General features: G+C 46.4%; 63 protein-coding genes. 27 read left to right on the forward strand and 36 right to left on the reverse strand.

Annotated elements, in window-relative coordinates; all coding sequences use genetic code 11:
- Positions 1-113 precede the first annotated feature (113 nt).
- Together M0R30_RS05085 and M0R30_RS05090 are read right to left on the reverse strand one after the other, a co-directional pair.
- On the reverse strand, positions 114-713 hold the full coding sequence (locus tag M0R30_RS05085; RefSeq protein ID WP_292544197.1) for a hypothetical protein: 600 nt from the start codon (positions 711-713) through the stop codon (positions 114-116).
- 24 nt (positions 714-737) lie between these two features.
- A complete protein-coding gene (locus M0R30_RS05090; RefSeq protein WP_292544199.1) occupies positions 738-1,226 on the reverse strand; it encodes a hypothetical protein in 489 nt (162 codons plus the stop codon).
- 1,282 nt (positions 1,227-2,508) lie between these two features.
- On the opposite strand from M0R30_RS05090, the gene M0R30_RS05095 reads away from it, so the two are divergent.
- From M0R30_RS05095 to M0R30_RS05105, 3 genes are all read left to right on the forward strand, one after another.
- Positions 2,509-3,351, forward strand: a complete 843-nt coding sequence (locus tag M0R30_RS05095; protein WP_292544202.1) for a class I SAM-dependent methyltransferase — start codon at positions 2,509-2,511, stop codon at positions 3,349-3,351.
- A gap of 116 nt (positions 3,352-3,467) precedes the next feature.
- Positions 3,468-4,175 (forward strand): hypothetical protein, encoded by a 708-nt coding sequence (locus tag M0R30_RS05100; RefSeq protein WP_292544204.1) that lies wholly within the window; start codon positions 3,468-3,470, stop codon positions 4,173-4,175.
- 188 nt (positions 4,176-4,363) lie between these two features.
- Positions 4,364-4,705: an SHOCT domain-containing protein gene (locus M0R30_RS05105; protein ID WP_292544207.1), complete on the forward strand. Its 342-nt coding sequence runs from the start codon at positions 4,364-4,366 to the stop codon at positions 4,703-4,705.
- An 89-nt stretch (positions 4,706-4,794) separates the two neighbouring features.
- Here M0R30_RS05105 and M0R30_RS05110 read toward each other — a convergent pair whose 3' ends face one another.
- Positions 4,795-5,037, reverse strand: a complete 243-nt coding sequence (locus tag M0R30_RS05110; RefSeq protein ID WP_292544210.1) for a type II toxin-antitoxin system HicA family toxin — start codon at positions 5,035-5,037, stop codon at positions 4,795-4,797.
- Entirely contained in the window at positions 5,015-5,239 is a 225-nt protein-coding gene (locus M0R30_RS05115; RefSeq protein ID WP_292544213.1) for a type II toxin-antitoxin system HicB family antitoxin, read from the reverse strand. Before M0R30_RS05115 ends, M0R30_RS05110 begins: the two co-directional genes overlap by 23 nt.
- A 727-nt stretch (positions 5,240-5,966) precedes the next feature.
- Between M0R30_RS05115 and M0R30_RS05120 the strand changes: the two genes are divergently transcribed.
- From M0R30_RS05120 to M0R30_RS05135, 4 genes are all read left to right on the forward strand, one after another.
- Positions 5,967-6,800: a hypothetical protein gene (locus M0R30_RS05120; RefSeq protein WP_292544216.1), complete on the forward strand. Its 834-nt coding sequence runs from the start codon at positions 5,967-5,969 to the stop codon at positions 6,798-6,800.
- 15 nt (positions 6,801-6,815) lie between these two features.
- Positions 6,816-7,682 carry a UDP-2,3-diacylglucosamine diphosphatase gene (locus tag M0R30_RS05125; protein ID WP_292544219.1) on the forward strand — a complete coding sequence of 289 codons (867 nt, stop codon included), beginning with the start codon at positions 6,816-6,818 and terminating at the stop codon, positions 7,680-7,682.
- A gap of 53 nt (positions 7,683-7,735) precedes the next feature.
- The gene (locus M0R30_RS05130) at positions 7,736-8,974 is read left to right on the forward strand and encodes a hypothetical protein (RefSeq protein WP_292544221.1); all 1,239 of its coding nucleotides are present in this window, start codon (positions 7,736-7,738) and stop codon (positions 8,972-8,974) included.
- Between the two features lie 510 nt (positions 8,975-9,484).
- Positions 9,485-10,336 carry a hypothetical protein gene (locus M0R30_RS05135; RefSeq protein ID WP_292544223.1) on the forward strand — a complete coding sequence of 284 codons (852 nt, stop codon included), beginning with the start codon at positions 9,485-9,487 and terminating at the stop codon, positions 10,334-10,336.
- Positions 10,337-10,933: 597 nt separating this feature from the next.
- Here M0R30_RS05135 and M0R30_RS05140 read toward each other — a convergent pair.
- The 4 genes from M0R30_RS05140 to M0R30_RS05155 form a co-directional block, all read right to left on the reverse strand.
- Complete coding sequence (locus M0R30_RS05140; protein ID WP_292544226.1) at positions 10,934-11,416, reverse strand: hypothetical protein; 483 nt, start codon at positions 11,414-11,416, stop codon at positions 10,934-10,936.
- Positions 11,413-11,886, reverse strand: coding sequence for a hypothetical protein (locus tag M0R30_RS05145; protein ID WP_292544229.1), 474 nt, complete (start codon positions 11,884-11,886; stop codon positions 11,413-11,415). Before M0R30_RS05145 ends, M0R30_RS05140 begins: the two co-directional genes overlap by 4 nt.
- On the reverse strand, positions 11,876-12,040 hold the full coding sequence (locus M0R30_RS05150; protein ID WP_292544231.1) for a hypothetical protein: 165 nt from the start codon (positions 12,038-12,040) through the stop codon (positions 11,876-11,878). Before M0R30_RS05150 ends, M0R30_RS05145 begins: the two co-directional genes overlap by 11 nt.
- A 155-nt stretch (positions 12,041-12,195) precedes the next feature.
- A complete protein-coding gene (locus M0R30_RS05155; protein ID WP_292544233.1) occupies positions 12,196-12,699 on the reverse strand; it encodes a hypothetical protein in 504 nt (167 codons plus the stop codon).
- Between the two features lie 337 nt (positions 12,700-13,036).
- Between M0R30_RS05155 and M0R30_RS05160 the strand changes: the two genes are divergently transcribed.
- From M0R30_RS05160 to M0R30_RS05170, 3 genes are read left to right on the forward strand one after another with little or no spacing between them, the layout of a single operon-like run.
- A complete protein-coding gene (locus M0R30_RS05160; protein WP_292544236.1) occupies positions 13,037-13,573 on the forward strand; it encodes a hypothetical protein in 537 nt (178 codons plus the stop codon).
- Between the two features lies 1 nt (position 13,574).
- Positions 13,575-14,120, forward strand: a complete 546-nt coding sequence (locus M0R30_RS05165; protein ID WP_292544238.1) for a hypothetical protein — start codon at positions 13,575-13,577, stop codon at positions 14,118-14,120.
- A 1-nt stretch (position 14,121) separates the two neighbouring features.
- The gene (locus M0R30_RS05170) at positions 14,122-15,351 is read left to right on the forward strand and encodes a hypothetical protein (RefSeq protein ID WP_292544240.1); all 1,230 of its coding nucleotides are present in this window, start codon (positions 14,122-14,124) and stop codon (positions 15,349-15,351) included.
- Between the two features lie 460 nt (positions 15,352-15,811).
- On the opposite strand, the gene M0R30_RS05175 is transcribed toward M0R30_RS05170, so the two are convergent.
- The 9 genes from M0R30_RS05175 to M0R30_RS05215 all read right to left on the reverse strand — a co-directional run bounded on the left by M0R30_RS05175 (position 15,812) and on the right by M0R30_RS05215 (position 22,865).
- Positions 15,812-16,192, reverse strand: a complete 381-nt coding sequence (locus M0R30_RS05175) for a hypothetical protein (RefSeq protein WP_292544243.1) — start codon at positions 16,190-16,192, stop codon at positions 15,812-15,814.
- Entirely contained in the window at positions 16,189-16,422 is a 234-nt protein-coding gene (locus tag M0R30_RS05180; protein WP_292544245.1) for a hypothetical protein, read from the reverse strand. The genes M0R30_RS05175 and M0R30_RS05180 overlap by 4 nt, the downstream gene beginning before the upstream one ends.
- Before the next feature lies 1 nt (position 16,423).
- Entirely contained in the window at positions 16,424-16,627 is a 204-nt protein-coding gene (locus M0R30_RS05185; RefSeq protein WP_292544248.1) for a hypothetical protein, read from the reverse strand.
- 466 nt (positions 16,628-17,093) lie between these two features.
- Complete coding sequence (locus M0R30_RS05190) at positions 17,094-17,825, reverse strand: hypothetical protein (protein ID WP_292544250.1); 732 nt, start codon at positions 17,823-17,825, stop codon at positions 17,094-17,096.
- Between the two features lie 508 nt (positions 17,826-18,333).
- On the reverse strand, positions 18,334-18,570 hold the full coding sequence (locus tag M0R30_RS05195; protein ID WP_292544251.1) for a hypothetical protein: 237 nt from the start codon (positions 18,568-18,570) through the stop codon (positions 18,334-18,336).
- Positions 18,571-18,714: 144 nt separating this feature from the next.
- Positions 18,715-19,833, reverse strand: a complete 1,119-nt coding sequence (locus M0R30_RS05200; protein WP_292544252.1) for a hypothetical protein — start codon at positions 19,831-19,833, stop codon at positions 18,715-18,717.
- A 62-nt stretch (positions 19,834-19,895) separates the two neighbouring features.
- On the reverse strand, positions 19,896-21,107 hold the full coding sequence (locus M0R30_RS05205) for a C39 family peptidase (protein ID WP_292544255.1): 1,212 nt from the start codon (positions 21,105-21,107) through the stop codon (positions 19,896-19,898).
- A gap of 562 nt (positions 21,108-21,669) precedes the next feature.
- Entirely contained in the window at positions 21,670-22,212 is a 543-nt protein-coding gene (locus M0R30_RS05210) for a hypothetical protein (protein WP_292544259.1), read from the reverse strand.
- A 98-nt stretch (positions 22,213-22,310) separates the two neighbouring features.
- The gene (locus tag M0R30_RS05215; RefSeq protein WP_292544261.1) at positions 22,311-22,865 is read right to left on the reverse strand and encodes a hypothetical protein; all 555 of its coding nucleotides are present in this window, start codon (positions 22,863-22,865) and stop codon (positions 22,311-22,313) included.
- Positions 22,866-23,169: 304 nt separating this feature from the next.
- On the opposite strand from M0R30_RS05215, the gene M0R30_RS05220 reads away from it, so the two are divergent.
- Positions 23,170-23,436 (forward strand): hypothetical protein, encoded by a 267-nt coding sequence (locus M0R30_RS05220; protein WP_292544263.1) that lies wholly within the window; start codon positions 23,170-23,172, stop codon positions 23,434-23,436.
- 65 nt (positions 23,437-23,501) lie between these two features.
- Here the strand turns inward: M0R30_RS05220 and M0R30_RS05225 are convergent, their stop codons facing one another.
- From M0R30_RS05225 to M0R30_RS05235, 3 genes are all read right to left on the reverse strand, one after another.
- Positions 23,502-24,380 (reverse strand): hypothetical protein, encoded by an 879-nt coding sequence (locus M0R30_RS05225; protein WP_292544265.1) that lies wholly within the window; start codon positions 24,378-24,380, stop codon positions 23,502-23,504.
- Positions 24,381-25,184: 804 nt separating this feature from the next.
- A complete protein-coding gene (locus M0R30_RS05230; RefSeq protein ID WP_292544268.1) occupies positions 25,185-25,736 on the reverse strand; it encodes a hypothetical protein in 552 nt (183 codons plus the stop codon).
- 128 nt (positions 25,737-25,864) lie between these two features.
- A complete protein-coding gene (locus M0R30_RS05235) occupies positions 25,865-27,235 on the reverse strand; it encodes a hypothetical protein (protein ID WP_292544270.1) in 1,371 nt (456 codons plus the stop codon).
- 1,191 nt (positions 27,236-28,426) lie between these two features.
- Between M0R30_RS05235 and M0R30_RS05240 the strand changes: the two genes are divergently transcribed.
- Positions 28,427-28,693, forward strand: a complete 267-nt coding sequence (locus M0R30_RS05240; protein WP_292544272.1) for a hypothetical protein — start codon at positions 28,427-28,429, stop codon at positions 28,691-28,693.
- A gap of 261 nt (positions 28,694-28,954) precedes the next feature.
- Here M0R30_RS05240 and M0R30_RS05245 read toward each other — a convergent pair whose 3' ends face one another.
- The gene (locus M0R30_RS05245) at positions 28,955-29,269 is read right to left on the reverse strand and encodes a hypothetical protein (RefSeq protein WP_292544274.1); all 315 of its coding nucleotides are present in this window, start codon (positions 29,267-29,269) and stop codon (positions 28,955-28,957) included.
- 153 nt (positions 29,270-29,422) lie between these two features.
- The gene (locus tag M0R30_RS05250) at positions 29,423-30,247 is read right to left on the reverse strand and encodes a hypothetical protein (protein WP_292544277.1); all 825 of its coding nucleotides are present in this window, start codon (positions 30,245-30,247) and stop codon (positions 29,423-29,425) included.
- Between the two features lie 301 nt (positions 30,248-30,548).
- Here M0R30_RS05250 and M0R30_RS05255 point away from each other — a divergent pair, with 301 nt between their 5' ends.
- Together M0R30_RS05255 and M0R30_RS05260 are read left to right on the forward strand one after the other, a co-directional pair.
- Complete coding sequence (locus M0R30_RS05255) at positions 30,549-30,998, forward strand: hypothetical protein (protein WP_292544279.1); 450 nt, start codon at positions 30,549-30,551, stop codon at positions 30,996-30,998.
- Between the two features lie 45 nt (positions 30,999-31,043).
- Positions 31,044-31,883, forward strand: coding sequence for a winged helix-turn-helix transcriptional regulator (locus M0R30_RS05260; RefSeq protein ID WP_292544280.1), 840 nt, complete (start codon positions 31,044-31,046; stop codon positions 31,881-31,883).
- Between the two features lie 182 nt (positions 31,884-32,065).
- Here M0R30_RS05260 and M0R30_RS05265 read toward each other — a convergent pair whose 3' ends face one another.
- From M0R30_RS05265 to M0R30_RS05300, 8 genes are all read right to left on the reverse strand, one after another.
- Entirely contained in the window at positions 32,066-32,257 is a 192-nt protein-coding gene (locus M0R30_RS05265) for a hypothetical protein (protein WP_292544283.1), read from the reverse strand.
- Positions 32,258-32,395: 138 nt separating this feature from the next.
- The gene (locus M0R30_RS05270; protein WP_292544287.1) at positions 32,396-32,797 is read right to left on the reverse strand and encodes a type II toxin-antitoxin system PemK/MazF family toxin; all 402 of its coding nucleotides are present in this window, start codon (positions 32,795-32,797) and stop codon (positions 32,396-32,398) included.
- A 1-nt stretch (position 32,798) separates the two neighbouring features.
- Positions 32,799-33,407, reverse strand: coding sequence for a Panacea domain-containing protein (locus tag M0R30_RS05275; RefSeq protein WP_292544290.1), 609 nt, complete (start codon positions 33,405-33,407; stop codon positions 32,799-32,801).
- 528 nt (positions 33,408-33,935) lie between these two features.
- Positions 33,936-34,484 carry a YIP1 family protein gene (locus M0R30_RS05280; protein WP_292544292.1) on the reverse strand — a complete coding sequence of 183 codons (549 nt, stop codon included), beginning with the start codon at positions 34,482-34,484 and terminating at the stop codon, positions 33,936-33,938.
- Between the two features lie 28 nt (positions 34,485-34,512).
- Complete coding sequence (locus M0R30_RS05285; RefSeq protein ID WP_292544295.1) at positions 34,513-35,418, reverse strand: hypothetical protein; 906 nt, start codon at positions 35,416-35,418, stop codon at positions 34,513-34,515.
- A gap of 302 nt (positions 35,419-35,720) precedes the next feature.
- The gene (locus M0R30_RS05290; protein WP_292544297.1) at positions 35,721-36,818 is read right to left on the reverse strand and encodes a PDDEXK nuclease domain-containing protein; all 1,098 of its coding nucleotides are present in this window, start codon (positions 36,816-36,818) and stop codon (positions 35,721-35,723) included.
- Positions 36,819-37,138: 320 nt separating this feature from the next.
- A complete protein-coding gene (locus M0R30_RS05295) occupies positions 37,139-37,627 on the reverse strand; it encodes a hypothetical protein (protein ID WP_292544299.1) in 489 nt (162 codons plus the stop codon).
- A complete protein-coding gene (locus M0R30_RS05300; protein ID WP_292544300.1) occupies positions 37,620-38,681 on the reverse strand; it encodes an XRE family transcriptional regulator in 1,062 nt (353 codons plus the stop codon). Before M0R30_RS05300 ends, M0R30_RS05295 begins: the two co-directional genes overlap by 8 nt.
- Before the next feature lie 456 nt (positions 38,682-39,137).
- Here M0R30_RS05300 and M0R30_RS05305 point away from each other — a divergent pair, with 456 nt between their 5' ends.
- The 4 genes from M0R30_RS05305 to M0R30_RS05320 all read left to right on the forward strand — a co-directional run bounded on the left by M0R30_RS05305 (position 39,138) and on the right by M0R30_RS05320 (position 42,104).
- Positions 39,138-39,788, forward strand: coding sequence for a phospholipase D-like domain-containing protein (locus M0R30_RS05305; protein ID WP_292544302.1), 651 nt, complete (start codon positions 39,138-39,140; stop codon positions 39,786-39,788).
- A gap of 189 nt (positions 39,789-39,977) precedes the next feature.
- Positions 39,978-41,039 carry an XRE family transcriptional regulator gene (locus M0R30_RS05310; protein ID WP_292544304.1) on the forward strand — a complete coding sequence of 354 codons (1,062 nt, stop codon included), beginning with the start codon at positions 39,978-39,980 and terminating at the stop codon, positions 41,037-41,039.
- A gap of 46 nt (positions 41,040-41,085) precedes the next feature.
- Positions 41,086-41,520: a hypothetical protein gene (locus tag M0R30_RS05315; RefSeq protein WP_292544306.1), complete on the forward strand. Its 435-nt coding sequence runs from the start codon at positions 41,086-41,088 to the stop codon at positions 41,518-41,520.
- Between the two features lie 2 nt (positions 41,521-41,522).
- Positions 41,523-42,104: a 3'-5' exonuclease gene (locus tag M0R30_RS05320; protein WP_292544309.1), complete on the forward strand. Its 582-nt coding sequence runs from the start codon at positions 41,523-41,525 to the stop codon at positions 42,102-42,104.
- Positions 42,105-42,139: 35 nt separating this feature from the next.
- Here M0R30_RS05320 and dpdA read toward each other — a convergent pair whose 3' ends face one another.
- From dpdA to M0R30_RS05340, 4 genes are read right to left on the reverse strand one after another with little or no spacing between them, the layout of a single operon-like run.
- Positions 42,140-43,396: a tRNA-guanine transglycosylase DpdA gene (gene dpdA / locus M0R30_RS05325; protein ID WP_292544312.1), complete on the reverse strand. Its 1,257-nt coding sequence runs from the start codon at positions 43,394-43,396 to the stop codon at positions 42,140-42,142.
- A 13-nt stretch (positions 43,397-43,409) separates the two neighbouring features.
- On the reverse strand, positions 43,410-44,636 hold the full coding sequence (locus M0R30_RS05330; protein ID WP_292544315.1) for a PD-(D/E)XK nuclease family protein: 1,227 nt from the start codon (positions 44,634-44,636) through the stop codon (positions 43,410-43,412).
- Positions 44,633-47,065 carry an ATP-dependent helicase gene (locus M0R30_RS05335; protein ID WP_292544318.1) on the reverse strand — a complete coding sequence of 811 codons (2,433 nt, stop codon included), beginning with the start codon at positions 47,063-47,065 and terminating at the stop codon, positions 44,633-44,635. Before M0R30_RS05335 ends, M0R30_RS05330 begins: the two co-directional genes overlap by 4 nt.
- A gap of 10 nt (positions 47,066-47,075) precedes the next feature.
- Positions 47,076-47,600, reverse strand: a complete 525-nt coding sequence (locus tag M0R30_RS05340) for a DUF6884 domain-containing protein (protein ID WP_292544321.1) — start codon at positions 47,598-47,600, stop codon at positions 47,076-47,078.
- Between the two features lie 189 nt (positions 47,601-47,789).
- Here M0R30_RS05340 and M0R30_RS05345 point away from each other — a divergent pair, with 189 nt between their 5' ends.
- Together M0R30_RS05345 and M0R30_RS05350 are read left to right on the forward strand one after the other, a co-directional pair.
- Complete coding sequence (locus M0R30_RS05345) at positions 47,790-48,059, forward strand: helix-turn-helix transcriptional regulator (RefSeq protein WP_292544323.1); 270 nt, start codon at positions 47,790-47,792, stop codon at positions 48,057-48,059.
- A complete protein-coding gene (locus tag M0R30_RS05350; RefSeq protein WP_292544325.1) occupies positions 48,046-49,341 on the forward strand; it encodes an HNH endonuclease signature motif containing protein in 1,296 nt (431 codons plus the stop codon). The genes M0R30_RS05345 and M0R30_RS05350 overlap by 14 nt, the downstream gene beginning before the upstream one ends.
- 141 nt (positions 49,342-49,482) lie before the next feature.
- Here the strand turns inward: M0R30_RS05350 and M0R30_RS05355 are convergent, their stop codons facing one another.
- The gene (locus tag M0R30_RS05355) at positions 49,483-49,728 is read right to left on the reverse strand and encodes a MarR family transcriptional regulator (RefSeq protein ID WP_292544327.1); all 246 of its coding nucleotides are present in this window, start codon (positions 49,726-49,728) and stop codon (positions 49,483-49,485) included.
- A gap of 107 nt (positions 49,729-49,835) precedes the next feature.
- Here M0R30_RS05355 and M0R30_RS05360 point away from each other — a divergent pair, with 107 nt between their 5' ends.
- A complete protein-coding gene (locus M0R30_RS05360) occupies positions 49,836-50,243 on the forward strand; it encodes a hypothetical protein (RefSeq protein ID WP_292544331.1) in 408 nt (135 codons plus the stop codon).
- An 879-nt stretch (positions 50,244-51,122) separates the two neighbouring features.
- On the opposite strand, the gene M0R30_RS05365 is transcribed toward M0R30_RS05360, so the two are convergent.
- On the reverse strand, positions 51,123-51,257 hold the full coding sequence (locus M0R30_RS05365) for a hypothetical protein (protein WP_292544334.1): 135 nt from the start codon (positions 51,255-51,257) through the stop codon (positions 51,123-51,125).
- A gap of 269 nt (positions 51,258-51,526) precedes the next feature.
- Between M0R30_RS05365 and M0R30_RS05370 the strand changes: the two genes are divergently transcribed.
- The 6 genes from M0R30_RS05370 (at position 51,527) to M0R30_RS05395 (ending at position 55,728) form a co-directional block, all read left to right on the forward strand.
- Positions 51,527-51,730 carry a hypothetical protein gene (locus M0R30_RS05370; RefSeq protein WP_292544336.1) on the forward strand — a complete coding sequence of 68 codons (204 nt, stop codon included), beginning with the start codon at positions 51,527-51,529 and terminating at the stop codon, positions 51,728-51,730.
- Positions 51,731-51,929: 199 nt separating this feature from the next.
- On the forward strand, positions 51,930-52,535 hold the full coding sequence (locus M0R30_RS05375) for a hypothetical protein (protein WP_292544338.1): 606 nt from the start codon (positions 51,930-51,932) through the stop codon (positions 52,533-52,535).
- Positions 52,525-53,328: a hypothetical protein gene (locus M0R30_RS05380; RefSeq protein WP_292544342.1), complete on the forward strand. Its 804-nt coding sequence runs from the start codon at positions 52,525-52,527 to the stop codon at positions 53,326-53,328. The genes M0R30_RS05375 and M0R30_RS05380 overlap by 11 nt, the downstream gene beginning before the upstream one ends.
- A 297-nt stretch (positions 53,329-53,625) precedes the next feature.
- Positions 53,626-53,829 carry a hypothetical protein gene (locus tag M0R30_RS05385; protein ID WP_292544344.1) on the forward strand — a complete coding sequence of 68 codons (204 nt, stop codon included), beginning with the start codon at positions 53,626-53,628 and terminating at the stop codon, positions 53,827-53,829.
- 182 nt (positions 53,830-54,011) lie between these two features.
- Positions 54,012-55,148 (forward strand): Fic family protein, encoded by a 1,137-nt coding sequence (locus tag M0R30_RS05390; protein WP_292544347.1) that lies wholly within the window; start codon positions 54,012-54,014, stop codon positions 55,146-55,148.
- Positions 55,149-55,461: 313 nt separating this feature from the next.
- Positions 55,462-55,728: a helix-turn-helix transcriptional regulator gene (locus tag M0R30_RS05395; protein WP_292544350.1), complete on the forward strand. Its 267-nt coding sequence runs from the start codon at positions 55,462-55,464 to the stop codon at positions 55,726-55,728.
- Positions 55,729-56,194 lie beyond the last annotated feature (466 nt).

Here is a 56,194-nt window from a genome sequence, read left to right on the forward strand (position 1 = left end):
TTCGGGAGTGATCTCAAAGCTCGACGATTTCTTATACAACTGAAAGAAATCTCCTTGAAAATGATTGTCTGTAACCTTCACAGGTTCTTACAATTTTTCTTCGTGAAGGTTTTCTACAGAGCAAAAATTTCAATTATCCCCAGCAACACCCCGATTATCGTTATTAAAATGACCAGTTTCCAGGAAAACGGCAGATACGTGTCAAATTTATTGTTTATCGCATCCTCAATTTTTTTAACATCCTTTACGGTAGAACTTACATTGATCGATATTTTCTCATAGAGGAAGTCTTTTCCTTCTGAAAACTTGCGGGAGAATATATCTATCTGGGCTTCCTTTTTCTTATCATCTGTGTTTTTTTGTATCCCATCCAGGATAGAATTCATTCGTTCTGTAATCTGGTAAAATTCAAGCAGTTGTGCAAAGAGTACCTTATCAAAGAGAATGAGATTCCCGGAAAAGACCTTATTCTTCACGCCGTTACGGACCTCGGCTATATCAGTGGCCAGTTGTTCGAATGATTTCGTTTCCCGGTATATCTCAAATGCCGTGATGAACGACCGTAACAAAGAAGAGAGGGCCGGCAACTCATTTATGTAGATTTCATCCCTTCTGTCCTCAATTTTCTGGGCGATCCGGCCAAAGTAGCCGGCAAGAGCACCGAATGCCGCAATTACGACAGAAATAGTGATGGTTACAGCATCAGTTATCATAGATATCGGATTGCATCAGGATTGTCATCGGAGTACTTTAATATTTTCTTTCAGTTTTATCACCGGGGCTACTTTTTCGTAGACGTGCCTGTAGTGGATCCCTGCAGGATCTTCCGGGAAAACAACCCCGATACTCTTCTTCAGGTCATCCAGTTTGTCAGGAGAAATGCGTTGTTCTTTCACAACAGTACTATCTAATACCCGGTTTACCGCAAACAGGACATTGAGACAACTCTGGTAATTACTCATCATGCACGTCATTTTTTTATCCAGTTTTTTCACTTTGATCGTATCCAGTACCGTTCCAGGATCCCCCGATACGTCAACATTCCAATCCGGAGAGGCGATGAACAGGGAACAGGGAGGGGTAAAAAACAGCAATTCCTGGGACCGGTACCCTTCTATCTGGTTTTGTAAAATTAGGTCGATCTTATTCCGGTTCTTTCCCGATGCATCGATAAACGTCCCTCCTTCCAGTGCCGCTGCGATAGCGATCCGGTGATCCGTTGCCATGTCCGAGAACTCAGGCAGGGTCCTTTTGATAAAAATGAGAGTATGGGGTTTGTAAAATTCCAATTTGCCGGCACTCTCGGATAACCCGGTATTAATGATTTTTGTAATTTCTTCTGCAAATTTTTTGAATACTCCCCGGTTTTTTGACCCACTTAATTCAGGGCAGGGAAATCCGCCGCTGGTGACAATATTTGCCCGTTTAAGATTCGAGATGAAACTGAGGAATTCATGAAACGTCATATCGGATACCTGTACATCAAGATTGACGATACAACATCCGAAGGGAAATAAATAGACATATGCCCGGGCCTCATATTTTTTTCCGTCTACTGCCAGGGGCTCTGCCGGGATATGAATTTCAAGAGGCAGAAGGTACAATAATTTACTTATGTCCTTCCCCGCAGATCGTGCGATTTCCACGGATCTCCGTACGGTCTTCCAGTAACTATGCATGGCATGTCTTTTTTTAAGAGGTGACAGGGAGGCGCAGAGTGCCGGTATATGGGCCTGGCCCCCGGTATTACGGCCGTCGCATTCGTGTTCCTGGTAATATTGCGCATATCCGGAGGCAGACAATAAGAAACGATATTCCGGTTTCAGTATCCCGGGATTTGTGAGAAGGTCCGGAATTACAACGGGTAACATAAGAGATACGTGGGCCTGGAGTATTTTCGGTAATCCCGGTTCTGTCATCAAAAGAGATATGAATATGATTGACATTATATAACTTTGCAGCTGGCCGTTTACGCTGTGTTTCCGATCCGGAAAGATACTATTCTGGATCAACGTGGTGACGCCTGGCAAAACTGTTTTGCCCAGCCCCGTCATTACCCTTTCCCCTGTAAAAAAATCCCTTTCGTTTTTGAGGACAACGATTGCCGGGCGGAACTCTGAAACCGAAGATCCGTCACGGGAAAACAAACGGGGATGTTTTTTATTTTCGCCAATACTGCACCTTCACGTCCGGTACCGGGCAGATGCGGGGTCGTTTTCAGGAAATTCTGAACAGGTGTATCCGGGACTGCAGCGGGGATATGTCTGTCCCAAGGATCTGTTGTTTTCTGCCAGGGCCGGCCAAACCATAAACGATTTAATCAGAATCCACAGACGCTTACAGGCTTTGAATACTCACATCTCCGGATAGATACTATCTGAATAATTATTGCTCCCGGGTGCCGGTAACGGGTGACCATTGCTATGGGGTAATCTGTTACCGCGAGGGTACCTGCCGGGTATAAAACAGGTAACGTATTTTGAAAAATAATTGGATCTGGAGATTACTATGCAGATTTCTCATCTTTTAGAGACAACAAAAAAACCAGCACTCTATGAAAAAGGCAATGCAGGCATGTGGGAGGATGACCATATCTCCCGGCACCTGCTCGCACTGCACCTTTCCCAGGACTGCGACGCAGCAAGCAGGAAACGAGGTACCATTGAAAAGACGGTCCGGTGGATAGAGACACACCTGGACAACACCCCAAAAACAATTCTCGATCTCGGGTGCGGACCCGGCCTGTATTGCGAACTGCTGGCAGGACACGGGCACCGGGTGACGGGCGTGGATTTTTCACAACGCTCCATTGCCTATGCCCGGCAGAGTGCCACACAAAAAGGCCTGAAGATCGATTACCTTCATGAGAATTACCTCGACCTCTCCGGTGAGGACCTGTTCGACCTGGTGATCCTGATCTTCTGCGATTTCGACGTGCTCGTCCCTGCTGACCGGGCCCGGCTGCTGGAAAATATTTATCGTGCACTGAAACCGGGAGGCCTGTTCATCTTCGATACGCTCAATCCGAAAGCACCGGCCGCAATGAACGTCCCGGGAAAATCCTGGGAAGTTGCAGATGGCGGGTTCTGGAGGGCCGGGCCGTATCTGGCTCTCTCTGAGACCATCCACTATGAAGAGGCACAGGTGATCCTCCAGCAGCATGTTGTCTGTTCGGAACCGGATGTGCCGGCCGTGTACCGGTTCTGGACGCATTACTACCGGCATGAGGACCTGGTCTCCATCCTGGATACCGGGGGATTTTCCGTTGTCGGGACCACGGAAGACCTGTTGCCTGATGACGGGTCGGGGACGCATGATATGGTCACATTCTATGTGACACAAAAAAAGTGAGGGCGGGACCTGATCACCACTTTTTTGCCGGTTTGTTCTTCCCAAACGCGGTGATCGCGGCAAACGGATGTATCCCTATCCCAACCTATATCCTTCCACCCGGATAGGATCAGGGTATGAAACTATCCGGAACAGTAATAGTTCTCGTTCTCATCGCTCTTCTCCTGTCAGCCGGGTGCACCACATCGTCACCGGCCTCTGTCACCCAGTCGTCACCTGTCCCGAGCACCCCGGGTGGACCGATGGCCACCTGGCCAGTCACAACCGCAGCCGCGGAACCGCCCGTCCCTGCCGTCACCGCCAGTGCCCCGCAGGTCACCGTCACCGTGATCCACTATATTATCCCGACAAAGGCCTGGAAGGATACAGACCTCCACTTCGCCTTCGAGGCGCCGCAGGACTGGGTCGTCACGACCCGGCTGGTGAGCCTGCCCGAGGGATCGCAGGGCCTGATGTACAAGACCGAACTCGTCCCGGATGACGCCTTCTCGATCATCACCTATCCCGTCAACCTCAACCAGGACCAGGCGTACCGCGATACGTTCCGGAACTGGAGACCGGCACCGGTCGAGACCACCGTCGACATAAACGGGATCACGTTTGGCCGGTTCGAGACCTCGGCATACGGAGAGACCCATGTCGGGTATGTGGCCCAGAAAGCCAGTGCCAACGATCTCGGGTATGCAAGCGTGATCACCTATACGGCGAACAGCTCCCGCATGTTCGAACAGGATGATTTCGAGAAGGTTGTTTCATCGTTTACATATTTCACCAAGGATAAGGCGGTCAATGTGACGGGTACGGAGATCCCAAGGGTGCGGTGAGGACCTTACTCTTTTCCTTTCGTCCCGGATCCGAACTTATACGAGGTTACTGAAATACCTGGTTGCCACCGGATACCGTGTCCACGGGCCGAAAAAAGTGATCGGCCGGGACGCCGTCCCGGGATCTTCTCAGCGGCGCCGGTTCCCTAAAACCAATCTTTATGGGCACCGGTACCCATCCCTCCTGCATGCCATACATGATGGATTATATGTGGGGTGGCAGCGGGTACGGGTTCCCGCTGTCTGGCCTGGGGATGATGATCTTCTGGCTCCTCATCTTTCTCGTTATTGCCTGGCTCGTGTACCGGGATGCGAACAGCCGCGGGATGAACGGGCTGCTCTGGGCCATCCTTGTCATTATCCCGATGATCGGGGTCCTGTTCCTCGTCATCTATATCATTATCCGGGAGACCGGGCCGCGGGGGACGCCCGGGGAATTGAGCCCGCTTGACATCGTGAAGGAACGGTACGCGAAAGGGGAGATCACCAGCGAACAGTTCCAGAAGATGAGCGAAGACTTAAAAAAGTGATGAGCGGGTAAACGGCCCGGTGTACCAGAAAAATATACCGGGGGACTTGAAAGGCCCCATTATCCGGAGATGGTGCTGGCTTCCACCGGCTACCGGAGCATCCGGATAAGTTCGTCTTTTGAGTGCCCTTTCCATATCGCGACTTTTGTAAGAATATCGTTTAATGTGCCGGGGGCAATCTCGTTATGCAGCGGGATGGTTATCGTATGATCTCCTGCAGGTGTTGTACACTTCAGCTGGGCATGGCTCCCCCGCTGCCTGATGACCGTGTATCCGAGGCGGGATAAGACTTTAATGAGGTCTTTGCCGCTAACAACCGGTAGCCCGGGCAACCGTACCTACCTCGGTCTCAGATATTGAAAGGATGCGGATATTCTCTCCTCTGCCCAGTTCATCTTCAAAATGGAGCATGACTGCTTCACGGATGTTTTCCATCAGCTCATCGAGCGTTTTCCCCTGCGTGAAAATGTCAACACCGATACCCCGGCCGCACCAGTAGCCGCTATCGGAATAGATTTCAAATTTAACGAGCATGAGAGCACATCCGTTGTAACGTAATGTACTGTGCTGCATGGTGGGCGATAATCTTTTTGCAGGGAGACATTTTCACATAACGTGGGAGGAGATATTCCGGTTCCTCCGTTCAGATCTAAAAAATTGGGGGATTTTTAGGGGGCTCGAAGCGATTTAAGAATCGCAGTACGATCCCGGCAAGGGGAATATCATTTGTTCCGGCATTCGATTTATCACCAGGTTTTCCATCCCCGGGACTTGCATTTTCTTAAAAATTCGCCAAACCTCCGGAAATACTGTTTCTCAGTCACCCGGAATTCCTTGTTCATATGTTTCCGGGCTTTGGTTGAGTCGTGCCGTAACCAGAATCCGGTTATCTTAACGGTGTGAGACATACTGAATTGAGTGTATTTCACAGCTTATTTTCAATCTTTGTGGTCATGATAAGAACTAACGCCGGAGAGGATTGAGGGGCTTTGATTATAAAATGAAATTTTTAAAATAGCGGAGGATAATCAGGGTATTTTACGAGGAATTGATGATTTTATCGTGCGTTTGGGAAGGAACAAAATGTTCCCTGCAACAGGAAGAAAAACTCCCTGGCGGAGAACTGGCGGAAATTCTATAGATCGGCAGCTATAAATCATGTTTTTTATTAGACTTTTAAAACGTAATATTTATAATGTCACGCACTATCCAGCTTCTGATTATTATGGCACCGACCGCGAGGTATCTTTTTCCCGGAACAGTGAAGCAGATCACATCCCGTGGACAGGCACTGGATGTCATCCTTGAGTTTGATAATCCCCGTCTCGACATCCCCGTCACGATAACGATTGATGCGAATGCCCTTCTTCCGTTGAAGAAAAACACTCCTGCATACGCGGTTATCCTGCGGAGGAAAGGAGTGAAAAAGTCCTGCCGGGAGAAGAAGATGGTCACAGTAAGACATCCGACTCAAGACGGCTGGGTGACGATTGAGAGAGGGCCGGCGACCGATGCAGAGATCGCAGCCGCAAAAGAGAAGGCAGGAACCCATGCCTCTGAAGCCCAGAGAGAAGCCTGGAAGAACGGGTTCCTTTTCCAGAGCGCCTACCACGATAGAATTATCGAGGTCCGGGCGAAGAAGAGCGGGTGCGAATCTGAGAATTGTTTATACCAGTTTGAGACATTTCTCCGGTCCGACAGGAAATTCTGGGATACCATCCCTTACGGTACGGATTGCGAGGCCAGAATCCGGAATGTCCGTGACGGATATAGTCATGGTGCCGGAAACCCCACGGGAGACCGTGAGGCCTGGAGCCATGGGTATGCAACCCATGCGGCATTCAAAGCACAGTTCGGTTCGGACATATCGGCCTGTGCAGACGGCCCGACGCTGGCGGGATTCATGTACAACGGGGACAAAGAAGGTTGCGATGTGTTCAACACCTCCATGTTTACCGTAAAAAAACCCGGTCCGGGAAACAAGAAATCCCGTGAAAAGGATACGGAAGAGCCCGTGATTTGGCCGGTACCGGTCAACCTCTACGAGGAGAAAGGACCTATCGGGCGTGCGGATGTTGTAGTGACGACGGTCTGAGGGGAGGGGGTTATCATGATTATTGCTGTTTCCGATGTGCACCTGGGATGGGACGACGACAAGGAAAACGTCAAAAAGCAGGACGAGTTCCTGGACTTTCTCAATTACTGCGATACCAGTAAGATCGATCATCTGGTCCTGCTGGGCGATATCTTTGATTTCTGGGCAAGGAGCAATGCACGTATCTTCTCGACCGGCAGCCAGGACGCGGCTATCCGGAAGATCGTGAAGACGAATGAGGAGATCTTCTCAAGACTCACATCCCTGCATGCCAAGGAGGTACATTATGTTGTGGGTAACCATGATTACCTGGTCCACGACCTGCATGCAACGAACCCGGAGACCTACCCGTTCTCCATAGACAAAAAGCTGCGACTTTCCGACGGGGGCAAAAATTTCTTCTTCACGCACGGGTATGACCTGGACGTGCGGGTGAACATGGAATTGTTCAAGATGAGCGTGGACAGTTATGAAAAGACCTGTTTTGCCCTCTCGTTCATGACCGACCGGACCGGCTGGGCAGCCGTGAACGGGTGGGGCCTTGGCGAGAAGATCAGCCAGTTCATGGATGCGCTCAAGTATATGAACACGGAGCCTGCGAAACGGAAAGAATGTTATGCGGCTGTTGAACTGCTGGCCAATTCGCGTGCTGCCGGCCTCTTTTTAGGGATGCGACCCGGGGATAACCTGGTGTACGGCCATACCCACCGGCCGTATTATGCACAATGTGCCGGGGGGTATGAGGTCGCCAACACCGGGTTCTGGGCGGGAAAGTCTTCCCGTGACGATAAGGATGTGAATACCTACGTGAAGATCGACAACGGGAGGATGAGCCAGTGTACTTTTACCGGAGACGATATCTTCCGACAGAAATGTAGTTAGAGCAACAAGGGTCGCAGGGGATTATGGCTGAAAAGAAGGATGGGTGAATTGTGATGAAAAAGGAACCTGATGAAGATTACCTTGAAGGGAGAATTATCTCCGAAGAAATGAGTATTGATATTGTTGAAAAACCCTCTGCCAGCGAGGCAAAAAAACCGAAGCCGGTACAAACAAAACAGGCCGGTATTCCAGCGAAACAGACTGGCACACCTGAGGAGGAGAACGATACCGATGATTTTGGTCGCCTGCGGGGCGACCTGAACAGCATCCGGTCCTATTGCCAGGACCTGAGGGACTCATGCCACAACCTGAAGTCAATAGTAGCAGGGAAACGCGTTCCGCCGGATGAGTACAAAACAACCAGGGAATATGAAAAATTCCTGTACGATTATTCAGAGGACAAAGACCTGATTGAACCGATCCTGAAAAGCGTCGAAACCCGGATCCGCGTGAATGATGTCATTGCAGACCTGTATTCCGATCAGATCGCAGATATCCGGTGTGGCTGGAACGATATCCTGTATGCCATGGACATTTTCACCAAGGCCAAACCGGAGAAATTCATGGATCTTGTCAAAGAGATCGATGATCTCCTGTGCAACATGATTGTTCTGTGCGAGCAGGTAACGCTTCCTAACCGCCTGAACCTGCATCTGGACAATATGCGTATCGGGCAGAAGATGGTATTTTATGATTCATTCAAGGATGAGATCTGTTCGAAAACGGACGCAACATTCCTTCTGGACTTCATGAGCAAGCAACCGGATGCAATCAAAGGGCTCATTGATACCGAGGCCGGAGTGATCTATAAAGCCAGTCCAAAACGGTCACGGCAGTGGCTGACATACATCGCAGCCTTGGTGCTGATTGCAGCCGGAGGATTGCTGACATACCTGTTGTCACCGTTCCTCCTCTCCCTTCTGCCCGGACTGGCGAAAGCCGGAACGGTCACCTGGACGACACTGTTCGTTGCATACGTCGGTGTGATACTCGGCGGCTGCATCCACATCCTTATCGATATTGTCAAAGAGAACCAGTCTGCTGCGAGTAAATCCCGGGTATCGGTCACGGACTGGTTCGTGTGGGGCCATATCAATGAGCTTTCGCTGTTTATCGGGATTTTCATGCTGTGGTTCTGTTTTATCGGGATTGTCTGGATCAACCAGCTGGACTTTGTTACTTCAGTTGCTGTGGGTTACAGTTTTGACAGTGTGTTTGACCTGTTCGTGGCCCGTTTCGATAAGGGAGTCACTACCCGGACGGCAGAGATCAGCAACCTGATCAAAAGCTGATCTTTTTTTTGAATTTTTATGGGAGGAACCATCCCCGTGGCTTTTGCTGGTCTCAGGATCTTCGCAGGATCAAAAGATCCTCTGATGAAATGATGTCTTCATTATATCCTCCCCAGAAAATGGTCCGAAAAAAAGAACGGGATTTCCTTATACTATGGCAAGGATCCCTACGATTTTTTTCCGCAACCGCCGGGCCTGCGATATCATTATTCGAAGAACAACTGCGTTGTTCTTCTCGTGGCTCAGGTCTCCTGCCTTCGTCATCCACCAGCACCAGGCCGGCCGCCGCGGGGAAAAGCGCCCGGAATGTTTCTCATTTCCCTGTTTTTCCGGCCGGCTGAATGCAGATGTCAACCGTAACTCTTCATGGAGCGAAGTTTGTGATCGGGAGCCGATTTGCTGTATTCACATTTCTCTATTGATCACAATATTTAAAATAAATTAATCAATAATACTGGTTTAAAATCAATATATTTATGTGGCACCAGCGGCAATGATCCGATAGAGTCCATGAACGTCAGCAAGACACGCGTGAACGAGATCCTGTACGCGGCATCGGCAGATGACCCGGCGGCCAGGCTCCAGAACCTGGAGCGTGACATCGATCTCGTTAAAATCAGCATCAAGCGGATCCTGATTGACATCCGGGAACGGATGAACGAGCTGGAAAATCCCCTCGTCATCGTATCCCACCCTCGTCCGGCCCCCGCACGGAACGCTGCCGCCCCGGGTCCTGCTGACCGTGAGACTTCGCACAGGATACCGGATGCACCGGAGCCCCGGCCCGACACCCGCCAGGTTACGCCGGAACCCCGGGGCGAAACGATACCCGCGGCGCCCTTCCGCGACATCCTGCCGGACCCGTGCCGTTCTTCGCGGGCGGAGGCAGGACCTTCCACCCCTGCCCATGACCGGCCCGCTGCACCCCCGTGCCCCCTGCCGGAGGAGTCCGTAAATGCCCTCCCGCTCCCGGCTGCTTTCAACCTCTTCCGCTGGACGCAGAACGGAGTGCAGAAATACGGGCACACGCGGTTCGAACTGCTGATCGAGACGTACCGCGTCATGGGGTACATCGGGCAGAAGACCTCCCGCGAAGTCCACCAGATCTCTTTGATTATGCCGCTTTGCAACGGCGAGGAGGGTGAAGTCGGCCCCGGGGAGTTCGTATCCGAAATCTATCACCTTAAGCGGATCCTCACTCCCGGCGACACCTCGCTCGACCGCGACATGGTAGACGCACTCCTGGCCTGGCGCCAGAACGTCCCGCAGGCCAATGACCATTCCGTCCCGGAAATCCTTACTGTCCCGGATGCGTACGGTCTCGGCAAACGCGACCGCGAATGGATGAACCTGCGGGCGTGACCATGTATTCCCCCCATTCCCGATCGACCCTGATATGATATCGGCAATGAGAGAATTATTTTCAACAGAATAGTATTGGAATCAAACGTGATGTGCCCGGCCCGGGTTTTCCCGTACAAAAATGGCCGGGGCGGCGGGATATGGGTCTTTTTGCCCCGGCCGTTACTCCTTGTCCGAATGTAGATGATGTATCGGGTTCTTGCTATGATGAGACTCGCATGCTCCCCCGGAGATGTTCCGGGATCATCGCAGGGACCGTGATACTTACCGGATACACATCGGGGCGTGGACGTGCCTGCGGAGACCCGGGTCAGAGACCGGAAAAGCATACAGTGAGAGCTGCCGTATTTTCCGGGTGCCTTTAACGATCCTCTTTATTTCCGGCTTAACACTTTCCTGCTTCATACCTCAGACGATATGTTGTAATTTGTAGTACATATAGATTCTCGATGTATCTCTCTATATTAATATAGTTGCCTCCGTTGAGAATACATAAATATCGTGGGCAGGGAACAGGGTGTGTCCTGGACGAAAGGATGAAGGTTCGTAAACCGGGCAAAGACCTGCCGGACATCCCGGGGGATTTCCCCGGGATGATTATACCAGCCCCGTCAGGGTTGCAAGGATCTGCTGTGCGGTGACCGGGTCTGCGATCTCTGCCAGCACGAGGCCGGCTACCGTGAGAAAGAGCGTCCAGAACACTTTTTTGATCTGTTCGTTCTTCCCGATCATATCCAGGACCGCTTCCGTGTCGGTCTTCACGGCCAGCCGGATCATCTTCGGCATGAACACAAACAGCGGCAGGAAGACGATTACCGTACCGATTACTGCAAGCGGGGCGGTTGTCTTTGCTGCGAATGCTATCCCGGCCGGCGCCGCGATGGTTGCAGCCATCAGGGCGGCCATCATGACCTCGCCGAGCCAGAACCAGCTCTTCTTCTCCGTGATGCCGGCCTGCTCCTCCCCGCTGAGATCGTTTGTGTCGAATCCCCCGAATGCATGAAGGAGCCCGCACCGGAACGCGGTGAGGGATGACGCAGCGAGTGGGCCGGGTTGTTCCGGTACGCCAGGGCCGCTCATTCCCGGTCGCTGCTCCCGTCCGCTGTAATGGCGAACTCGAACACGGGACTTACATACCCGCCATTTGCCGGGCTGAAGTCCCGGGCAAGTCCTGTCCGTTTTCTTCTCGCGGTCCGGATCCTGACCGTGTGGATGCCCGGGGCACGCGGGTACACCCTCCGCCCGGTGGTGTCCCGCATCTCACGGTACGGCGGGACCTCGAACCAGTCCGGCCAGAACCGGACTCCCCGCGGGATATCAGTGCCCCGCATCAGGTCATCCAGCCGCAGGGGATCCATGTTGTCGTAGATGACGTCAACGATCAGGTTCGCTTCATCCTGGTTTTCATCGAGGTCGAGCTCGTAGAAGACCGGGTTGCGGCGTACCTCATCGAGCGTAAGCGGGGTCTCTTTAGTGAGCGGTTCAAGGCCGCTGAATGTTCCGCGATAGAGACCGGTCACGGTTGCGACCGGTGCCCTTTCAGTTTCCATGGGATGCCTCCATTACGTGCCGGTGCTCATCCCGGAGTTTTTTGAACTCCTCCACGACCTCGTCATACCTGCCGATCTTCTGGTGGATGACGAAGAGCAGGGGATAGATCGGGAGCACGGTCCCGAGGATCATGCTGATAATTTCAGTTTCCATTGTGTGTAACTCCTAAATACCGGCAGCCGGAAAAGGGGAATTCCCTCCCCCTCTGCCGGAAACTGAATATCTTGCCCTTCAGGTCCTGATGGACACTCAGGCAGTCGAAGGTCGGCTGATGCCTCCCTTCTCCGCTTTCAGGTCCTGATGGACACTCAGGCTAATGCCGCCACCGTGTCGGCCCAGGTCTCAAGCTTTGTCCGGATCGCGTCGTCCGAGTACGAGGTGAGGCTCACGCTCTTCCGGCCGAAGGTGACCATGTAGATCTCCCCGTTCGGGTCGCGGCACTTCAGGGTCGTTGCGAAGCTCTCGTTCTCGCTGTCCCGGACTGCCTCACCCCCGTGGGATGTGACAAAGGCCGTGTCCGCGAGGAGTGCGGTGGGGCCGGCATTGAACCCGGCGATCGTGTTGAACTTTAGCGAGTCGCTGCCAACAGTCTTCGCGTCGTCGTCCTGGTACACGATCTTTGCCACGTAGGTCTCCTTGGTCTTCTCCACCGGCTGGTGGGTCACACCGCTCTCCGTGTAGGCAACGCAGCCGAACGGGTTGTCCGTGATGACGGACTGGACGATGGTGTTGAATGTCGATACATCTGCGATCGGGCTCGCGAGTTCGCGGACCGCGGTCTTTACGGTTGTTTTCTGTACGAAATCTGCCATAGTTTTTCTCCATGTTTTTTCTCTGGTGTCTCGGGGGCCCCTTTGACAGATTAGTATAGAACGTATAGAGGGATGGGCTTTGATTATGAAATGAAATTTCCGGAAAACGGGGAATTTTGAAAGAGTGATTTGAGAAATGGGGTTTGAAATAGGCGCAGTTTAGAAGGAACAAAAATGTTCCTGAAAAGGAGGCGATTTTGGAGGATTCGGAGATGACACCGCACGATGGTTTTTATTTGAAGGGAATGAAAATTTTCCCCGATCGTTAATTACTGTTCATTTTCACACCGCGTCTGCCATAACATTCTTAGATACCTATTCCAAATACATTGTAGCGATGCAGAAAAACAGGCTGAGCTACGAAGATGAGGAACTGTTCCGAAAGAAGCTTATTACGCTTCTCCTGAGCGGAGCTGACAAACCGATCATATCAAAAGTCAACTTCCAGAAAGAGCTCTTCCTGCTCATCCGGGCGATGCCCCAGTTCGATTCCCTCTTCGATTTTATACCTCACCGGCTTGGACCATATTCAAACAGTGCAGAGCATATCATTGAGAATAATCCGGAACTTTTTGTTGCTGACAGGAAAGGCATCTATCTTTCTGACGAAGGGAAAGAGTTTAGTTCGTCCGTAAGCAGAGAGATGCGGCCGGAAAATTTTGATCGCCTTTTCCAGTCAATCCAATTTATCCGGTCGATCTATGACAACCTGACCGACGATGAGTTCATGTTTCTCGTGTACATGACCTATGGATATACGGAAAAATCAGACAGGTTCGAAGATTTGCTGAAACGAAAAAAACAACTTTCAGACAGCCTTCTGCGGAAAAAGATCATCACTCACCAGCGATATGAAGAACTTTTGAAGGGATAGCGTGAACGTCATCCCCGATGCCTCATTCTTCATTTGCTTCCTTGATGATCTCGAAGATCACATACCGGGTCCAGATCGGATTCGGATTTTAAAGACAATTACCGACACCTTCACAATAGTGGTTGTCCCAGCTGTTGAAAGGGAATCACGATTGGAACGTTTGCCCGATCCGGTAAAAGATCAAATTTTACTGACGAACATACCCTGGAAACAGAGCGATCCATCAGTTGAACTACTCCGGCCACTTCTTGGTAAAGGGGAACACGAAGTAATATCCTGTGCCCATGAACATCTCCTGAAAGGGGACACCATGTTTCTATTCATACTGGACGATGGCTTGGCACGTCATCTGGTGAAGCGGATACTTCCGTTGCTCATGGATCACTTGAAAGGGACGGTGGGATTTCTTGGGCTCTGCGCAATCCGTAAAGTACTTGATAAGGATAAGACAATACATCTCATATCGATTATCGGCAGAAGCAATTTCAGGGTCGATCAGTCAACGATTACTACGGTGATAGCCGGGATCCGTAACCAGTGTGGATGAAATGACAAATTTTTGTGTCCGCCTTCAGGAACAAGACGACGAGACTCTTTTTACCGGAAAACGACTCTCTCTTGGCCCTCTCACGATTTCTACACCCTGCAAACTTCTCGATCTCAACAATTCGCCGACAGCATTTGCATTTCAGGCTCTCGATCAGGTGCATCTCGCCACGGTAGCGATCGCCGAACGAAGCCGTTTTATTCACCAGGAGACGTTCATCCGGGAAGCAGATCATTCCGAAGCCCGGTTTCTCGCCGATTCATATGACGCTTTGAAACGGCCGGGAATCCTTGGCAACAAGCTCATTGTCAATTCGCTTACCCTGACCTTCAACCCATTCACAATCCCTACTCCAGAGGATTATCTCCGGAGTATCCTGCATATTTACCATGAGAGAAGCGATCTCCTGCTCATTCCAAACCTGAAAGTGAAACGTTATAATGAACGGATGATGCCTGAATTCCAAGTGCAGGAAGAAGAATTCACGCGATATGTAGACTTAGCGCACGAGATCCTGAGATTCCGGAACTCGAAACCGATCTTTGTTCCGGTCCCGTTCAAATATGGTGTCCGTAAATTCCAGTCAATTCTTTCAGGCTATCTTGGGAAAGGCTATCGATATTTCTGGCTTGACTTTGAGGGGTCGAGCACAACTTCCAAGGCTGCCCATGTACGGGCATTCCACGATAGTGTCGATACTGAGGGACTTGGGGAAGAAGTTGTCCTTTACGGCTCAAATATCCGGCGCGAAAACAATCCGCACCTCCCGGATCCACGCTGCCCGGCATCTGATTTCCTTACTGCTCCATTAGGCGTTGATATTATCGGTGTTAATCGTGAGCCCCAGAGGGGAGGCGGCGACCCGGGTAATCGCCGGCCATATGTTCCACCACCGCCCGAAGAGAGCATTCCCCATAAAGCCCGGCTTCTTGACCGGGAAGATTACACATACGTGAAATATCCGGCCTATTCACGGAGTCAGGAATTGTTTGGCAAGTATCACGTCTCTGAAGCTTCGATACGGGATTTCCCTAAGTTCTATTCCAACTTCGTGAATACCTTCGAGATTAATGAGGAACTGGCACAGCACCAGACAATCGTCAGGGAAAGCGGATCTCTGTTGGAATATCTCGGGACGAAACCATCGATCAATCCAAAACTGATGAAGGCATTCGAGAAGATCGTGCACGGCGATTTGGGAATGCAGAAAACACTGGATGGTTTCTTCTGATTTTTTTGATGATCCGATAAAACAGGCTTTGTCGGTGCTGTTCCGGCATTCCCCTATATCACCCTGCACCGTCGTAACGACGCTCCCTCTCCGTCGGAGAGGGGGGATTCCATAGTGCCCTTTCCCGGGCAGATCACGTCCCAAACCCCATCTAACCTCCCGATCGCCCGCTCAAAAGGGCCCATTTAAGCACGGTCCGGGACACCGCCATTTTCCGACGTAAAATCGCGAAAACCGGGACAATTCGAGCACGGTAATTGACGCGGTTTTTTACGAATAAGACACGGTTGGCCCCAAAAACGGGTGAAACGGGACTCGATACGGGCCCGGATGGGAAGTACTCTCATCCCATCGGGGATGAGTGTACGAGAAGAACTCATCAGGGTTCTTTGAGATACTCTCAGATAACCCCGTTCTCCGACGGAGACAGGGGCAGAAGGGTGAGTCCATAGACCGACCCTCATATCACCCCGGATCCGGTACTCCCGTTTCCACCCATCGGATCGCCGTTCCTCTTAAGTTCAATAAGACCGGGTCCTGCTATGCGGAAGAACCGGAGTACCCCATGAGGGCTGCAGGCCCAAAGTTCCAGGGACCGGCACAACCCCGGCGGGACAAGCTTGAGTCGGGCGATCGGTTCGCGGCATTCCATCTCCATCTCCGCGACCGACCCATGAAGCCGCCGGCACCGCTTCAACTGGACTATGGCCGTGTACCCTTCCGCATGGATCACAAAATGGCAAACACTGCCCCGCCCCCGCTGACAAAGAGTGACGAAACCCCGGGCCCATGCCACGGGCAGGGCGACATCGATCGCCCGTCCCGGCTGCCGTCCTTTCATGATCCCGCTCCACTCTGTTCCGGCACGCGGGCCCGGAGCTCGCACCTGACCGGCCGCAATTCCCGCTTCACGCTCCGCGTCCGGATGCTCACGGCATACACATGCATGAAGGTTTTCTTGACCGTCACCCGCTCCAGCTCCTCGCCATGCATACGGATCCCGTTCTGGATCACGTGCGGGATGAGAAAGAGAGGAACATCGGGCATCACGACCGCAGCCCTGCGGGGCATGTTACTTCCTTTTCTCACCTTCGAGCCAGCATATCCTCTGCTCGAGCCGGTTGAGCTTCCTGTTGATATAGGCTGCATCCCGCTCCAGGTTATTGCTGAACCAGGCAACCAGCTCACCGATATTCTTCTCGGCGAGAGCTGACGTGGACAGGATGTCTGCGGTCTCATCCCGGGTCCCGGGCCTTTCCCGTTCAGCGGGTATCATTCGACCCGGGAAGAAATGTTTCCCGGTATAGTCGTCTCTTTTCCTGCCGGAAATACCGGCTTCGTTCCTGATGTATGTGGATTCTATGCTAACACTTCCTTTATTATCAGCCCGGGCACGGGAAAAATTTTCATAAAAATTTACGATCATTATCGCATGCTTTCGGGCGGACCGGGTCCACCACAGTTCGTCAGTGTGGTGGACCCAGCCATTTCTCTTCGGGACAACCCCCGGCTGTCCACATTCTGTAATAGACCATACCATCATAAACGATTTCTGTCCACAGTCTCTACACGTCCGGGCGCCGGGAAGAACGTGTTGATGGTGTGGACAGAAAAGGTAAATAACCCTATATTCAATGCCAATCCGGTGAATACCATGTCAGTATACCGGAACGCATTAATAATTCTCATCGGTGCCGCGCTGTTGCTTGCACCGGTCGTTTCTGCACAGCAGAACGGTACATTCAATCTCCGGATCCTGTTGAGCAGAACTGGTTCGGGTGAATAATTTTTGTCCCCTTCGGGTAGGTAATAGTGAATTCGCTGTCAGGAATTCCTGTATTGGTTGTAAAATTTTTCACTTCAAAGGAATTTTTCAGGTTTCCGGCAGAGTCACGCGCCTGAATCCTGGTGACGAGCCATGACTCGCGGTCGATCCAGATGCGGACACTCCCGTTTATGCCCTCGTCGAAATAATTACCAGGGCCGGAGTTTATGGCATCGATACGATATGCGTCCCGCCCGTTCACCGCTTCAACACCCGAGTCTGACAATGTATAATCTCCGGAAAACAGCACCGGGAACGCGAGCCTGTTGGGGTCTGATATCGGGGGGAAACATGTTTCGGGTTCATGTATCGGAAGGATATCTGCTGTATGTGATGCCGGTTCGAACCGGGTATAGGTGAGGTTCTGTACAGCCACCGTCCAGGTCCGTCCGCCGGGACCAGTCTCGTGCTTTATGAGGTACTGGTATGGCCTTTTATAACGGATTTCAAGATCCTGTGAACTTCCGGAGGAAAAAACCCGGACTGCCTCCATCGAGTAATCATTGATCGCGCTGATGTTCGACTTATAACCGGATACTGTTCCGTCTGCGGGCCGGGGAGTACCGGTACAGCCGGTAAATACCACGACAGTTATGAACAGGAGAATGACCACCCCTCCAATAATAACTATTCTTGATTCTTGTTTCATGGTATTCAACACCTGTCAGACTCTGCTGTGAAGGGGGTGTCTGGTCCGGACTTTCATGATAACCTCACCCGTAATCCGGTAACAACAATTTCAACAGCAAGGAGAACAACACCCCAGGTTATCCGCCATTTCCTGCCGGTGCACGTCGTTTTTCCCAAATATAAAGAATACCGATGGAAAGAAGACCAACGAGCACAAGTCCCAAAAAGGCGGGAATAACAGGATCCCCCAGTACCAGATAACGCAGAAGGATGATCATGGATACGATGAGAAAGAATGCAACCCATCGCACGAGAGTAACACGGTACCTGCCGCATTCGACAAAGATGATGCGGACTAAAAGTATGCCGATGATGACAAGGGCGAGAGGCCAGAAGATCTGGTTGATGGAAAATGCCAGGGATGCATAGAGATAGATCAGGAAAATCGCGGCAGCAAGGATGGCATCGACCGCCGTTCCGGCAACGGATCTTCCCTGCTTTGGATTGTTATCTTCGTGATCATCCAGCTAGAGGGCATGACGAAGGATATTTGTGATCGTGGGGTCGGTTAATTTTTCCATGCGCCGGTATCGCACCATGACGAGGAAGTGCACTGCAGTGGGGACCAGTGCCAGGAGAAATGTTGTGTACAGAGGTAGTGGAAGGCTGCCACTCAGAATAAGAACGCCGATAATCAGGAACGATACGAAATACACGGCAACAGAACGCCATAATTCTTCTTTGAAGATATAATCGATTTTCATATATACACCTCATATGCGCCATCGGGAATAGTAAATGTAAATTCATTATCATTTGTAATACAATTTATCGAGTACTTGGGATATTCCAGGGTTACTGCCTGATAGTTCCCCCTATAACTTATTACTTTGGCTCTGTTGAAAACCTCAATTTTTATGGATGTTAGCGGCTGCCGGCAGAACATGATAAAGAATTGCAGCGATACCTGCACCCAGTACGCAGTTCGCTGCAATCGATACCGGTGTCTGCGGGAGAAGGTCGGGTTGTTTGAAAATTCCCGCAGAGAATACGATATCGATAATAGCGACCAGCAGCACCGTTCCCCATGTAACACCAAAAACAAATAGATTACGCAGTTCTGGATTGATCTTCGACAGCGTGCGGAGTGCAGGGACGAGCGCGATCAGTGCCATGAAGACCAGCGGGAACACCCAGACCGGGACATACTGGCCCACATCCGGCCCCATTGCGCCGAAATATGAACCGACAATCTCGCTTGCTATTGCAAGGCAGGTTATACCTACGACCATAATGCCCGGATTGATCCATTTCAGATATTTTACGATCACGAGCGCGGCTATCACAGCATACAAGGCAACGCCCGTCTGGTAGGTCAAGAGAATTGCCGCGGCGGTCACTGCGCCAGTAAGGATGATCCGCATGGGCCATGATGCAACATGGTCGAAGATCTCCCGTATAACAAGGAAATAGCCGAAGATTGCCGTTGCTATGGCAACCGTTGCGATGAAAGGCGAGATTGCCAGGATCCATCCAGGCATGCTGATGTTGCTGCCCGGCGTCATTAAAACAGAATCGAAATATGAATAATAGAGGACGGTTGTCGCGGTGAGGGTACTGAAGAGAAGCAGGGCGTTCCATATTGCGGAAAGCCGTATGCGGGGGACAACGAACCATGCCGGGACGAGCGCCCCCAGCAGGATTGCGGCATACCCCAGGATCCTGGAGAGATCGTTCCGGAACCCGAACCAGGTTCCGTATGGTCCCCCGGGGATGAAAAGTTCGGGGTACCAGGTGCTCATGTATGTCTGGACGAGATAGGCTGCCGCGGAACAGGCCAGTCCCGCTGCGATGAGGGCCAGCACCGGGTAGTTCCGTGATGTCCTGTGCGAGATAAGAACGAAGAGGCCCGTTGCAAGCAGTACACCGGCCAGAAAAATATCATAATCGAAAACAAACGACACAGCGGGAGTTGCGATGATGCTCAATGGATTGCGTCCGATGAGGGAATAGATGAGTGAATACATGGTATCAGGTTTCCAGGTGGTCCGATCCAGGTGCAGGGAAAAAATAAAAGCCGGGGTCCGGCTCAAGGCTGGACATACACGGGATACGTGGATACCCAGTTATTGAACGTGATGTACCGGGACTCTGCCGTCGACCAGCCGTCATTGATCTCAAGTGCATCAAATGCTCCGTCAGCCCACCCGATAACAGCAACTGAATGGTCACCATATGCGGTCGAGCCGCCTATTGCTGTACCGGCTCCATGCATGGCAAGATGTATGGGGCGATCTGCCGTAACCTCGGATTTAACTTCAGAAAACAAAAAACTGTTGGTATCCGGTACGGCATTAAAAGAATACCCGTGATCCTGACTTACGCTTTCAATACCCGGTTCAATCCAGGTATCATAGGTCCCGGTAATCGGGTCGGTCCCCATTGCAGAATACAATTCGAGGATCAGGGTATCCCCATCTGACGGGAAATTCGTATATCCTTCGCTTCGCCAGTAGGAAAGAATCATTCCCGATGCTGTCGGGGCACAGGAATTGGGATATCCTGAAGGCTGGTCGTAAAGGGGAACCCAATAGATTGTATCGGTTCCGAGAGTTGATTTAGGCGTCACAACAACACCCATATCCAGAAGCCCGATCTTTTTATCAACGGTAGCCCAGGCATCCTTGACGGAAATTGCATCTGATCCGGAGTTTACTTCGTGAACTACGGCAGAATCATTGTTTTTCAGATCAACAATTGCCTTATTATAAAGATCAATCGTCAGATCTCCCTTTGCATTTTTCATCGAATCGGTGAATGGATATTGGGCATAATAGAATGTCGAACCCTGGTAGAGGTATCTTACAGGCCCCAGAGTATAGGAATTTTTTTCTGCCTCTTTTCCTGCAAGGAGTTTTGCTGATTCTTTGGCATTTCCCGGCAGGAGTTCACCCTTTCCGAATTCAAGGATCGGATAGTTTTCTTTCATCCCGGAAACCAGGATAAATCCAAGGTTCTTCCCATCTTTTACAACAGAGAATGAATAAGCGGAAATATCTCCTGCGGTATCAAAGAATGTCAGATCGTATTCGACACCGGCTCCACTCCATTCCGAAAAAGCAGGAAGACCTGCAGCCATTTCCGTGAGGTGCAGTTGCGCCACCTTCGTGGCATAGTCCAACGTTACAGGAGTTTTATCGACTTGCACCTTCCCGGGACTATCCGCGCTCACCATCGGTACCATCGCCATCGCTGCCAGCAGCAGTGCCAGCAGGACGACAACTGTTTTGTGTATGTTCATTCTTTTTCCTCCGTTTTTCCATGCGCTTTGCTCGCAGGCACAAGGAAAACCTTCATAGGATCAGAAGATAACAATCTCATGCCTACGGGTAGGACCGGGTTCATTACGTGTGCATACGGTGGTGAACCCGTCCTTTCTTTTGGGTTTCTCTTGGGACAACCTCCGGCTGTCCACACCTTGCAATAGACCATTCTTTTATAAACGATTTCTGTCCAGAGTCTCTACACGTCCGGACGTTTGGTGAGAACGTGTTGATGGTGTGGACAGAAAATGTACATGGCTATGACGGCAGTGGATATCAGAGGGGCAAGATGGGAATTACAATCCGGGACCGCGGCTGTCCGGAAAAAAGGGGGGAAAGGTCACGACCAGAACTCCCACCCGGCACATACCAGGAAAACTAAATCGGGCGAAATCAAAATTTTGTACTGTTTTATCTCGGAAAATTTCATAATCCATTATCTCTTATCAACGAAATTTCATTGCATGTTCAACCGATACTATTTTTCGACATGGAAACCGGTGTAACTCTTCCTATCGTAACAGTGGCGATAGTTCACACTCATTTCCTCGGGGGCGGGAGATTTTGATGCTTCCCACCGAAATCCGGAAGGCATCCAACGGTAAAATACCGTCCGTTATATTCGTATACCGATGATTGCCGCGGATTACACATCGGATCAGGACTGTGATTACAGGTTAAATTCCGGAAATCATCAAACTGACGCTGGAAATCAATAAAATCTCCAATAAACCTATGACCATCCCGCCATTTTTTAGAGAGTTTACTTTCATCTGCCATTTGTTTTTGATATTCCGGGAAAGGTTCCAGGTCATCGGAACTCAGATGAACAATCGTGGCATTTGGATCCACGAAATCCGGATGCACTTCCTCGATAATGCAATAATCATAATGAAGTGATTCAGTCGTTGATGATGGCACGGGACTTTGCCCGGGAATGGGCTGAAGATCTTGTTGCGGTGGTTTTTGGAGTTCTTCCGGCTGAGAGTACGCAATATAAATAATAACGCTCCCGGCTAATACCAGGAAAATAAGAGCGAGTGAAATCACAATTTTGTACTGTTTTATCTCGGAAAATTTCATAAATTAATCACTCCTTTTGTTTTGATCGCAACCGACCCGGATTATCCTATCCGGCACGAATATATTCGTGACGGATAATCCATATGCTGTTGCACTTGCTATGGTACAGGTGTAGGATGCCCTCTCCCGAAATCCGGAAAGCACCTAACCGTGAAATATCGTCCGTTATATTCATATATTGACGATTTCCGCGGATCACACATCGGATCAGGACTGTATTTACAGGTTAATTTTTGGAAATCCGAAAACTGGTGCTGGAAATCTTTAAAACCTGCAATAGATCTGTGACCATCCCGCCATTTTTTAGAGAGTTTACTTTCATCAGCCATTCGCTTTTGATATTCCGGGAAAGGTTCCAAGTCATCGGAACTCAGATGAACGATCGTGGCATTGGGATCCACGAAATCCGGAATCACTTTCAGGAAATCCGGATGCGCTTCCCCGATAAAGCAATAATCATAATGAGGTGATTCAGTCGTTGATAATGGCACGGGACTTTGCCCGGGAGTGGGCTGAAGATCTTGTTGAGGTGGTTTTTGGAGTTCTTCCGGTTGAGAGTACGCAATATAAATAATAACGCTCCCGGCTAATACCAGGAAAATAAGTGCGAGCGAAATCACAATTTTGTACTGTTTGATATCGGAAAATTTCATAAATTAATCACTTTTTTCCTATCAGCCATTACAGCTCATCAATGGTCAGGAAAATTTGGGAATGATAGTTGTTTGTCATCTTCACATCAGTCCAATGAGAAAAAATGGTCAGCCCTTGAACAGCAAATCGATCAGGGTAAAGAAAATATTCCGGATGAAAATGCAATACATCACGAATCCCACAAGAAGGATTCCCATGGATAGAGCTCTCCTGTGAGTATAAAGAGACACTCCTACTGAAATGACACTCAGGAGAACGCTGTACAATAAGATGGATATCAGATAGCCGGGAGTTGTTACCAGAATGAAAGGTACTGGTGAGAGGATTATATCGGCAATTACTCTGAAAAAGCCCGTGGCAAGGATGATAACGACGACTCCAGTAACCGGGGGAATGTTCCGAAAACTACAGGCAATGATAATCAGGGGAAGGATGTTCGTGCAGAATATTACGAGAACATATACAAAAACAAATGGAATCTTCCATGAATTGAGAAGGGTTCCTAAAAGAGGTGAGATAACAAAACAGCAGAATAATGCAAAACCCGAAATGAGCAATAATCTTGACTGATCATACGGGAAAATTTTTTTCAGGTATGTCATTATTTTCACTTTCTCCTAAAAAAAAAGATTTGGTTAAATATAATAAACATGTCCGTCCCCGTTAAAGTATCCGCTCATGGCATTGCTGAAATTCGTGGAATATGCGGTCATTTCACCGGACAAGGTTGAATAGAGCTCACTTTCTCCAGAGTCAAAACCATCGCTCAGGATAATGTGATCGTTTCCATTCCAGTACTCATAATGGCATTCACCATAGGACCACCATTTCTGGTAATTTGATTCATACAACCCGGGATGAATGAGAACATGGTACCTGTATGCCAGAGGATTTCCGTTTTCAACCTGATAATAGGTTGAAACAGTATGCCATGATATTGAATTCAATGATGATCCGGAAAGTCCTCCTTCCGAGTCACCAAGTGCATTGCCCCACCCATTATCTAACAGGTAGGATAACAGGGAATACTGTGATTTGCCAATGGATACGAATGTTATCGGGTTGGCATTCGGGTCAGATGTTGACTGGATCTGTGACTCCCACGGCCAGATAAAGATATCAGCGCCCCAGATCTGCAGGATTGTTATTGTCGCTGGCGCCTTTAGATCTTTTTGAGCACTTTTCTGCTTCTCATAAGCGGTAATTAACGAGGTATATTTTTCATTCATCGTTTTCATTGCCGCTTCACGATCACTCTGCGCTGCCAGGAATTCGATGTATTCCTTGTTATTCGAAATGAATTTTTCCCTCGTTATGGGAGTATCATACTTTTGAGAATCAATCGAATGTACGATCGTATCATTAGGCTGTAAAGTAATCCCGGTTGCAGGAGTGACCTGATTATTCGGTTCTGTTGACTGAGTATATGAATTCTCAGCACTCACCATCGGTACCATCGCCATCGCTGCCAGCAGCAGTGCAAGCAGGACGACAACTGTTTTGTGTATGTTCATTCTTTTTCCTCCGTTTTTCCATACGCTTTTCTCGAAGGCACGGGAAAATCTTCATAGGATCAGAAGATAACAATCTCATGCCTACGGGCAGGACCGGGTTCATTACGTGTGCATACGGTGGTGAACCCGCCCTTTCTTTTGTGGAACATCCCCGGCTGTCCACAACTTGCAATACACCAGACGCTCATAAACGATTTCTGTCCAGAGTCTCTACACGTCCTGGCGCCGGGAAGAACGTGTATCTGGTGTGGACAGAAAATGTACAAGGTTATGACGGCAATGGATATCAGAGGGGCAAGGAAGAAAGAAATTTTTCATGGTTTTTTAAAAATTCAAATGACACACACATTTGCCATACCCGATCGGTGATCTTCTTTTAGTCAATTCAATCCACGGAAGAGAATGAATAACCAGAGTCCAACAAATAATGCTGCAATAATTAATTCCCGGAGAACACCCCGCGCTGTTAGGTATCCTGCGCCACCCGAACAGGCAGTCAATTAAAAAAGGTCAATGGGTTTTTATCCATCGTTCAACAGGGGGAGCAATCATGATTGCAATGACGATGATTGCAGCAATAACTATTCCCAAAACCCACTGCAGAGTCACAAATGTGTAAAGAACAATGATTATTCCTAGAACCAGTAACAGGATAAGATGATTACGTTCCATGATAGTCCTCAACAAATAATGCTGGAAAAATTCATACATCAATCACTTCTTTTGTTTGATCGCAACCGACCCGGATTATCCTATCCGGTACGAATGTATTTGTGACGGATAATCCATATGCAGTTACACTTACTATGGTAATGGAGGAGGAGCCTCTCCACCGAAATCCGAAAGACATCCGACCGTGAAATATCGTCCGTTATATTCGTATACCGATGACATCCGCGGATCACACATCGGATCAGGACTGTATTTACAGATTAAATTCCGGAAATCATCAAACTGGCGCTGGTAATCAATAAAATCTCCAATAAACCTATGGCCATCCCGCCATTTTTTAGAGAGTTTACTTTCATCTGCCATTTGTTTTTGATATTCCGGGAAAGGTTCCAGGTCATCGGAACTCAGATGAACAATCGTGGCATTTGGATCCACGAAATGCGGAATCAATTTCAGGAAATCCGGATGCACTTCCTCGATAATGCAATAATCGTAATGAAGTCGTTCAGTCGATGATGGCACGGGACTTTGCCCGGGAATGGGCTGAAGATCCTGTTGCGGGGGTTTTTGGAGTTCTTCCGGCTGAGAGTACGCAATATAAATAATAACGCTCCCGGCACATACCAGGAAAATAAGAGCGAGCGAAATCACAATTTTGTACTGTTTGATATCGGAAAATTTCATAAATTATTCACCCCTTTGTGATCCTTTTGGCTAATCACATCAATAAATAAAATCGCTAATATCATTTTAACACCATGCCCGGTTTTACATAATATGCGTTGTGTTCTGTGATTAAAAAAAAAGATTTTTCAGGCCGAACTCGACGATAAATACGATACGGTACCGATATTATCGGAGTTTGCACCACTCCTGAACCAATAAATGTCTACGAAATTCTCCCCTGTTATTGCAGATGAATATTCCCAGACATCCACGGGTTTTCTCCATGACGATAAAGTTGCATCATGGGCCCATTCATCTATAGGACGCGTTTCAGCATCAAACGTATCCGTTATCGGGCTGGTCATCTGGTGAAACTCAGAAGAACCAGCGAATTCAGTAAATGTGGTACTCGGATTATCCTGATCGTTGTACACGTATTGATCATACCATATGAGGGTAGCCATATTCTGGAACGTAATATAATACCTCCCGCCAGAAATCTGGACGTGATATCCATATGAGTCGGGGAATGTCCCGGGAGTCAAGGTAATGATTCCCTCTCCGGAATCTTCCCAAGTCCCTATAGGTATCGGGGCAGAGGAATTATTGTCATACACTGCAGGGAAAAATGTTACCTTTGGATAAGTAACGTTGGTATGTTTATCGTAATTTACTACGATCTCAATTGCATCCTGCCGACCACTGTTAAGATAATATTCCCTTTCCTGAGGAGCCCAGAAATCGTCGCTATTTCCTGAAATCGACCAGGATTCCGGTGTAATCTGTCCGATAAGGTAGTCATAGGTATCTGCCTCATACATCCGGTCGAAAAATATCCATTCATTATGCCAGGTATCTGGGTTTTGAGGGTGTTTCAAGATGAAATTAGATCCGCTTCTGTCTGTGCTTTGGGTTACTTTCTTCATATTAACAGAAGGTGATACATTAGTCTTCTCTGCCAAAATGGGATCATCACTGAAATCTATCGCCAGTGCGTTACCATCGTCCCGGATGTTGGAATCGAGATCTGCGAGATTTTTGTAATATCTGCTGAAGTACGATGCCGGAAGAGCGATGATACCGTCTTTGGATGTTTCGATAAACCGATCATACATAACTTTTGGCATTCGCACAAGGACAATCGTGTCATCCAGATTGATGTCATTCTCAATAAACCGGTTCTGGTACTCTTTGGACTCAGTGAACTGCGTGTTAAGGTTCAGATAAGAAATTGGAATGCTGATAATTCCCGCTTGTTTATCCTGAGTAAATTTGTCAAGGGTATTTACAGAGAGAATGATATTGATCATTTCTGATTCAGGCAATGGGGTTGCCGGCTTGGAATCCCTGAAATACTCCGGAGGAATGTGATGCTCCGGTGGCAGGGTAAATTTACTATCGTTAATGGCATTTTGTTCGCTCAAACGCTGTTCATCAGCCGCGCTCACGCACGGCACCATCGCCATCGCTGCCAGCAGCAGTGCCAGCAGGACGACAACTGTTTTGTGTAGGTTCATTCTTTTTCCTCCATTTTTCCATACGCTTTTCTCGAAGGCACGGGAAAATCTTCATAGGATCAGAAGATAACAATCTCATGCCTACGGGCAGGACCGGGTTCATTACGTGTGCATACGGTGGTGAACCCGCCCTTTCTTTTGTGGAACATCCCCGGCTGTCCACAACTTGCAATACACCAGACGCTCATAAACGATTTCTGTCCAGAGTCTCTACACGTCCGGATGTTTGGTGAGAACGTGTAGCTGGTGTGGAACAGAAAATGTACATTGCAATGACGGCAGTGGATATCAGAGGGGCAAGACGGGAATTAAACTCCTTCTATCGTAACAGGGGCGATAGTTCACACTCATTTCCTCGGGGGCGGGAGATTTTGATGCCCACTCCCGAAATCCGGAAAGCATCTAACCGTGAAATACCGTCTGTTATACTCATATAACGACGATTTCCGCGGATTACATATCGGATCAGGACTCTGTTTACAGGTTAAATTCCGGAAATCCGAAAACTGGCGCTGGTAATCATGAAAATCTCCAATAAATCTGTGACCATCCTGCCATTTTTTAGAGAGTTTACTTTCATCTGCCATTTGTTTTTGATATTTCGGGAAAGGTTCCAGGTCATCGGAACTCAGATGAACAATCGTGGCATTGGGATCCAAGAAATCCGGATGCATTTCCTCGATAATGCAATAATCATAATGAAGTGATTCAGTCGATGATGGCACGGGGCTTTGCCCGGGAATGGACAGAAGATCCTGTTGCGGGGGTTTTTGGAGTTCTTCCGGTTGAGAGTACGCAATATAAATAATAACGCTCCCGGCACATACCAGGAAAATAAGAGCGAGCGAAATCACAATTTTGTACTGTTTGATATCGGAAAATTTCATAACAAACACGGTTTCTTCCTGTCAGTCATTACAGCTCATCAATGGTCAGGAAAATTTGGGAATGATAGTTGTTTGTCATCTTCACATCAGTCCAATGAGAAAAAATGGTCAGCCCTTGAACAGCAAATCGATCATGGTAAAGAAAATATTCCGGATGAAAATGCAATACATGACGAATCCCACAAGAATGATTCCCATGGATAGAACTCTCCTATGAGTATAAAGAGACACTCCAACTGAAATGACACTCAGGAGACCGCTGTACAATATGATAGATATTTGATAGCCGGGAGTTGTAACCAGAATGAAAGGTACTGGTGAGAGGATTATATCGGCAATTACTCTGAAAAAGCCCGTGGCAAGGATAATAACGATGACTCCTGTAACCGGGGGAATGTTCCGAAAACTACAGGCAATGATAATCAGGGGAAGGATGTTCGTGCAGAATATTACAAGAATGTATACAAAAACAAATGGGATCTTCCATGAATTGAGAAGGGTTCCTAAAAGAGGTGAGATAACAAAACAGCAGAATAATGCAAAACCCGAAATGAGCAATAACCTGGACTGATCATAGGGGAAAATTTTTTTCAAGTATGTCATTATTTTCACTTTCTCCTGGGACAACCTCCGGCTGTTCACAACTTGCAATAGACTATCCCCTCATAAACGATTTCTGTCCAGAGTCTCTACATGTCCGGACGCCGGGGAATGCGTGTAGATGGAGTGGATAAAAAAAGGTAAGTGCCGGATTGTAAAACCGCTCCGCGATACTTTAACGGTATTCAGCACGGATGCTCGCTCGGGAAAAATAAGTGTTTCAGGGAATAATTCAGTTAATTCCTGAGAGAAAAACGATGGCCCACAGGCCCGCGAGGGCAGCTGCTATGATGAATGCTCTTTTTTCCCGCTTTGCAGCAAAATATCCTTCAAGTCCTCCGATAGAACAAAGTGCAACAATAGAGAGAGCGGACCGGACAAGGTAATTTGTATCCTGAGCACTTATCCCGAAAAAGATTCGTGGAATGGTTATCGTCAACAGGAAAGGCAACACTCCGATAAGTACTGCACCGGTTGTGTCCTTCGTCTGCCAGCCGTATGCAACAGGGGCGATGATAGTTGCCAGCAACGCAATAATGGAGAACACTCCCCACGGGGCGGAACCCCATCCCTCTCCTCGCAGGGAAATTACCAGCACCGGAATCAGCCAGAGAATTATAATGACAGCGGATATCAGGAGGGCAGGAAAAAAAGAGAAAGATTTTTGAGATTTCAGTGCTTCCGATGACATGTCTGGTTATTAGTATTCAATGTATGCAGCATATGCGTTACTGAATGGACTGGAGACTGAGTTCCCAAGGTAGATATCATCCGAGTAAACATCCCAGAGCGTGTCATCCGGATCCTGGTAAAATGCAGAAATCCGGTCTTCGGCAACTTCAAGGCCTACGACAGTATGGATAGGTCCCCATGAATCTTCATGAGCTGCTCCAACAATCTCACCGGAATTCAATTGCCATAACCGAATATGATCTCCACCAAGGAGCCGGAGAGGATCTACAGCAACACCATCATCGGCTTTCCAGCTTCCATCATAGATATAGTAGGTATACTCTACTATATCATCCCACCATCCTTTCTCTGTCATTTCAGTCTTAATGGTGGAGAGAGATGCACCGGACCAGATCATATTGATCGGTTCAGTCAGCTGGTGGTAGACACCTCCGGAATATTCATAAATCCAGGTCGGATACCCTGACAAAAGCATCGGGGGATCGTTTGCTGCAGTAAATACTTCACGAACATTTTTACTGCTTTTTTCAGCTTTATCCGCAGCAAGCCCCAGTTTTTCAGCATCTTCTGAGGATACTTTCAGCTCGTTATGGACAGCGAATTCCTTGATACCAAATCTTTTTGTCAATTCTGTTCCGGTATACACCGTATCGGTTTTTAAAACCCCATCAGAATACACCGAACTGACAGTCTTTGTCACCGAGATGGTGTGATCATCCTGCCATTTTTTCATCTGTTCGAAGCTTGTATCCGCCGCGCTCACCATCGGTACCATCGCCATCCCCGCCAGCAGCAGTGCCAGCAGGACGACAACTGTTTTGTGTATGTTCATTCTTTTTCCTCCATTTTTCCATACGCTCTGCTCGAAAGGCACGGGAAAATCTTCATAGGATCAGAAGATAACAATCTCATGCCTACGGGCAGGACCGGGTTCATTACGTTTGCATACGGTGGTGAACCCGCCCTTTCTTTTGTGGAACATCCCCGGCTGTCCACACCTTGCAATAGACTATCCCCTCATAAACGATTTCTGTCCAGAGTCTCTACACGTCCGGACGTTTGGTGAGAACGTGTAGCTGGTGTGGACAGAAAAGGTAAGTGACCCTGTATTCAATGCGAATCCGGTGAATACCATGTCGGTATACCGGAACGCATTATTCATTCTCATCGGTGCCGCGCTCTTGCTAGCACCGGTCGTATCTGCACAGCAGGCTGATCAGAACCAGACAATCATCGTTGTACCCGGGGATGGCAGCAAATCCCCGGTCTATTCTATCCTTGCTTATGACACGATTGTCCAGGGGGAAACGGATTACTTCACAAAGTATGTACAACCGGGAACATCCCAGCTTACTCTCGATCTCAACTGGGGTAATGCAGCAAATTCACTGTCCCTTTGGGTCAATACCCCGGCCGGATTGTACGGCCCTTATTACGATTCATCGGATGGGATACCCACGAACGGCAGGATCGTGCTTGCGATGTCGGGATCCGGAGGGTCACTGCCTGCCGGAACATGGGAGTTCAGAGTTTATGGTGACAGCGTCAGCAATGTTGAGGATTACACATTTGTTGCATATTAAATAAATGATAAAATTATTCAGGTGACAATACAATAGTTCCAATAAATGGATAACCCGATTCGCAGCTCACTTATCATACTCAGTGTCACCCTTTTTTTTCTCGTGCCGGTTGCAGCATCTGCACTTCCCGGTCATGAGATTATTATCGAACCGGGGTATGATTTTTTGCGGGATGATCCCCCGGATGATGTGGTAAAGATCTCCTTCTGGAAACTTTCACCAAAATCCATGATGTTATTTTCCCTGCTGGCCATTTCGCCAATCCTCGTGTATCCCACCGAGCTGTTCTTCATGATCAGGATCTATTCCCTGCTCGGCATACGGAGACTGACAAAAAAGCATATGCTCGATCATAAAAGCCGGAAAGCAATCTATGAACTTATCCGGAAAAACCCGGGGATCCAGCTCCCTGCGATCATGGATGTTTCCCACCTGAACCGGGGTACGGCCCGGTATCACCTGGCCCGGCTTGAAATAGCCGGAAAAATTACGTATATCACCGTATCCGGCAAAATAATGTATTATGAAAATAACGAGAACTTTTCGAACCTGGAGAAAAAGGTCATCTGGCACCTGAAAAGCGATTCCCGGTCGAAAATTCTTTTCCATCTCCTGGAATCAACTGCCAGTTCGCGTCATGAAATCTCGGATGCGCTGGGTGTTACCGGCCCCACGGTATCATGGCATATGTACCGTCTTATCCATGACGAAATTACCTCCCGGCAGAAGGAGGGAAAATTCACCTGGTACGGGTTGAAACCGGAGGCGGTACCGGTTGTCCGGAAATATTTACCACCCGATAAAATCAACACCCCGGGGATGGTGCGAGGGAGAGCGATGGCCGGGGAGGGGCCGGACTCCGGAGTTCCGGGGATGAGACAGTAGTCCCGACACTGTCGAGACTATTGAGCTGGTCACATTTCCCTGACCTTTCGTGCTGTACGAGCCGTGTGGTTTGTCGGGAAGAGATTGAATAGAGCTCGTTGCTTTTCCTGAGACGTTCGGTTTTAATGTAATTAAAAAAGAATAACGGTTACCCGGACATTCCCGGTACAACTTCAGAAAAATTACGCACGGGTCTTTTTCTTCCCGTGTGCAATAACGGCCGCAAGATATTTCTCAGGATCTTTTTCCAGCCACTGTTTTCTCATCTTTGTGTAGTCGCCGCTTCCCGAATCATAGATCTGGAGGAACCGGACTGCATCGACCGGCCCAAGTACTTTCACCAGTGCAACGATTCCCTGTTTTGTGAATTTCATTCAGTGTCTTTGCTTCCATGTTCGTTCACCTCCATGAGCCAGTCAACGGGATTTTTAACTTCAATAGTTATCTGATGAGCGTGCCTCTTAATAATACTGAAGAAGTACCGTTTCGTCCCGGCCTAGTTTCGTCCCGGCCTAATAATTACCGTACCCGATAATGTTGACCATCCTCACCCGGACTTCCCTGAGATCCTTGTCATCAAGAGTGAAACGGTAATCAGTGAAGAATTCACGGTTGATGGTATAGATCTGTTCGCATTTGACAAGACTATCGTGGCTGAGTTCCCGGTATTTCCCTGCGGATATGCAATGATGCGACTGGATACGCGGCCGCTGGTTTGCCGTATCCCAGAGCGTCGGCCCAACCGAGGTAATGGGAACGCAGACAATTGTCTTATGGCCGGGATTGTCCAGTTTCCGCTGGTTCATGACGATGACGATCCGGTGGGGGTCCTTCATCGAGTTCGCAGACATTCCGGTATGCCCGGTGAGATCGAGAAAAAAGACATCGCCTTCCCTGAGGCCAGGATAGGGCATTTTAGTGTTCACCGCACATCGTGTGGAACTGGAGTGCGATGAGATCGTCAGGAACCGGGTCTCCGTAACTGGAGTCCGCGCCCGAAGTGTGTTCTGGTTTTTTTGCATCCGCAACCGCATCAGCATAATAGATGAACGATTCGAGTTCGTCGTACTCGTACTCGTCAAGTTTAAGATTTTTGACCGGGATGATATCGCCGTTTGCCGCGTCTTTCCAGAGACTGAACCGGTGGGTGAGTTCGCTGATCTCTTCGGTCCTGTGGCTCTGGAGTGAATGAAGAACCGTATTGAACAGCCGGATCTCCTTTTTTGAGAATGCAGACATGTCCGATTTCTGGACCGGGGTATACTGGTAGATGATGCGTTCGGGATCGCAGGGTTCGGTTTTCACGGTGAAATGGGCGTTTGAATTATCCGTAAATGAAAAACCGATGTCCGGGACCGGCCCGTTCGGGAGCCGGATATAGCTGTCTTCGAGTAATGTCTCACCACGGGTATTGTAGATGAACAGGTCTACGAGGAAGACAAATTTCATCAGTTTGGTCCGGCCGATCCGGGGATAGTTCTCGATTGCATATAACAGGGCGTTGAGTTGTTTTTCTGTTTTCATAAATAATTACACCAAATACTCCCTGGCCAGCACATGCGGAGATGTTTTCTTACTCGATCTATCATAATATATCGGATTTGAAATACTTTATGATTGGGATTGCCGCAGAAAAAAATCCTCCGGTGCCGGGGAGGTGGTTACGGCCCCCATGATCGAGACAATAGTTCCTGTACCCGGAGAGTCGGGGTGCGGAAGGATAAGGGGCCGGGTTGGGGGGGTGAAAGTGGGGTCTGATGCACAAACGGGAGCGCACATCTTCGTAAAATCCGGGACGGGTAATTTATGGAAATTTATTAATTTTGAGTGCCATATGTATACATCAGTGAGTTAGTCCTTCCCGAAACGGATGATGCCACCCTGAGGTGGATGGGACAAAGTAGGGAGGGGTTCACTATTCATTTCTGCGGACCTTTGAAATAATTAGCCCCTCATTTTCGCGGATTATACCTCCGAAATGTCAGAAACGGATCCTGGCAGGGTGTCTCCGACGAAGGCTGCTATCCATCCCAGAGAAAATCCAGATAATCGTTATCTTAACAGATTCACATGAGCAGCGTATAGCAGAATGAGGATACAACCCGTAGTAAAAGACGCAACAAAAGCTGCCCGGTCAACGGTAACTCCATGAAATATTCGAATCCCATAGAATGTAATAATCATATATGCACCGATAAGAACCAGTGCAGAAAAGGGAATATGAAACACAGAGGGAATCCAGAGGAACAACACCGGCAGGAATGATGCATAAATTACCGATTTCATGGTTTTTTCAAAATCCGGTTTTCTTTCGATAAATAAAACAAAAAAATGCTCGATAAGACTGACAATGAGAAGGAAAATTATTCCATTATATATGAACAAGAAGACCGTCATCAGTGTCAGTACTATCATACTCCCCACATTCAGAACATCCATCTGGGGATTATGCATATTTTGGATAAGATATGAGAAGTGATACAATAGTGAACCGATGAGAACGATGGCAGAAAATAAATAAAAATCTACCTTTATTGGCTGTTCCTTTATTTTTTCCAAATACCCTGGAAAATGTGAAACGAACAATGCTTTTATTTTCATGAGACTCACGCAAACACTCAAAAAAAATTTAAGGGGTTCCAAAACAACCAAAACCAGATGAAACCCATTCTGATACTGCCCGGCCACCCCCGGGGACTCCCGTTACACTACAGCTTATCCACGCATCTACTGAATGTTTTGGCGGATTGAACAGCAGAAGTGCCCAGATAACATGTGATTCAATATATCCCTTGAGAGATGTTGTCCGGGTTGAATGGGTGAACTCACAACGATCTATTCCAAAATCCTGATTTGAATTGGTGTTATCTACAATGTCAAGTATCTGGCTTCCATCGTACGTAAAAGTTCCCTCCGTAAAAAGATCCGCCCGTTTGTTCGGATCAAACGCAGATACCCAGCTGTCTGTCCTCAGGATATGCGTTTCATAGATCGTTTTAGTACCAAATTCGGACGATCCGATTTCAGATAATGATATCTTGCGAAGCTCGTAACTGGTAGTAGGAGTGGATTTATCAATTGCATTGAGTGCATTATCGGATGAAGCCACTTCAATATCCTTTTTTTCTATTGAGCCTAATACAGTCGCTTTCACTGACTTCGTTACAACCTTTTCGTCTTTCTCCAGCAGAACATAATGGTTCCCATCAAGACCTTTGTATAAAACGACTCTTTCCGATTTTCCTTTCAGGTAACCGATAACTCTCCCGACATCATTTTGTTTTCCCGATTTGCTGATAATGTCGTCAACAGCGTTTTTCGAGGAATCATATGTCTGCCAGGCCGGCCCAGCCGATGGCATGGGTTTTTCAACACCCAGCTCGGCGAATAAGTCAACTTCTGGAGTCTGGTAAGATTGTGATGATTTATTGGATTCGCATCCAGCGGATCCTTCACACGCGCTTACCATCGGTACCATCGCCATCGCTGCCAGCATCAGCGCCAGTAGGATAAACCATGTTTTCGGTGTGTTCATTTTCTTTGCTCCTCGCAGGTTTCCCTGCGCTTTGCCCGACAGCACAAAGAAAACCTCCATTAGATCGGAAGATAGTATTCTCATGCCTGCGGGCGGGACCGGGTTCAACGAAGTTCGTCACTTCGTGAACCAGTCTTTTCTTTTTTTAGACAACCCCCGGCTGTCCACGCGGGGATTTCATTACGGGAGATATAACGATTCTAACGCAGTCATCTACCGGTTCCCCGGCTGGTTGACAACAATGAGATTGCTGGCAACTTCTTACGGGGCCAAGAAAAGCGAAATCCCGGTTTCAGGAATGATCATGCTTGCCCGGGATATTTTTTTACAATTTCCTGTTCCAGTTCTTCAATGGTAGGCAGACTTCCCCGCAACTCCTCCGGAAGCGATGCTGCACTACGAGTACGCCATTCTGATACCCCGATAGGTTTCCCCATGTCACGCAGGGCGTACTCGACCGTCAGGTGTTTTTTGGTTTTGCATAACACCAGACCAATCGAAGGATGATCTCCTGGCTGGCGCATCCGGTCATCGACAACCGAGAGATAGAAATTCATTTTACCGGCATGTTCCGGAGAGAACTCTTCCATCTTGAGATCGATCACGACAAAACACCGGAGTTTCAGGTGGTAGAAAAGGAGGTCGATGTAATACTCGCTCCCCTCAACTTCAAGCAGGAATTGTCGCCCTACAAAAGAGAATCCTACTCCCAGTTCGAGAAGAAATTTCTGGATATGATCCATGAGCCCCTGTTCCAGATCCCGCTCCCGTGCTGATGCACCAAGTGTCAGGAAACTGAAGATATAGGGATCCTTGAATGTCTGAAGCGCGAGGTCTGACTGCGGTGCAGGAAGCGTATCCGGAAAGTTCGTGAGCGCCTTTCCCTGTCGCGAGTAGAGATCTGAATCGATCTGGTGCTGGAGAATTGCACGCGACCAGCTATGACCGACTGCCATCCTGGCATACCATATCCTCCGGACAGGATCTTTTACTTTTTCAATGAGGATCACATTGTGGCCCCATGGAATATGCAGGATTGCTTCAGGCAGCGGGCAGCTGGTTTGTCCCACAGCCTGTGGGACAATTGGAACCGGGGGGTACGCTTGAAAAAATGCACGCATACGGTAGAGATTTGTCCGGGAAAATCCTCCGGCGCCGGGAAATTCCCCCTGGAGGTCCCGGGCGAGCGTATCAATGATCTTCGTGCCCCACCCCGCGACATCCTGTTTTTCCACAAGATCGCGTCCTATCTGCCAGTAGAGGATGATCAATTCCCGGTTAACGGATACGACAGCGTTTACCTGTGCTGACCGGATCCGGTTTTTCAGCGAGGCGATAAATTCCGGGTAATCGGGAGGGAGTTTTTGGTTATCGGGAGTGATTGTGATCCTGCGGTTCATCGGCCTGCCTCATTTGTACCCGGAGTGTAGTGAGTTATGAGGATAAGGATCCCGGTTGGCGGGGTGAAAGTGGAGTCTGGCACCTAAAAAACGATCTCGCATCAATTCGAGGATGGGATAGTTTGTGAATAACCGGCGTGGTATTGTCATTCCAGTATTCCGGTGACTGGTGAGATTTTCCCGGAATGACAGAGCACCATGTCGAACGATGTTCAACAGCCGGGAGGGATAAGCCCTGAAAAATAATTTGAGATGATGACCGGGAATAAGATAAGCAATTATACATTATCATCAGCAAAAAATTAAAATTTACAATAGAGTTATTCCAACTTTTGTCGTTGTTTCCATATTTTGAGAAGAGCATCACATTCATCTTTTGGAGGAAATCTCTTGCTGTTTTGAATTAATTTGTATGCAGTAATAGCCTGGGCATAAGTAATGAGTTCTTGATCGGCAAGATAACCAATTAACCAGCAGGTCCCGTGGCAATCCACGCAATTATCCACTGCAGCACGACGCAATGCCCCATCACCGGTGATCAATACGGTATTCTTTGCTTTGGCGAGCACCAACACGGAGAGATCCTCATACGATGGGCCGTCATATCTCCCCATCATTGCAGAAATTTCCATGACTTGTTCTGAAGGAAGTGATTCAACCAACAAGCCCATTGTTGCCAGTTCCTGAAACGGGGGATTTCGCAATTCATGAATGATTAAATCAGTAATAATGAATCTACAAGGTAAGTGAAATATAATCGGGAGCAGTTTTCCGCAATGCAGGTCAATAATGGTATTGGTATCAACCACATACCGTTGCGGATTGCCCTGTGTCTGATTCACCTTCGAACGAATAGAAAGAACTGATGTCCTGGTTTAACAATTCGGCAGCTTTGGATAGGGAGATAATTCCTTCTGCATGGGATTTTAAAACCAGCGTGGCCAAAAAAATCGGCTCCTCGCCTTTCATGTCATCATGGGGTTCGACTTTCTTCCATCCCTTGATCGAGAACAGTTTGATCATACCGATATACGTGTCCTGTGAGATCACGCCAAGTTCTTTTGCCCGGAAGAGCCAGGCTCCCATCGAGAAGCCATATTTTTCTTTAAGAAGGAGGAGTTCTCTTACCGTGATTTTTTGTCGGGTCCTGCCGAGTTCGAAAAAAATCCTTTCCGCCGGGACTAAAAAAGCACCTGCGAACCGGTGCATCGCTTTCTCCTCATCGATTTCCCCCTCGACTTCGAGGAGACAATGTCCAAGTTCATGGGCAAGGGAGAAACGCTGGCGTGCCCGTGGGAGATTTTCTTTCATGACAATAACCGGGTGGCTGTCACATCGCGTGAATAATGCATCAAATTGGGTGATCCCTTTGATGATCCCGATCTTGATGCCTTTGTCTTCCAGAAGTGTTGTCAGGTTTTCCAGGGGGACGTTGCCCAGGCCCCATGCTTTCCGCAGGCTCTTTGCGGCGCTTTCTGCGTCTTCAAATGAGGAGATCTTTTTTGGAAAGCCCTTTGGCATTTCAAAGCTCCTGCTGGTCCCGGAAATTCTTTCGATCTGAAAGTACCTCTCCAGCCAGTCCTTTGTCTCAGCGTTAATCTGCCGTTCGTCCCGTTTCAACATCTTCCTGGTCCGGAATGCAAGGCACGTCAGCTGTATCTGCTGGCCCGGAGGGCGTAGCAGGGATGCTATGGGGACCTGTAATTCAGTACTGATTTTGATCAGGCGCTGTGAATCCGGAACCAGCAGGTCTTTTTCATATTTGTTTATCGTTGTGTGCGATACGCCGATCTTTTCTGCAAGATCCCGCAAGGAAATCCTGAGCGTTTCTCTTCTTAATTTTATATTCTCCCCAAGGCTCATGGATTCACCAGAATGATTTGGTTTACAAAACGATTGACTATACTACTATTTGTAACCCGATATTTAAACGTGTGTCATTTGATAATGGATAAAACGGGTCTGATGCTCACCGGGGTCTACCGTTCGGGGAAGGGCAGACTTGAGAAAATGTTCATCAGGATATTTTCGAAGGCTGACGCACTCGAAGAAACCTGAAGGTTTCTTCTCTTCCTCGATCTTCGAAGAGCTCTGAAGAATTCTTCTCATCTCACAAGTCTGATGACTTTCAACAAGAGGGAGTTTTCTAACTCCCTCTGCCACATTTCATAAGAGATGCGGCATTCTGATGACCTGTCAGATTCTAAAAAAAGATCTCGGACCCAGCCGCGTGGGCTAACCCCGGAAAATTCCGGTTATCTGACGATATTAAAACAAAAGACATATTGAAGTCCGGATGAAAGAGAGCGATGACAGCAGATGGCAAAATTTTTAGATGGTTCCGGGGTTCAGTCTGCAATCACGGATATCATAAAAAATGCAGAGAGAAAACTGCTGATAGTATCGCCCTATCTTAAAATTTCCACCCAGACGAAACATTACCTCAAGAGCATCGATAAGAAGAATATTCCCACGGTGATCATTTTCCGGACCGGGAAAAATGTCAATGACGATGACCTGGCTTTTTTCAAAGAGCTGAGTCACCTGAAATACGGGCAGTGTGAAAACCTCCATTCGAAATGTTATCTCAATGAAAAAGAGGGATTGATCACCTCAATGAACCTCCATGAATATTCCCAGACGCATAACTGGGAAATGGGAATCCTCTTTTCAAAACAACATGATGCGGAAATCTACAGGGACGTAATAAAAGAACTCGGGCACCTCGTGACACAGGCAAAACCCTACACGGAAGTGAGGGCCTTTTGTATTCGTTGCGGGAAGCCAATGGATGAATTCAATCCGGGCAAGCCGCTCTGTAATAACTGCTATCCGATCTGGGCCAGATACAAGAGAAAACAATATGCGGAAAAATTCTGCCACGCCTGCGGGAGTGACAGGACGACCAGCCACCTTTCGTTTGAGAAGCCGCTGTGTAAGGATTGTGCCGGGAAGATGCAGAAGAAATGATTTTACACTATTCTTTCTGGGGTCTGACGCTCATCGGGGCTCCGCCCCTCGCCGCGTGGGCTAGCCCCGGAAGGATTCACACATCAAGGACCCGAATACTTATTACCCATGCCTGCAATTACGTATTAGTGGTTTACAAATTGTTGTAAAAAATAACAATTTTGTAAACCGATTTAGAGGAGGCAAATTATGGATTTGGGAACCAGGATACGGATGGCACGTACCGCAGGAGGTCTCAGTCTCCGGGCCCTGGCAGAAAAAGCAGACATCAGTGCGATGGCAATATCGAAGTACGAAAATGGGAAAGATGTCCCGAGGTCAGGCGTACTAATTAGGCTGAGTAAGGCTCTCGATGTCAATGTTGATTATTTCTTCCGGACGGTAGAGGTGAATCTGTCACGTCCGATGTACCGGAACCATGATGTCCTGCCTAAAAAAGAAGAGAATGAGATACACGAGCAGATCCGGGATCTGATTGAGCGCTATCTGGAGATAGAGGAAATTGTCGGAAGCCCCCAGCAATTTCGGATGCCTCCAAAAGAGAGACGTCGGGTAGCAGAGCTTGATGATGCAGAAATCGTTGCCCAAAACCTCAGATCTTTTTGGAAACTCGGGACGGATCCTATCGAGAACATGATCGATATTTTCGAACAAAATGGAATCAAGGTGGGAGAGATTGACGGCACGAAAAACTTCGATGCTCTTACGTTCTTTGTTGATGAGAAGACGCCGGTTATTGTCGTGAAGAAAAATGTTGTCGGCGATCGGCAGCGTTTCAGCCTCGCGCACGAATTGGGTCACATTGTGATGGACCTCACCCCGGGCATTAATTCGGAAAATGCTGCTCACAGATTTGCCGGCGCTTTCCTTGCTCCATCGAACGGGTTGATTGCGGACCTTGGAGCGAAGAGAAATATGCTCGATATTTACGAACTTCATCTTCTCAAACATAAGTATGGCATAAGTATGCAGGCCCTTATCTATCGAGCTCGGGATCTTCATATCATCACTCCTGCAAAATGGAGCCAGATATTTGATATCTTCACTGAACGTGACTGGAGGGAAAGGGAACCCGGCGATCAACTGAGACCCGAGACTCCTAACAGAATGAAACGCATGATATTCCGTGCTCTTAGTGAGCATAAGATTACCCGCTCGCGGGCGGCTGAACTTATTGGAACAGATTTCGACCAGTTCTGCAGAAACGAGATCAACGAGCATAATGGTTTCCCGATCCCCGTGTGTGACTGATGCAAGTATCCTCTTCGATGTCGTGAATGGAGGAGTTGTACATGAAATGTTCCAACTCCCTTACATTTTTTTAACAAGTGATCTTATTGCAGATATTGAATTACAAAATCCACCATTTTCTGAATTCCATGACGAGGGACTCAGAAAAAAAGAATTGTCCAAGCTACAATCGGCAGAAGTAAGAATAATTCGAAATTCTCAGAAAAATCTCTCGATCTATGATATATCCGCCTTCATTCTCGCCCGGGATCAAAAAATAATTCTCTTGACCGGTGATGATGCACTTAGGACGTTTGGTCTAACACACAGTGTGGAAGTTCATGGTGTACTCTGGGTTCTGGATATGCTCATCACGCATGGAATCCTGAGTAAGCAAGAAGCCGCCCGGGCTCTTCAACAGATCAGTGACCATAACAGCTACCTGCCAAAGAAAGAATGTGCTGAGCGAATTGCGCTGTGGTCTGAATCAAGCGAGGTTTGAAAATGTATCTTTTTGTCGATACCGAAACTACCGGTTTACCAAAATCATTTACTGCTCCATTGCAGGAAATCGATAATTGGCCAAGAATTGTTCAATTGGCATGGGCCCTTCACGATGATGAAGGACATTCAATTGATTTGAAAAGTGACATTATAATTCCGGAAAATTTTGAAATCCCTGAAGAAGCTGTAAAAAAACATGGGATTACAAAAGAAAAAGCCTTGCAAGTGGGTATCCCAATCGAACATGCGCTCAAGCAATTAAATAAAAATATTAAAAAAAGTTCCACGATAATTGCTCATAATATTGACTTTGATATTCCAACGATAAATGCAGAATTTTGTAGATCCTCTATTAAGACCTCACTATTAGAGAAATCAACATTTTGCACGATGAAATCAAAAGAAATTATTTCATTCTGCAAAATTTCCAAACCATATGGTAGTGGATACAAATGGCCATCTCTTCCAGAATTGCATAGAAAATTGTATAATAAAACATTTGATGGGGAGCATGATGCCAGTAAAGATGTTGAAGCCTGTGCATATTGCTTTTTTGAATTAAAGAGACGGGGAGTTATTTAATTTTTCAAATTTCTAATTTGAGAAATTCGATAAGTTCATTCTTTTTCATGAAATCCATTAAAATATCGATTAAATGTCCAAACATTATGAAAACCTCTTCTCTTGTTTCTATTGGTTCCTCGAAAGATTATCACATGGATACCTAATTGTCCACAAATATCGCAATCACATTTTTTCCATGGCTTATCTTCAAGAGTTGCTCTATACCGTTCTTGGATTGTTTCAATTTTTTCTTGCCGTCTGAGTAAAATTTTATCATAATTGATAAGAGAATTTAGAGTCTCTTCAAGAGGTAACTTACCTTGATCATATTTGATTAAGGATTTCATAGCAATTTTTTCCATTTTTTCTAAGTCATTCTGTGAATATCCACATTTCTTTGCATTTTCATTAAGGATTTTATTATCAGAATATGGAACTCTTATCGCAGAATACCATTTACCAGATTTTGTAAAATAATTTTTATTAGATTCTAAGAAGGCTTTTCTGAAGTATGAAGCACTATCAAAACTTGTAACACCAAATTCTTTGAATTCCCTCATGGCTTCAGGTCTGGAAATTCCGAATAAATGGATATCAACATTTTTAGTTTTGGATTGAATTTCATCTAGAATGGCCAATATTTCCGAGGTCTCTTTTTGTACTAATCCCCCGAGGGCAATGTACTCATATCCATAATCAATTAATTTTTCAACAGATTTTTTGTATGATTTGGGGTTGAGACCTTGAGCTACTCCAATTGGCTTAAAATCAAATTTTTGTTTTCGGTGATATTTTAGGAATTTTTTAGCATTATTTAGTGTAATTTTTATTCTTTTTTCTTTGTCTTTTTTCGACAGAATAATTTTAACTTTCTCTCCATTCACTATCTTTTGTATTGCGTCAGTTACAATATGATCAACTGATACACCATAATCAAAATTTAATTTATTGTAGAAGTTAGCCACATTTTCTATTGAAAAGAAAGGCTCTGGTGGTATATCTTCATTGATATATGAGAATGCTCCACAGTCACCCATAACTTGGAGAGTTCCATTTAATTTCAAATATTTTTTGATGTCTGTGTATCCTCTAATTTTTGGGTTTTTTAGATCAAGTGATGATGATTTTTTAATAAAATTTGCTAGACTGAAAAGGACCCCGTCATAGGGAGGTGGTGTCAATAAATCATGCGCATGAACATCATTAGCGGTTGGATTTTTTTTATGTTCTGGCGAAAAACAGTCCGTTTTAAAATTAAATTTGGGATCGAGTCTATCCTCCCAATCGGGTAAAAAATATTTGATATTCATTATGATCCTTCAATTATGGTACTTGCGGCGAATATCTCATGCATTCTTTATTCGGACAAAATGTTTTTGCATCACAAGCAGTACATGTTTTTTCGATAAATCTTGCATCCCAACAAGAGGGAATAATGTTTCCTCGAATCTCAGATTGAACTGACTTTTCAATATCTTTGACAACATTGTCAAAATGTGAGAAACTTTCTAGAATTTTTTCCTGGGTGATAGGAATTATTCTTATGGAGCGTTTTGATCTCAATTCTCCTGATAAAATATTATCAGATCTTTGACTTTTTTTGCGGTTATGTTTCCATTTATTAATATTCATCAGATCTCTCCCCGTTGGGAGAACATCAGTCGAACCATTTTTCACTTCTACTTGAAAATCCAATAAATCCCTATTTGATGGAAATAATTCATTTAAATAAAAAATAATTCCAGCAATGACAGGCTTTGCGTTTTTGTTTTGAGCTCTTAATCCGGCATAGGTAAGAATTTGCCACTCATGATGATGCCACTCAGTAGTTTTTCCTTCTAAATCGAGAGTTGATGAGGGCCTCCTAGATCCTTTATAATCGATTAAAATTTCGAATTCTTCTTGATCGGTTGCGTCAATGATTCGTTGAATTTCGGGATTTTCGTGTAGATAATGGATAATCAAATTTCCGTGCGGTGAATCACGAATTTTTATAGAACTTATTACATCAGCAACTCCTGAAATACCATAATATTTTGAACGATCGGAGTTTTTTTGATAATTGATCATCTCCCTCGTTCCCTTCAAATCGATTTCGACTTCTTCTATTAGAGGGAATAAATGTTGACCCCAACTATTTATTGCGAGGTCCGTTCTTTCACTTACTAAAAATTTATGAGGATGCCCAAGTTTCCCGCATTTTCCTGGGTGCTCGAAACCTTCCTTATACTCACAAAAAACTTTTTTATAGGCATGTAATCCTCGCGCATTTAATCTATCATTAATCATCTCTTCAATTTCCCGAATTTCATTTTTCCAATCCCACGGAAATTTTTTGTATCGAGGATCCTCTTTCCATCGCACATATGCTTCTTCCATTACACCATGGATAAATTCTCCAAACCATAATTGAACAGGTTTTGATGGAGGAAGAGCAGCTTTATTGTAATATCGATATTGCAGCGGACACTTGAGATAGGAAAGCAAATCTCCAGTGAGATTGTAGGTTGGAATTATTGTGGGTTTAGATTTTACAGTTAGCATTGTCATCTCCGAATATGTGTTAAATTGTTTAATCCTGGGCCCCAAATCCATGTACCTTTTCTATCCCACCCTGTGGCGATATTCTTTATTTCGCGCCTCGCACCCTTTTTTAAACTGTATCCATCTCTTACTGGATTCAATCCGATAATCAATAAAATATCTTGAGGTCGACTATACGCAACAAAAAACTTTCGTATCAAATCATCAAAATCTCGATCAATATTTCGAGGGTTTTGACCTCCAATATTTAACTGATTTTCTAACTGAGAAAATGGGCGAAGCTCAGTTTCAACAATAGTATCAAAACTTGGCTTAACAGGATGCCGCTTAAAAGCATGACCTTCATGAGTAATTTTAAATTCTGATCCTACATCAACGATCACTAATGGAAACTCTAACCCTTTTGCCTGATGAATTGACATTATATTCAACCTATCATGAGGTAATGTTTCGAAGAGATCTTCTTCAATTTCAATAGCTCCTAAAGCAATCGGAACAAAAATATTCCAATAGGCCTCTCGAACTGTTGCCTTTTGGTATCGAGAGAACGGCAAGGTTGCATCAACAAAAATTTCTGATTTATAGCTCGAGAAGAGAATATTATCTTCCATTGTTCGTAAAATTGATTCGAAATATGCTAAACCCTCGATATCTTCCATTAAAAAGGGAATCCAGGTAACTAAATTATATGATAAATCAATTAAAGACACGTTTTGTTCAATAATCGGTTCTTTATTGCTACGTTTTTTTCTTTGTTGCCAACAATTTACAAATTCATAAAGAACAACATTTCGTAGGGCAGGGGGATTTGAAGTAATAAATTTTTGTGCTTCACTTCGCCATTCATCGAAACTGGATCTGGCTTTGTGCGGGAGACTTTGAATTTCATCTTGAACTGTTTTTTTCGGATCAATACATTCAAGAATTAATCCACACAGTTTCATTATCTCTGGAATTTGGCTCAATTTTTTTCCAGAGGGATTAAAAACTTTGATTTTAGGGTTCAATCGTTCTAATTCATTTTTTAATAATAGTGGTAATTTAGGATCATCACTATAATCTCGTTCTTTAGCACTTGGACATAAGACACATAAATCAGCGGCTGAACCCTCACTGGAATTCAGTTGAATATTATGTTCTAACTCACCATCTTTGATAATTTTTGAATTATGAACATACAAAGAATTAATGAAATCTGCGAGATCAGATGCAAGACTATCCAAATCATCTCTAAATAGACCAAAAATTGGATAATTGTAATATTCCGTTTTTGATCTTGAGGGAATTATTGGTAATTTGTTATTTACTCGAACATTTTGGTAGTCGCTATCCAATTGAACATATTTATTGATAAAATCTACAATATTTTCTGTCGATCTGAAATTATCTCTCAATCTAATAATTCGGGGCGTTTGATGTAAACTATTTGAAAAATGATCTGGAAAATTCCGGAACAACTCCACAGTCGCTCCACGGAATCGATAAATAGATTGATCATCATCACCTACAACCGAGAGACTCCCTCCATTTTGCAAAGCAATTTTCGCAAATTCGAAATAAATTCTCGTCTGAATAAAATTAGTATCTTGATATTCATCGATGATTACAATCTGCATATTTTTAAGGAAATCATCGGAATATCGTTTTTCGGATAATAACTTGTACAATCCAAACTCAAGTCGAGAAAAATCAAATAGATTTTTTTCATCAAGTTTTTGTTTGTATTCATCTAATAGATCATTGAGGACTCTCGCACCTTTATGCTCTGTATTTTCTACGTACTGAGCGAAGTTAATTTGATCATTATTGCATCTCTGATAAATTGATAAAATCTTTTCAACCATATCAGAAAAATTTAGTCGACCATCATCGGGTTTACGACCGAATAAAAAATTAATATACGCCTTTAAATCATCATCTTTATCCCATCGGTGTTTCAAAAGACATTGTGTGATTATCGCTTTTGACGTGAATTCTTTAATTATTATAGGTGAGGGATTTCCTGGCTCTCGATTAATTCTCAAAATTTTTTCAGATATGCTATCGAGGGTTCCAACGGTTATTTGATTAAAATCAATTGATTTTAAGGTATTTTGAGTATCTGGGTCCTTTGATCTTTCAATTAAGTGTTGTTTTATTTGATCCCCCCACCCAAGAACCCTTGAACTCAATTCAGCAGCGGCTTTACGAGTGAAAGTCGTTACAAGAATATATTTGGGATCAATTTTGTCAATAAATATCAATTTTAATACACGCAGTGTCATCACGGTGGTTTTCCCGCTTCCAGGACCTGCAACAATAAAAGAGCACTCATTAAATTTTGTATTTATTGCAATATATTGGCCATTTGTTGAATCATCGTCGGTATTGTCATTTTTGATGTCGATGTTTAATTGATTCTTGACAGCATCTAGATACTCATTTAATTCGATCATTAAATTCCCTTCAATTATCTTGACAAATCCAGTTTCGAAGATGGTGAAGTCTCATCCCAATTCCACCACTTGCCAAATGGACATTTTTATTTTCAAATAGGTTCAAAGAGGGTTTTAATGCTTCGAAATAAATCTTCCCGATATTTATGTAAATATCCTCGTAATAATGTTCGTTTAAAAGTTGAGACAACTCAATTGTAATTTTACTTGACAATTCGTTTGCTCGATCAATAGTCATCTTTTGATCGTAAAATGAAATTTTCTTGTCCCCTTTTATCATCCCATATTTTGCGGATAAAACCAATATATCAAAATCGTTGGATCTGTATTTTCTTATCATTCGGAAAAAAGGACCATCATATAATTCTATAGCTGAAGTATTAACTAAATTTTTTTTCACCTTTGAACAAGGAATTATTAATAATTTTTTATTTTCCTCATCCAACTTTGAACGAATCATTGATAATAAATTATTTTCATTGGATAAAAAATCCCCCCGTCTTTCGTTTTGCCGATTGCCCAACCAGCCTGCCATTTTTTAATGTCTCGGATTTTGTTAAGAAACAAACAGAACAGGTCCAGTTTTCTCTTGAAATACAGCACTACTCATATCCAAGATAGTATCTGGTTGCCTATCTCCTGACATGAAACGATAATCATTCAATATTTTGCCGACACTTGTCTGCGATAACCACATCCCTCTTTCCTCTCAACAATTCTTCCAGTGACATCAGAGAAAGAAGAGATCTTTGGCAAAATCCTCCAAGAAGAAAGAAAAGCCAAAAACATATCTCAGGAAAAACTCGCCAAACTCACCGGCCTCGACCGGACCGCGATCAGCCCTATTGAAAACGGCAAGCGAAGCCCAACCTTTTCAACGATTTTAAGAATTTGCTCATCGCTAAAAATCGAGCCCTCGGAACTCTTCTCGATCTATGAGAAGAAAGATCCCGACTACACGGTAAAGAAAGGCGGGAAGCATGGAAGAAATTGAGGATATTATCGCTTCTTCCGATGATGAGGAATCGGATCTTGTGGATGATGATGTTCACGCATTTTCATGGGCCATCGAAGACGGCACCACTGCGGTTAAGAAGACCGATCGATCGGTTTTCCTCTATCGTGAAACGGTAATCCCCCAAAAGATTCGAGAATTCTTTTCAATCAATGATTTGCAGCCCGGACAAAAAAGAGGAATAACCCTCTGGCATGGGAAGGATCGTTTTGATGCATTTATCGAAAAGACCATTCACACCTCTCCAAGAACGAGACTGATGTGGAAACCGGAATTTGCAGCATTATTGCGAACTCACTATCCTCAATGGTTAGAATTTTTCCAAAAGAACCGGAAAGAATCCCATGAAACACCTTCGATATACTTTGTCAAACGAAAAGAACCCAATCACTATTCGGTTGAGTTAGAGGGCGCTGTTCCCCACGAGATCACAACGGAATTTCTTGTACCACTCAATGCTGGAGATGTCATTGATAACGACACGCTCCGAGCGATCTTCCAATGTAGTTCTCAAGGAGGGATGCGAAGATCTCTCCGGACAAATAGTCTCGTTCTCATTTCAGATCACACAAAGTCAGCCTACGTAGACAAATGGATGAACAATTTCTTCCATTACACCGGCATGGGGTTAACCGGCGAACAGAGCCTCTCCTTCCAACAGAACAAAACCCTCGTTGAATCGAAAACCAACGGTGTCAATCTCTATTTATTCGAAGTGTTTGAGGAAGGAAAATATGTGTATATTGGGGAAGTCGAACTCGCCGACCGTCCCTACCGTTCTCGACAGCCTGATATTGAAAAGAATCTTCGCGATGTCTATATCTTTCCCTTACAGCTCAAGGGACACAAACGTCCCCCTCTATTGAAAAAAGAAGTGCTTGAATCAAAAGAGGAGATCGTTCGGAAGAAAGTTCATAAACTACCCGTAGAAGAACTTGCAGCTCTTGCAAAGAATGTTCAACCAGATAGTGGAACCCGCACAGTGACCACTGAAGTTCGGGAACGAAATCCGGTGGTTTCAGAATATGCAAAACTGTTAGCCAAAGGGATCTGCCAACTCTGTGATCAACCGGCTCCTTTCAACAATCGCGATGGAGATCCATTCCTAGAAACCCATCATATCATTCCGCTTGCACAAGATGGACCAGATACGATAGAAAATGTTGCAGCTCTTTGCCCCAACTGCCACAGAAAGATGCATGTCTTGAATTTGCCGGCAGATGTTGCAAAGCTCAAGAATAAAACTTCATTAAAAGTCTAATCTTTTTGGTTTTTTTACATTCGCTCAAACCTCCGGGGCTAGCCCACGCGGCGAGGTCCGAGACCTAACAGGTCGAGGAAGAGAAGAGCCGAAGGCTCTTCGAAGGCGCCAGCCCCGATGAGCGTCAAACCCCGGGGGGCCTCACTCCCCCTTCCCCTCAATCACATCGACAACTTTCCGGCCAATCTCAGTGATCCGGTAATACCGGCCCATCCGTTCATCCGGCGTAAGACATTCCACAAGTCCTTTTTCAGTGAGTTCGAGAATCGCCCGGCTGATCGTTGAGCGTTCGATATCCAGCTGTTTGGCAAGCTCGGTCGGGGAATTGGGTTTGATGAGAGCCTTGAGTACCTTTTTCCGGACACTCCCCCGGCCAACGAAACTCACCAGTGAAAACATCTAGTGAAAATGGGGAAAATTATGTGATGAATTTACGTAGCAAATACGTAGTAAATATTATATTTTATAGATGCCAATATATTCATTGGTGCCTGGTGACCAACGATAGTACAAATCCGGATGCCGGCCGGAACAGGGAGCGACAACCTCCGGCACAAAACCCCTGTTCAGATGAAGCGTTACTCCGCATCCCGGATAATTTGCCAGGCATCGACCCCGCAACCGACATCCTCCTTTTCCGTTCGAGTCGGTATTCGCTCTACACCTTCGAGCCGATAAAACGCGGCACCGACATCTACGTGAGAATAAAACCGGACAGACCGGCGCACTGTTTCCTCCGGCACTGGTCGGAACAGCAGGACATCTGCACGCCCGTTTCAGAAGAATGTGCGATCCGGATTCTCCGCGGGCTTGCCAGCATACCGGAGACGATCATGTACATGGAGTTTGAGAATATCCTGCACTTCCTGCCGGGATATTTTAAGAAAAACTTTTGGGATTAGCCCACGCGGCGAGGTCCGAGACCTAACAGGTCGAGGAAGAGAAGAAACCTTCAGGTTTCTTCGAAGGCGCAAGCCCCGATGAGCGTCAAACTTCTCTGATAAAATCGTAATAAAAACCAATTATTTTTTGTTGACTATAGTCTACATTTTTATCCTTTCACACCAATCTTTCTTACGGTGCACTGGTGAACCAACTTCGTCAACTCCCGGACCAAAAGAGAAAATCCCGATCGGACACCCCCGGCTATTGAACGCTTGGTCTGAGCGTGATCGTTCCGGGAAAATTTCACCAGTCACCGGCATTTGGGATGATGGCAGGATAATGTACTGCGCTGTGGTGCAGGCCCACGCAACAAAACCAGCCAACTGAGGAGAAGAACTCGTTTTGAATTACCCGACACCCCTGCCGGATATCCACTCCTAAAAAAGAAAAACCGGGGAGGCCCCGGATCATGCGGCTTCTCCCCGAGTCAATCCCCGAATACGTATCGGGCAGTAAAAAAAGCCCGGCCACGACTGTTTACATCCGATGGTACTTTCAGTGGATTTCACTCATTGGTGCTGTCCTTTGATCGTTGTATATTGCTGTGAACAACGGCCCTGCCAATAATTCCGTTTTTCTCCCCGGGGCAGGATCTCAATTGTCCACACCATGCGTTGAAATTTCTCCATTAAACGATTTCTCGCGCAAATCTCTACCGATCGGAAAAAACGGTAAGATCAATGGGGGTTACAGAACAATTTTAGAAAACTCCGGGGCTAGCCCACGCGGCTGGGGCGTAGTATCTGCCGTTCATCAGAAGGGCAGATTTGAGAAGAGATTCTTCAGAATCTCTTCGAGCCCCAATGAGCGTCAAACCAAAATTACCTAAAAACACGTCACTCTTTTTTCTTATTATCCCGGTAAAAATCAATAAGCCGGTTGAGGATAGTATCATAGCTCTCCGATTTTTTCCCAAGATCCGCAAGTTTGTCCCGTGTTTCCGTTTGGATCTTGATCGTAGTCAGAGCCATCTCATTCTTTTATACCGGAATATACCAAGTATGTAATTATCATACCTTTGGATAAATTTATCCACAAAGGATACATAACTCTCCTCCGGTGCACTGGTGAACCAACTTCGTCAACTCCCGGACAAAAAAAATCCAATCGGACACCCCCGGCTAAAAAACGCCTGGTCTGAGCGTGGAAAAAGTTCCGGGAAAAACTCACCAGTCACCGGCACATTTTTTCAGGAACGGACCGGGTGAGAAATTACATACCAGGAAAAAAGTGACGGTAATTGACGGACCTTTTAAACATCCCGGGATTTACAAAAAAACGCCTGATCGGCGCCTGCATTGCCGGGCCGGTCATCGGCCTCATGCTCCATGGCGTGCTCTGTGTATCCGGCGGGTGGCAGTATACACCGGTGGTATTCGCATCGGTATTTTTCCTTGCCATGGGATCGTTTTGCACGTGGGTATGGTATTACTGTGGCGAATAAAAATCGTATTCTGACGATCCGCATCAATCCGGATTCAGGTAAACGGTGACGAGATCCAAAAAAATTCTGCAACTACATCAGATTAAATGAAAGATTACGATATATAGGTTAAACTTAAGTAGAATAGAAAATTACGATATATAGGTTAAACTTAAGTAGAATAAAAAATTGCGATATACGCGGTAAGAGATGAATAAAAATGATACCGAGAAATATATATCAATATTTTGGAAGTAAAAAAGAAAGAGTTTATAGGATTTTACTCAGCAATAAAATAAAAAAACCTTCCGGTTATAAAATCGCAAAATTGACAGAGGTAAGTTATCCTTATGTTCACACAATTTTAGGTGATTTGGAAAGAGAGGGTCTATTAAAAAATCGTGAGATTCCAGATATAAAAAAACTATTCAACTATTGGAGTGAACACCGAGGTCCAAATTACTATAAGGAATACCATATTCAAAATCCTAAAGATGCTTTAAAAACGGCCAAAATGGAATATGTGCTCACGGGCTATTTTGCCGAGAATCTCATCGGAAATTATTTATTTCCCAGATATTACCAAATATATATCAAAGATGATGACCTCAATAAATGGGAGACTCACCTGGTAAAAAATGGCTATGTTGGTAAAGGAAATGTGAGGATTTACCTTAATGACCACCATGTTTTTTTTGAAAAGCATGAGGTTGAAGGTTGGCCCGTAGTATCCATTCAACAACTGATTATAGATTTAATACGGGAAGGTGCGGAATGTGGAGAGGCCGCAGAGATTCTCATGAAACGAATTTACCATGTCTCATGAATTGTATGAAAAGGTTGAAAGCGAATCCGCTTTTGGCGCACTGAATCATATTGTCACCCGTCTGCCAAAACCATTTTTACTCCTCGGGGGGTGGGCAGTTTATGTCACGGTAAATGATTCGTACCAGGATGAACATGGATCTCAATATCTTGGATCCAGAGATATTGACGTATGTTTTCACATTGATCCGGATGCTGATGAATCTGAATTAAGAGAGAGTACTTTTTCTAAGGCTATTGCTATCGTTCAGGAGATCGGATATTTACCACACGGTTCTTGTCGATATTGTAAAATGATTAGGAGAGAAAATCGGGAAACAATTACAGAATGCGATGCGAGAGAGATTCCAATTCACGAATTATTCTATCTCTATGTGGATATGATGGTCGATAACATCCATCCGATGCAAAAGAAAGTTTTTGGTTTTAATGTTCTTGATGAACCGACACTTGGAAGAGTTTTCGAAGAAGGGACGGGGATTTTGATCAATTTTGACGGTGCAGAAATCCTGATACCCCCACCATATATTTTACTGGCAACAAAACTGAGATCTATTCCTTATCGGACAAAGGACGATAAACTTGTAAAGGATGCTTGTGACATCTATTCGATTCTTTGGCATTCATCTGAAAATTATAAAAAAATTCTCGCAGATATTCAGAGCCAGTATCCGGAAGATTGTAAAGCTGGATTCAATGCAATAACGAAGGAAATATCAGAAAAAGCTGCTTTTCATTTGGGAATCGATGTCGAACGTTATAGAGCGGTAATAAAACCACTTGACGGGGAGTAAATAATTATTGATTGAAGCAAGTTGACCCCGACGTCCGGGTAAGATCATGCACAACACGTGCGCCAAACAATGAGCATATATTCTGTGACCCCCCTCCCCCGCCAACATCTCCGGTGCACTAGTAAACCAGCTTCATCAACTCCCGGACCAAAAAAAAATCCCGATCGGACACCCCCGGCTATTGAACACCGGGTCTGAGCGTGGAAAAAGTTCCGGGAAAAACTCACCAGTCACCGGCACATTTTTTCAGGAACGGACCGGGTGAGAAATTACATACCAGGAAAAAAGTGACGGTAATTGACGGACCTTTTAAAAATCCCGGGATTTACAAAAAAACGCCTGATCGGCGCCTGCATTGCCGGGCCGGTCATCGGCCTCATGCTCCATGGCGTGCTCCGTGTATCTGGCGGGTGGCAGTATACACCGGTGGTATTCGTATCGGTATTTTTCCTTGCCATCGGATCGTTCGGCACGTGGGTATGGTATTACGGTGGCGAATAACCTCGTGGGGGCAACGTCCGGGACCCGGTGAAGCTATTCTCATGATGTTCCGCCGGTGCCAAAACCTTATTCTGGTAAAACAGACTTAAACACCATAAGCACATTGTAACTCTGGCTGGCCAGAATTACACGCGGGATCGTGAAGATAGTTCTGGAGAAGAAGAAATATGCACGAAAGTCGGATGGGAATCACAGTTCGCCAGAAAGGAGGATACCAGGCATATCTCCCAAAATCCCTGCCCCCGGATCCCCCGGTGCATTTTGATGACGAACTTCATCACCTCCTTTCCGAAGCGGACCGGGCCCTCGCACGCCTGGATGGCATGACAACGGTCCTCCCCAACGCGGATCTTTTCGTTGCAATGTACGTGAAAAAAGAGGCGCTGCTCAGTTCCCAGATCGAAGGGACACAGGCATCGCTCCAGGGCGTGCTTGAGTTCGAAGCAGACATGGTCCCGGCCGATGACATCAACGAGGTCAAAGAAGTTATCAATTACATCCGGGCAATGGATGATGGCCTCAAACGTACAAGCCATGAACTTTTTTCCATCGGGATCCTGCAGGAGATCCACCGGACTCTCCTCAAAGGGACACGGGGCGGCAGGAAGGAGCCGGGAAAGATCCGCACGGTACAGAACTGGATCGGGCCGCCGGGCTCGGACCTGCATTCAGCAACATTCGTCCCCCCACCCCCGGAAAAAGTACCGGAATTGCTTGAGGATCTCGAATCGTTCATCGTGGCCGACGACCGGATTCCCCCTCTCATCAAGATTGGCCTGGTACATGCCCAGTTCGAGACGATTCACCCGTTCATTGACGGGAATGGCCGGATGGGGCGGTTGTTCATCACCTTTTATCTCTGCCAGAAAGGCATTCTTGCCCGCCCACTCCTCTACCTGAGTATCTACTTAAAACAACACCGGGAAGAATACTACAACCATCTCCAGGAAATCCGTGTTGAAGGTGACTGGGAATCGTGGCTGAAATTTTTCCTTCGCGGTATCATCGAAGTTTCAAAAGAAGCTCTTGCCAACGCGAAGGAGATAATATCCCTAAAGGAACGACTTGTCGATACGCTGGTCAAAAATAATATCGGGGGCCTCAATGCAGTACGGCTCCTCGACCTCTTGTTTACGAAACCTGTCGTCACCGTTGCAGATATCAGTTCAGCACTTGGCATCAGCCACCAGCCTGCCTATGATCTGGTGAACCAGTTCGAGAAACTGGAGATTCTCCGGGAAATTACCGGTAAAAAACGGTATAAAAAATACCTCTTTGCCGATTATCTCAGGATCATCGAGCGGGGAACCGGGCAGTAATCATTTTTTGTAACCCCGGGGCAAGCCCACGCGGCGAAGCCAGCCACAAGCTGGGGAGAATGCAGAGGGTTATCAGAATGTCAGGAGTCATCAGAATGCTGAGGGGTCTTCAGACCCGAAGCAGGAGAAGAACGTAGTTCTTGGACTTCTGAAAGGTCATCGGACCTTGAAGATGAGTAGAGTTCATCAGAACTCTTCGACTGCGCCAGCCCCGATGAGCGTCAGACCACCTCTTGCACCACCGCTTTCCCGGAATCCCTGTCGACTATAGTCAGCGGTAGACATTAACCTCTTTTTCACCGAATCTCATCCAGTGACGCAGAACAAAGAAGAGATCTTTGGCAAAATCCTCCAGGAAGAACGCAAAGCCAAAAAGATATCTCAGGAAAAACTCGCCAAGCTCACCGGCCTCGACCGGACCTTCATCAGTCTCATCGAGAACGGGAAACGCAATCCCTCATTCACGACGATTTTGAAAATTTGTTCAGCGCTGGAGATCGATCCTTCGGAACTCTTCTCGATTTATGAGAAGAAGGACCCGGAATACCACTTAAAGAAAAGCGGGAAGCAGGGGAAATAATCCACAAACCCCGGGACACCCGGCTGATCATTGATGAACTGAAAAAGATACCCGGATAATTCCAGCTCTCCTGTTTCCGGATTCGAAACCGGAATAATATTTATTTGCAGACTATAGTCTACATTTATCTACGCCCACACCAATAATTATCCGGTGCCTGGTGAACACAGCAAGCACAATCCCGGAAGCCGGCCGAAACAGGGAGGGGCAACCTCCGGCACAAAACCCCTGTTCGGACATGGCGCTCCTCCGCATCCCGTACAATCCGCCAGGTACCGCTATCAACGCCGTACGGGAGACTGTGCTTATCGCCTCCACTGAGGTCCGCAGATCTCGATGGGGAGAAGAACCGATCAGGTCCCTCATTTCCATAGAGGTCATCAGGCCTCGACGGGGAGAAGAAACTCCCAGTTTCTTGGATTCCATAGAGATTATCAAACATCGGCGGGAAAAAAACCCGGGTTCT

Origin of the sequence: Methanoregula sp., assembly GCF_023227875.1 — an archaeon.
GTDB lineage: Archaea > Halobacteriota > Methanomicrobia > Methanomicrobiales > Methanospirillaceae > Methanoregula.

Excerpts from the sequence above, each read along its gene's own strand:
- M0R30_RS05085 (WP_292544197.1), bottom strand. The coding sequence starts at position 713 with ATGATAACTGATGCTGTAACCATCACTATTTCTGTCGTAATTGCGGCA.
- M0R30_RS05090 (WP_292544199.1), bottom strand. The coding sequence starts at position 1,226 with ATGGCAACGGATCACCGGATCGCTATCGCAGCGGCACTGGAAGGAGGG.
- M0R30_RS05095 (WP_292544202.1), top strand. The coding sequence starts at position 2,509 with ATGCAGATTTCTCATCTTTTAGAGACAACAAAAAAACCAGCACTCTAT.
- M0R30_RS05100 (WP_292544204.1), top strand. The coding sequence starts at position 3,468 with ATGAAACTATCCGGAACAGTAATAGTTCTCGTTCTCATCGCTCTTCTC.
- M0R30_RS05105 (WP_292544207.1), top strand. The coding sequence starts at position 4,364 with ATGCCATACATGATGGATTATATGTGGGGTGGCAGCGGGTACGGGTTC.
- M0R30_RS05115 (WP_292544213.1), bottom strand. The coding sequence starts at position 5,239 with ATGCTCGTTAAATTTGAAATCTATTCCGATAGCGGCTACTGGTGCGGC.
- M0R30_RS05125 (WP_292544219.1), top strand. The coding sequence starts at position 6,816 with ATGATTATTGCTGTTTCCGATGTGCACCTGGGATGGGACGACGACAAG.
- M0R30_RS05130 (WP_292544221.1), top strand. The coding sequence starts at position 7,736 with ATGAAAAAGGAACCTGATGAAGATTACCTTGAAGGGAGAATTATCTCC.
- M0R30_RS05135 (WP_292544223.1), top strand. The coding sequence starts at position 9,485 with ATGAACGTCAGCAAGACACGCGTGAACGAGATCCTGTACGCGGCATCG.
- M0R30_RS05140 (WP_292544226.1), bottom strand. The coding sequence starts at position 11,416 with ATGAGCGGCCCTGGCGTACCGGAACAACCCGGCCCACTCGCTGCGTCA.
- M0R30_RS05145 (WP_292544229.1), bottom strand. The coding sequence starts at position 11,886 with ATGGAAACTGAAAGGGCACCGGTCGCAACCGTGACCGGTCTCTATCGC.
- M0R30_RS05150 (WP_292544231.1), bottom strand. The coding sequence starts at position 12,040 with ATGGAAACTGAAATTATCAGCATGATCCTCGGGACCGTGCTCCCGATC.
- M0R30_RS05155 (WP_292544233.1), bottom strand. The coding sequence starts at position 12,699 with ATGGCAGATTTCGTACAGAAAACAACCGTAAAGACCGCGGTCCGCGAA.
- M0R30_RS05160 (WP_292544236.1), top strand. The coding sequence starts at position 13,037 with ATGCAGAAAAACAGGCTGAGCTACGAAGATGAGGAACTGTTCCGAAAG.
- M0R30_RS05170 (WP_292544240.1), top strand. The coding sequence starts at position 14,122 with ATGACAAATTTTTGTGTCCGCCTTCAGGAACAAGACGACGAGACTCTT.
- M0R30_RS05175 (WP_292544243.1), bottom strand. The coding sequence starts at position 16,192 with ATGAAAGGACGGCAGCCGGGACGGGCGATCGATGTCGCCCTGCCCGTG.
- M0R30_RS05180 (WP_292544245.1), bottom strand. The coding sequence starts at position 16,422 with ATGCCCCGCAGGGCTGCGGTCGTGATGCCCGATGTTCCTCTCTTTCTC.
- M0R30_RS05185 (WP_292544248.1), bottom strand. The coding sequence starts at position 16,627 with ATGATACCCGCTGAACGGGAAAGGCCCGGGACCCGGGATGAGACCGCA.
- M0R30_RS05190 (WP_292544250.1), bottom strand. The coding sequence starts at position 17,825 with ATGAAACAAGAATCAAGAATAGTTATTATTGGAGGGGTGGTCATTCTC.
- M0R30_RS05195 (WP_292544251.1), bottom strand. The coding sequence starts at position 18,570 with ATGAAAATCGATTATATCTTCAAAGAAGAATTATGGCGTTCTGTTGCC.
- M0R30_RS05200 (WP_292544252.1), bottom strand. The coding sequence starts at position 19,833 with ATGTATTCACTCATCTATTCCCTCATCGGACGCAATCCATTGAGCATC.
- M0R30_RS05205 (WP_292544255.1), bottom strand. The coding sequence starts at position 21,107 with ATGAACATACACAAAACAGTTGTCGTCCTGCTGGCACTGCTGCTGGCA.
- M0R30_RS05210 (WP_292544259.1), bottom strand. The coding sequence starts at position 22,212 with ATGAAATTTTCCGAGATAAAACAGTACAAAATTGTGATTTCACTCGCT.
- M0R30_RS05215 (WP_292544261.1), bottom strand. The coding sequence starts at position 22,865 with ATGAAATTTTCCGATATCAAACAGTACAAAATTGTGATTTCGCTCGCA.
- M0R30_RS05220 (WP_292544263.1), top strand. The coding sequence starts at position 23,170 with ATGAAAGGTACTGGTGAGAGGATTATATCGGCAATTACTCTGAAAAAG.
- M0R30_RS05225 (WP_292544265.1), bottom strand. The coding sequence starts at position 24,380 with ATGAACATACACAAAACAGTTGTCGTCCTGCTTGCACTGCTGCTGGCA.
- M0R30_RS05230 (WP_292544268.1), bottom strand. The coding sequence starts at position 25,736 with ATGAAATTTTCCGATATCAAACAGTACAAAATTGTGATTTCGCTCGCT.
- M0R30_RS05235 (WP_292544270.1), bottom strand. The coding sequence starts at position 27,235 with ATGAACCTACACAAAACAGTTGTCGTCCTGCTGGCACTGCTGCTGGCA.
- M0R30_RS05240 (WP_292544272.1), top strand. The coding sequence starts at position 28,427 with ATGAAAGGTACTGGTGAGAGGATTATATCGGCAATTACTCTGAAAAAG.
- M0R30_RS05250 (WP_292544277.1), bottom strand. The coding sequence starts at position 30,247 with ATGAACATACACAAAACAGTTGTCGTCCTGCTGGCACTGCTGCTGGCG.
- M0R30_RS05255 (WP_292544279.1), top strand. The coding sequence starts at position 30,549 with ATGTCGGTATACCGGAACGCATTATTCATTCTCATCGGTGCCGCGCTC.
- M0R30_RS05260 (WP_292544280.1), top strand. The coding sequence starts at position 31,044 with ATGGATAACCCGATTCGCAGCTCACTTATCATACTCAGTGTCACCCTT.
- M0R30_RS05265 (WP_292544283.1), bottom strand. The coding sequence starts at position 32,257 with ATGAAATTCACAAAACAGGGAATCGTTGCACTGGTGAAAGTACTTGGG.
- M0R30_RS05270 (WP_292544287.1), bottom strand. The coding sequence starts at position 32,797 with ATGCCCTATCCTGGCCTCAGGGAAGGCGATGTCTTTTTTCTCGATCTC.
- M0R30_RS05275 (WP_292544290.1), bottom strand. The coding sequence starts at position 33,407 with ATGAAAACAGAAAAACAACTCAACGCCCTGTTATATGCAATCGAGAAC.
- M0R30_RS05280 (WP_292544292.1), bottom strand. The coding sequence starts at position 34,484 with ATGAAAATAAAAGCATTGTTCGTTTCACATTTTCCAGGGTATTTGGAA.
- M0R30_RS05285 (WP_292544295.1), bottom strand. The coding sequence starts at position 35,418 with ATGAACACACCGAAAACATGGTTTATCCTACTGGCGCTGATGCTGGCA.
- M0R30_RS05290 (WP_292544297.1), bottom strand. The coding sequence starts at position 36,818 with ATGAACCGCAGGATCACAATCACTCCCGATAACCAAAAACTCCCTCCC.
- M0R30_RS05300 (WP_292544300.1), bottom strand. The coding sequence starts at position 38,681 with ATGAGCCTTGGGGAGAATATAAAATTAAGAAGAGAAACGCTCAGGATT.
- M0R30_RS05305 (WP_292544302.1), top strand. The coding sequence starts at position 39,138 with ATGGCAAAATTTTTAGATGGTTCCGGGGTTCAGTCTGCAATCACGGAT.
- M0R30_RS05310 (WP_292544304.1), top strand. The coding sequence starts at position 39,978 with ATGGATTTGGGAACCAGGATACGGATGGCACGTACCGCAGGAGGTCTC.
- M0R30_RS05315 (WP_292544306.1), top strand. The coding sequence starts at position 41,086 with ATGTTCCAACTCCCTTACATTTTTTTAACAAGTGATCTTATTGCAGAT.
- M0R30_RS05320 (WP_292544309.1), top strand. The coding sequence starts at position 41,523 with ATGTATCTTTTTGTCGATACCGAAACTACCGGTTTACCAAAATCATTT.
- dpdA (WP_292544312.1), bottom strand. The coding sequence starts at position 43,396 with ATGAATATCAAATATTTTTTACCCGATTGGGAGGATAGACTCGATCCC.
- M0R30_RS05330 (WP_292544315.1), bottom strand. The coding sequence starts at position 44,636 with ATGACAATGCTAACTGTAAAATCTAAACCCACAATAATTCCAACCTAC.
- M0R30_RS05335 (WP_292544318.1), bottom strand. The coding sequence starts at position 47,065 with ATGATCGAATTAAATGAGTATCTAGATGCTGTCAAGAATCAATTAAAC.
- M0R30_RS05340 (WP_292544321.1), bottom strand. The coding sequence starts at position 47,600 with ATGGCAGGCTGGTTGGGCAATCGGCAAAACGAAAGACGGGGGGATTTT.
- M0R30_RS05350 (WP_292544325.1), top strand. The coding sequence starts at position 48,046 with ATGGAAGAAATTGAGGATATTATCGCTTCTTCCGATGATGAGGAATCG.
- M0R30_RS05365 (WP_292544334.1), bottom strand. The coding sequence starts at position 51,257 with ATGGCTCTGACTACGATCAAGATCCAAACGGAAACACGGGACAAACTT.
- M0R30_RS05375 (WP_292544338.1), top strand. The coding sequence starts at position 51,930 with ATGATACCGAGAAATATATATCAATATTTTGGAAGTAAAAAAGAAAGA.
- M0R30_RS05380 (WP_292544342.1), top strand. The coding sequence starts at position 52,525 with ATGTCTCATGAATTGTATGAAAAGGTTGAAAGCGAATCCGCTTTTGGC.
- M0R30_RS05390 (WP_292544347.1), top strand. The coding sequence starts at position 54,012 with ATGGGAATCACAGTTCGCCAGAAAGGAGGATACCAGGCATATCTCCCA.